At 41.0% G+C, this 57,671-nt stretch carries 51 protein-coding genes and 1 other RNA gene (1 of these 52 running past the window's edge); 27 read left to right on the forward strand and 25 right to left on the reverse strand.

The window, feature by feature from the left end; translation table 11 throughout:
• On the reverse strand, window positions 1-184 hold a 184-nt coding region (locus CXF72_RS19930; RefSeq protein ID WP_232785015.1), incomplete at its 3' end, for a hypothetical protein.
• Between the two features lie 651 nt (window positions 185-835).
• Between CXF72_RS19930 and CXF72_RS17615 the strand changes: the two genes are divergently transcribed.
• Window positions 836-1,273 (forward strand): universal stress protein, encoded by a 438-nt coding sequence (locus CXF72_RS17615; RefSeq protein WP_101041095.1) that lies wholly within the window; start codon window positions 836-838, stop codon window positions 1,271-1,273.
• A 207-nt stretch (window positions 1,274-1,480) separates the two neighbouring features.
• On the opposite strand, the gene CXF72_RS17620 is transcribed toward CXF72_RS17615, so the two are convergent.
• From CXF72_RS17620 to CXF72_RS17635, 4 genes are all read right to left on the reverse strand, one after another.
• A complete protein-coding gene (locus CXF72_RS17620) occupies window positions 1,481-4,324 on the reverse strand; it encodes a TRAP transporter permease (protein ID WP_101041096.1) in 2,844 nt (947 codons plus the stop codon).
• Between the two features lie 200 nt (window positions 4,325-4,524).
• Window positions 4,525-5,493, reverse strand: a complete 969-nt coding sequence (locus CXF72_RS17625) for a TAXI family TRAP transporter solute-binding subunit (protein ID WP_101041097.1) — start codon at window positions 5,491-5,493, stop codon at window positions 4,525-4,527.
• Window positions 5,483-6,340 (reverse strand): 3-keto-5-aminohexanoate cleavage protein, encoded by an 858-nt coding sequence (locus CXF72_RS17630; protein ID WP_198552655.1) that lies wholly within the window; start codon window positions 6,338-6,340, stop codon window positions 5,483-5,485. Before CXF72_RS17630 ends, CXF72_RS17625 begins: the two co-directional genes overlap by 11 nt.
• Window positions 6,337-7,689 (reverse strand): aspartate aminotransferase family protein, encoded by a 1,353-nt coding sequence (locus CXF72_RS17635; protein ID WP_101041098.1) that lies wholly within the window; start codon window positions 7,687-7,689, stop codon window positions 6,337-6,339. The genes CXF72_RS17630 and CXF72_RS17635 overlap by 4 nt, the downstream gene beginning before the upstream one ends.
• A gap of 764 nt (window positions 7,690-8,453) precedes the next feature.
• Here CXF72_RS17635 and CXF72_RS20090 point away from each other — a divergent pair.
• The 8 genes from CXF72_RS20090 (at window position 8,454) to msrQ (ending at window position 17,059) form a co-directional block, all read left to right on the forward strand.
• Complete coding sequence (locus CXF72_RS20090) at window positions 8,454-8,588, forward strand: hypothetical protein (protein ID WP_269801207.1); 135 nt, start codon at window positions 8,454-8,456, stop codon at window positions 8,586-8,588.
• A gap of 174 nt (window positions 8,589-8,762) precedes the next feature.
• Window positions 8,763-9,686: an ABC transporter ATP-binding protein gene (locus CXF72_RS17640; protein WP_101041099.1), complete on the forward strand. Its 924-nt coding sequence runs from the start codon at window positions 8,763-8,765 to the stop codon at window positions 9,684-9,686.
• The gene (locus CXF72_RS17645) at window positions 9,679-10,449 is read left to right on the forward strand and encodes an ABC transporter permease (protein WP_198552661.1); all 771 of its coding nucleotides are present in this window, start codon (window positions 9,679-9,681) and stop codon (window positions 10,447-10,449) included. The genes CXF72_RS17640 and CXF72_RS17645 overlap by 8 nt, the downstream gene beginning before the upstream one ends.
• Window positions 10,446-11,162: a tRNA (guanine(46)-N(7))-methyltransferase TrmB gene (trmB, locus tag CXF72_RS17650; RefSeq protein WP_232785016.1), complete on the forward strand. Its 717-nt coding sequence runs from the start codon at window positions 10,446-10,448 to the stop codon at window positions 11,160-11,162. The genes CXF72_RS17645 and trmB overlap by 4 nt, the downstream gene beginning before the upstream one ends.
• 438 nt (window positions 11,163-11,600) lie before the next feature.
• Window positions 11,601-14,171, forward strand: a complete 2,571-nt coding sequence (locus CXF72_RS17655) for a hypothetical protein (RefSeq protein WP_101041101.1) — start codon at window positions 11,601-11,603, stop codon at window positions 14,169-14,171.
• A 35-nt stretch (window positions 14,172-14,206) separates the two neighbouring features.
• The gene (locus CXF72_RS17660) at window positions 14,207-15,277 is read left to right on the forward strand and encodes a hypothetical protein (protein ID WP_157823289.1); all 1,071 of its coding nucleotides are present in this window, start codon (window positions 14,207-14,209) and stop codon (window positions 15,275-15,277) included.
• Window positions 15,278-15,400: 123 nt separating this feature from the next.
• Window positions 15,401-16,426 carry a protein-methionine-sulfoxide reductase catalytic subunit MsrP gene (gene msrP, locus CXF72_RS17665; RefSeq protein ID WP_101041103.1) on the forward strand — a complete coding sequence of 342 codons (1,026 nt, stop codon included), beginning with the start codon at window positions 15,401-15,403 and terminating at the stop codon, window positions 16,424-16,426.
• Between the two features lie 12 nt (window positions 16,427-16,438).
• Window positions 16,439-17,059 (forward strand): protein-methionine-sulfoxide reductase heme-binding subunit MsrQ, encoded by a 621-nt coding sequence (msrQ, locus tag CXF72_RS17670; RefSeq protein ID WP_101041104.1) that lies wholly within the window; start codon window positions 16,439-16,441, stop codon window positions 17,057-17,059.
• A 122-nt stretch (window positions 17,060-17,181) separates the two neighbouring features.
• Here msrQ and panD read toward each other — a convergent pair whose 3' ends face one another.
• The 7 genes from panD to dksA form a co-directional block, all read right to left on the reverse strand.
• Entirely contained in the window at window positions 17,182-17,562 is a 381-nt protein-coding gene (panD, locus tag CXF72_RS17675; RefSeq protein ID WP_101041105.1) for an aspartate 1-decarboxylase, read from the reverse strand.
• A 194-nt stretch (window positions 17,563-17,756) separates the two neighbouring features.
• Window positions 17,757-18,626, reverse strand: coding sequence for a pantoate--beta-alanine ligase (gene panC, locus CXF72_RS17680; protein ID WP_101041106.1), 870 nt, complete (start codon window positions 18,624-18,626; stop codon window positions 17,757-17,759).
• Window positions 18,627-18,646: 20 nt separating this feature from the next.
• Window positions 18,647-19,441, reverse strand: coding sequence for a 3-methyl-2-oxobutanoate hydroxymethyltransferase (gene panB / locus CXF72_RS17685; RefSeq protein ID WP_101041107.1), 795 nt, complete (start codon window positions 19,439-19,441; stop codon window positions 18,647-18,649).
• A gap of 315 nt (window positions 19,442-19,756) precedes the next feature.
• A complete protein-coding gene (folK, locus tag CXF72_RS17690) occupies window positions 19,757-20,239 on the reverse strand; it encodes a 2-amino-4-hydroxy-6-hydroxymethyldihydropteridine diphosphokinase (RefSeq protein WP_101041108.1) in 483 nt (160 codons plus the stop codon).
• A complete protein-coding gene (gene pcnB / locus CXF72_RS17695; RefSeq protein ID WP_101041109.1) occupies window positions 20,232-21,611 on the reverse strand; it encodes a polynucleotide adenylyltransferase PcnB in 1,380 nt (459 codons plus the stop codon). The genes folK and pcnB overlap by 8 nt, the downstream gene beginning before the upstream one ends.
• A gap of 102 nt (window positions 21,612-21,713) precedes the next feature.
• On the reverse strand, window positions 21,714-22,625 hold the full coding sequence (gluQRS, locus tag CXF72_RS17700) for a tRNA glutamyl-Q(34) synthetase GluQRS (protein ID WP_269801208.1): 912 nt from the start codon (window positions 22,623-22,625) through the stop codon (window positions 21,714-21,716).
• Between the two features lie 44 nt (window positions 22,626-22,669).
• Entirely contained in the window at window positions 22,670-23,116 is a 447-nt protein-coding gene (gene dksA, locus CXF72_RS17705) for an RNA polymerase-binding protein DksA (protein ID WP_101041110.1), read from the reverse strand.
• 546 nt (window positions 23,117-23,662) lie between these two features.
• Between dksA and hrpB the strand changes: the two genes are divergently transcribed.
• Both hrpB and CXF72_RS17715 read left to right on the forward strand, forming a co-directional pair.
• Window positions 23,663-26,170, forward strand: coding sequence for an ATP-dependent helicase HrpB (gene hrpB, locus CXF72_RS17710; RefSeq protein ID WP_101041111.1), 2,508 nt, complete (start codon window positions 23,663-23,665; stop codon window positions 26,168-26,170).
• 205 nt (window positions 26,171-26,375) lie between these two features.
• On the forward strand, window positions 26,376-27,146 hold the full coding sequence (locus CXF72_RS17715) for a DUF4126 domain-containing protein (RefSeq protein WP_101041112.1): 771 nt from the start codon (window positions 26,376-26,378) through the stop codon (window positions 27,144-27,146).
• Between the two features lie 174 nt (window positions 27,147-27,320).
• On the opposite strand, the gene CXF72_RS17720 is transcribed toward CXF72_RS17715, so the two are convergent.
• Window positions 27,321-28,472 (reverse strand): DUF7305 domain-containing protein, encoded by a 1,152-nt coding sequence (locus CXF72_RS17720; protein WP_101041113.1) that lies wholly within the window; start codon window positions 28,470-28,472, stop codon window positions 27,321-27,323.
• Between the two features lie 1,097 nt (window positions 28,473-29,569).
• On the opposite strand from CXF72_RS17720, the gene CXF72_RS17730 reads away from it, so the two are divergent.
• From CXF72_RS17730 to rlmF, 9 genes are all read left to right on the forward strand, one after another.
• Window positions 29,570-29,995, forward strand: coding sequence for a GFA family protein (locus CXF72_RS17730; RefSeq protein ID WP_101041114.1), 426 nt, complete (start codon window positions 29,570-29,572; stop codon window positions 29,993-29,995).
• Window positions 29,996-30,204: 209 nt separating this feature from the next.
• Entirely contained in the window at window positions 30,205-31,167 is a 963-nt protein-coding gene (gene pfkA / locus CXF72_RS17735; RefSeq protein ID WP_101041115.1) for a 6-phosphofructokinase, read from the forward strand.
• A 163-nt stretch (window positions 31,168-31,330) separates the two neighbouring features.
• On the forward strand, window positions 31,331-31,726 hold the full coding sequence (locus tag CXF72_RS17740) for a DUF3465 domain-containing protein (protein WP_101041116.1): 396 nt from the start codon (window positions 31,331-31,333) through the stop codon (window positions 31,724-31,726).
• A 498-nt stretch (window positions 31,727-32,224) separates the two neighbouring features.
• Complete coding sequence (locus CXF72_RS17745) at window positions 32,225-32,938, forward strand: hypothetical protein (protein ID WP_101041117.1); 714 nt, start codon at window positions 32,225-32,227, stop codon at window positions 32,936-32,938.
• 130 nt (window positions 32,939-33,068) lie between these two features.
• Window positions 33,069-33,398 (forward strand): N(4)-acetylcytidine aminohydrolase, encoded by a 330-nt coding sequence (gene yqfB / locus CXF72_RS17750; protein ID WP_101041118.1) that lies wholly within the window; start codon window positions 33,069-33,071, stop codon window positions 33,396-33,398.
• Between the two features lie 180 nt (window positions 33,399-33,578).
• Entirely contained in the window at window positions 33,579-35,765 is a 2,187-nt protein-coding gene (gene mrcB / locus CXF72_RS17755) for a penicillin-binding protein 1B (RefSeq protein ID WP_101041119.1), read from the forward strand.
• Window positions 35,766-35,895: 130 nt separating this feature from the next.
• Window positions 35,896-36,297: a SufE family protein gene (locus CXF72_RS17760; RefSeq protein WP_101041120.1), complete on the forward strand. Its 402-nt coding sequence runs from the start codon at window positions 35,896-35,898 to the stop codon at window positions 36,295-36,297.
• A 4-nt stretch (window positions 36,298-36,301) separates the two neighbouring features.
• Window positions 36,302-37,030 carry a DUF3108 domain-containing protein gene (locus CXF72_RS17765; RefSeq protein WP_101041121.1) on the forward strand — a complete coding sequence of 243 codons (729 nt, stop codon included), beginning with the start codon at window positions 36,302-36,304 and terminating at the stop codon, window positions 37,028-37,030.
• A 92-nt stretch (window positions 37,031-37,122) separates the two neighbouring features.
• On the forward strand, window positions 37,123-38,055 hold the full coding sequence (rlmF, locus tag CXF72_RS17770) for a 23S rRNA (adenine(1618)-N(6))-methyltransferase RlmF (RefSeq protein WP_101041122.1): 933 nt from the start codon (window positions 37,123-37,125) through the stop codon (window positions 38,053-38,055).
• Between the two features lie 157 nt (window positions 38,056-38,212).
• Here the strand turns inward: rlmF and serA are convergent, their stop codons facing one another.
• The 6 genes from serA to CXF72_RS17800 form a co-directional block, all read right to left on the reverse strand.
• Window positions 38,213-39,442 (reverse strand): phosphoglycerate dehydrogenase, encoded by a 1,230-nt coding sequence (gene serA / locus CXF72_RS17775; protein WP_101041123.1) that lies wholly within the window; start codon window positions 39,440-39,442, stop codon window positions 38,213-38,215.
• 422 nt (window positions 39,443-39,864) lie between these two features.
• Window positions 39,865-40,521, reverse strand: coding sequence for a ribose-5-phosphate isomerase RpiA (gene rpiA / locus CXF72_RS17780; RefSeq protein WP_101041124.1), 657 nt, complete (start codon window positions 40,519-40,521; stop codon window positions 39,865-39,867).
• Between the two features lie 489 nt (window positions 40,522-41,010).
• Window positions 41,011-41,601: a 5-formyltetrahydrofolate cyclo-ligase gene (locus tag CXF72_RS17785; protein WP_101041125.1), complete on the reverse strand. Its 591-nt coding sequence runs from the start codon at window positions 41,599-41,601 to the stop codon at window positions 41,011-41,013.
• A gap of 122 nt (window positions 41,602-41,723) precedes the next feature.
• Entirely contained in the window at window positions 41,724-42,119 is a 396-nt protein-coding gene (locus CXF72_RS17790; protein ID WP_101041126.1) for a DUF2391 family protein, read from the reverse strand.
• Window positions 42,120-42,972: 853 nt separating this feature from the next.
• Window positions 42,973-43,156: non-coding RNA, 6S RNA (ssrS, locus tag CXF72_RS17795), on the reverse strand.
• A gap of 124 nt (window positions 43,157-43,280) precedes the next feature.
• Window positions 43,281-43,586, reverse strand: a complete 306-nt coding sequence (locus tag CXF72_RS17800) for a cell division protein ZapA (RefSeq protein WP_101041127.1) — start codon at window positions 43,584-43,586, stop codon at window positions 43,281-43,283.
• Window positions 43,587-43,770: 184 nt separating this feature from the next.
• On the opposite strand from CXF72_RS17800, the gene CXF72_RS17805 reads away from it, so the two are divergent.
• The 5 genes from CXF72_RS17805 to fabV all read left to right on the forward strand — a co-directional run bounded on the left by CXF72_RS17805 (window position 43,771) and on the right by fabV (window position 49,683).
• Window positions 43,771-44,340, forward strand: a complete 570-nt coding sequence (locus CXF72_RS17805; protein WP_101041128.1) for a UPF0149 family protein — start codon at window positions 43,771-43,773, stop codon at window positions 44,338-44,340.
• Between the two features lie 12 nt (window positions 44,341-44,352).
• Entirely contained in the window at window positions 44,353-45,672 is a 1,320-nt protein-coding gene (pepP, locus tag CXF72_RS17810; protein ID WP_101041129.1) for a Xaa-Pro aminopeptidase, read from the forward strand.
• Window positions 45,665-46,885 (forward strand): 2-octaprenyl-6-methoxyphenyl hydroxylase, encoded by a 1,221-nt coding sequence (gene ubiH / locus CXF72_RS17815; protein ID WP_101041130.1) that lies wholly within the window; start codon window positions 45,665-45,667, stop codon window positions 46,883-46,885. The genes pepP and ubiH overlap by 8 nt, the downstream gene beginning before the upstream one ends.
• A complete protein-coding gene (locus CXF72_RS17820; RefSeq protein WP_101041131.1) occupies window positions 46,882-48,084 on the forward strand; it encodes an FAD-dependent monooxygenase in 1,203 nt (400 codons plus the stop codon). The genes ubiH and CXF72_RS17820 overlap by 4 nt, the downstream gene beginning before the upstream one ends.
• A gap of 396 nt (window positions 48,085-48,480) precedes the next feature.
• Window positions 48,481-49,683, forward strand: coding sequence for an enoyl-ACP reductase FabV (gene fabV / locus CXF72_RS17825; RefSeq protein WP_101041132.1), 1,203 nt, complete (start codon window positions 48,481-48,483; stop codon window positions 49,681-49,683).
• A gap of 179 nt (window positions 49,684-49,862) precedes the next feature.
• Here fabV and CXF72_RS17830 read toward each other — a convergent pair whose 3' ends face one another.
• On the reverse strand, window positions 49,863-50,747 hold the full coding sequence (locus tag CXF72_RS17830; protein WP_101041133.1) for an IS982 family transposase: 885 nt from the start codon (window positions 50,745-50,747) through the stop codon (window positions 49,863-49,865).
• Window positions 50,748-51,373: 626 nt separating this feature from the next.
• Between CXF72_RS17830 and CXF72_RS17835 the strand changes: the two genes are divergently transcribed.
• Window positions 51,374-52,477, forward strand: a complete 1,104-nt coding sequence (locus CXF72_RS17835; RefSeq protein ID WP_101041134.1) for a restriction endonuclease — start codon at window positions 51,374-51,376, stop codon at window positions 52,475-52,477.
• Between the two features lie 764 nt (window positions 52,478-53,241).
• Here the strand turns inward: CXF72_RS17835 and CXF72_RS17840 are convergent.
• Both CXF72_RS17840 and proX (CXF72_RS17845) read right to left on the reverse strand, forming a co-directional pair.
• On the reverse strand, window positions 53,242-53,598 hold the full coding sequence (locus CXF72_RS17840; RefSeq protein ID WP_269801209.1) for a MarR family winged helix-turn-helix transcriptional regulator: 357 nt from the start codon (window positions 53,596-53,598) through the stop codon (window positions 53,242-53,244).
• Window positions 53,599-53,749: 151 nt separating this feature from the next.
• Window positions 53,750-54,757, reverse strand: a complete 1,008-nt coding sequence (gene proX, locus CXF72_RS17845) for a glycine betaine/L-proline ABC transporter substrate-binding protein ProX (RefSeq protein ID WP_101041136.1) — start codon at window positions 54,755-54,757, stop codon at window positions 53,750-53,752.
• 58 nt (window positions 54,758-54,815) lie between these two features.
• On the opposite strand from proX (CXF72_RS17845), the gene CXF72_RS20095 reads away from it, so the two are divergent.
• Entirely contained in the window at window positions 54,816-54,941 is a 126-nt protein-coding gene (locus CXF72_RS20095; protein ID WP_269801210.1) for a hypothetical protein, read from the forward strand.
• A 527-nt stretch (window positions 54,942-55,468) separates the two neighbouring features.
• Here the strand turns inward: CXF72_RS20095 and CXF72_RS17850 are convergent.
• From CXF72_RS17850 to proX (CXF72_RS17860), 3 genes are all read right to left on the reverse strand, one after another.
• Complete coding sequence (locus tag CXF72_RS17850) at window positions 55,469-55,897, reverse strand: MarR family winged helix-turn-helix transcriptional regulator (RefSeq protein WP_101041137.1); 429 nt, start codon at window positions 55,895-55,897, stop codon at window positions 55,469-55,471.
• A gap of 99 nt (window positions 55,898-55,996) precedes the next feature.
• Window positions 55,997-57,058 carry a glycine betaine/L-proline ABC transporter substrate-binding protein ProX gene (gene proX / locus CXF72_RS17855; protein ID WP_332870236.1) on the reverse strand — a complete coding sequence of 354 codons (1,062 nt, stop codon included), beginning with the start codon at window positions 57,056-57,058 and terminating at the stop codon, window positions 55,997-55,999.
• 346 nt (window positions 57,059-57,404) lie between these two features.
• A protein-coding gene (gene proX / locus CXF72_RS17860; protein ID WP_198552657.1) for a glycine betaine/L-proline ABC transporter substrate-binding protein ProX crosses the window boundary here: on the reverse strand, window positions 57,405-57,671 show its end. The gene runs 741 nt beyond the window's last position; the window shows 267 of its 1,008 coding nt (coding positions 742-1,008); its start codon lies off the right edge, out of view; it ends in the stop codon at window positions 57,405-57,407.

Below are 57,671 nucleotides of genomic sequence, written 5' to 3' on the forward strand. Positions count from 1 at the left end.
TGGCGATGACCAACTCGAACATGGGGAAGGTAGAGAGTATGTCGAAGACATTTCCTTTCATGTGATAGTCGGGGCGAATTTTGCGGAAGCAAAGTGTCATGAGCGGGCTAAGCTCTGCGTGCCCTGGATAATCAGGCGACAGCCTGGGTTCACGAGCGGACGAGCTTTGCGAGTCCTGTTCCATCGCCAGTTTCTTGCACAAGCTAGGCTATTAAATCCAGAAAAATCCCTGTTGACTAATGTCAGCAGGGATTTTTTCGTTTAAGTGCTTGGTGATGATACCAAACGCATTAATAAAGTGATCCGATTTAAAATTATCCCGGCGTTTTTGTGAGCTTAAATTTATCCTTTGAACAAATTGATAATAAATTTAATGTCGGTCATATTTGAACGTCAACTAGCACCAACCATGAAAACAAACGCATAGTTCGTAGGGTGCATTCTATGCACACCGGGAGGTGATCGGTGCGCCGAGGGCACCCTACGAGCTATACCATCACTGGTATTCCACACCAGCTAGGCAATTAAATCCAGAGCAATCCCTATGGCTAATGTCAGCAGGGATTTTTTCGTTTAAGCGTTTAATGCGATGACGACTCTCATATGATGAAAGGTTAATGGTATGCCACTGGCATACATATCATGCGATAGCTGGGACCGAATTTTGCGTTTAAGGGTTATGAAGATATAGTTGAGCAGGTTAGAGAAGTTGGAATAATTTTAGACATCAAGCGAATAGCTTCTTTGTTCTGGTGAATAAATAATTTTCTTTCTATATTATTTAACTCTTTCTATACTCATTATTATCTTTCTCCCTACTATAAGAGCAAAAAAAATGTATAAAAATATCCTTGTACCCATAGATTTAAATAATAAAGGCTTTTCAGATAAGGCTGTTGAACTTGCAGTTTGGCACGCAAAAAATGCCAATGCTGAACTGCATCTGCTTAATGTGCTGCCAGGCTTTCATATGCCGATGGTTGCAGCATATTTTCCTAAAGATGCGGCACATCAAATGCATGTCGATGCGAAAAAACAACTGAATCAATTTGCAGAGACTCATATTACCGATAATGTGAATTACAAAACTTACGTTGCTGAAGGAAAGCCTTATACAACTATTTTGGAATATGCGCAGAAACTAAGCGCAGATCTTATTATTATACCAAGCCATAAACACTCTGTGGTGGATAAAGTCATACTAGGCTCTGTTGCAAGTAAGGTGGTAGAAAACTCACCGGTTAATGTACTGGTGGTGAAACCGCAAAGATAAGTTAGATCTGGATAAGGAATATCGAACGCATAGCTTTATTTAAAAGAGCATAGCGTTCTTTATATTTTCAATTTTTAGATGATTTTATTAAAAACGTTTATTTAAATGGGGATAGTTGCATAAAGAAAAATAGGATTAAATTTAAACACCCTGACAGCTTTCAGGCAATCAAGGTGAGTTAATTACATCCTATCGATTTGTATCTGCTTACGCACTAACTGTCCCAGAAGGCCCAGAACTATCGATTTTTACGTCGCCACGACGTCGACGCTGGCGCATAATGATAAAGCCAAGCAGTAATAATGCAGGTATATAGAACCACTCTTTGGCTGGACGTTCGACGGGCATACCAACACTGGCAATAATCTGATCGAAATTAAAACCCGCTTTTTTAGCGGCACTGTCATAACCGATGTTATCCACCATGATCGAGCCGTCATCTTGAGCAATGACTTCTAACCCATAATCCATCAGACGCTCTTCACCTGTTTCTCCTTCACCAACAGGTAGCAGCATCGTGAGTGTAACGTGCTTTCCGACATCATTTTGACCGTTGACCAGAATAAGAAGTTCTGTCCCAGGACTCGCTTTCCCGACTGTTTGCACCAGTTCAGAGCCAGTATATTTATCATAGGGCGGAACCACATAATCCATCCAAAAACCCGGGCGAAACAGGGTAAATGCAATCAGAATCATAAGAAAAGACTCCCATAATTTAGATCTTGTTACAAAGTAACCCTGGGTCGCTGCGGTGAATATCAGCAGCGCAGCCGTGGCGACTATAAAGATTAAAATACCCTCTATAAAGGTGACGTCGATCAACAATAAATCTGTGTTGAAGATAAACAGGAAGGGTAATAAAGCGGTGCGCAATGAATAGAAGAAGGCAATAAAGCCGGTTTTTATCGGGTCCCCCCCTGATACGGCGGCGGCGGCAAAGGATGCAAGTCCCACGGGCGGGGTTACATCGGCCATAATACCAAAGTAAAACACAAACATATGCACTGCTATTAAGGGCACAATCAGTCCGTTTTGCTGGGCTAAGCTTACAATGACCGGCGCAAGCAGGGATGATACTACAATATAGTTCGCCGTTGTCGGCAGACCCATACCCAAAATCAGACTGAGGACACCTGTCCAAAGTAGCATCAGTATTATATTTCCCATTGATAAAAATTCCACCAGAGCGGCCAATTTCAAGCCAATACCTGTTTGTGAAACGGCGCCCACTATAATACCGGCAGCAGCTGTAGCGATAGCAATACCAATCATATTTCTGGCGCCGATAATCAAGCCTTCTATCAGTCCGTCAAAGCCGCGTTTAAATGCGTTTGAGCTATCTTCACTGCGGAAAAACTTAAACAGATAACCTTGGGTTAAGAGGATGAAGATCATCAGTGCGGTCGCATAAAATGCAGAAAGGCCCGGTGATTTTCGCTCGATCATTAAACACCAGATTAAAACTACAACGGGAAGTAGGAAATGCAGGCCCGATTTAACAGTGGGACCGGTTTCCGGTATGATCTGAACGGGTGAGTTCGGATCGTCCATCACCAGATCAGGATAAGCTGAACTAATCTTAACTAACGCGACATAAACGACAAGAATCAAAGCGGCTATCACCCCAAACATCATGTCTGCACCCACATACGATTTTAACGTGCCGATCAGAAAGAATAATCCAAAGGATCCGATAATAGTATTACCCAACACACTGGCGCCGGCAGAGAGTGTTTTCGATAATTTATCTTCAGTAACCTTAGATTTAAGCGTTTTTAAGACAATATATTGAATACCAAATACAGCCAATACCACACCCAGTCTAGCGGTGGGACCGGCAAGCATATGATAGAGCTCTGATAAATAGTAGGCACCTCCCGCAAGGGCTATCATGGGCAATAATGTCATTGCCCATGAGAGCAAAATGTTTTTAGTTGATTTAACATGACCTTCGCGTGGCAAACCTTGCATGCCGGATTTCAATGCTTCCAGGTGCACGATATAAACCAGAGCAATATAGGAGATAACTGCCGGCAGAAACGCATTTTTGACTACCTCCAAATAAGGAATATCAACATATTCCACCATCAGGAAAGCGGCAGCCCCCATAACAGGCGGCATAATTTGACCATTGACCGATGAGGCGACTTCAATCGCGCCCGCTTTTTCTGCTGAAAAACCAACCCGTTTCATCATCGGGATAGTAAATGTGCCCGTTGTTACAACATTGGCAATAGAAGAGCCGGAGATTAATCCGGTCATACCAGAGGCTACAACAGCGGCTTTTGCCGGTCCCCCCCGAAAATGGCCCATCAGCGAAAAGGCTATTTTAATGAAATAGTTACCGGCACCGGCTCGATCGAGTAGTGCACCGAATAACACAAACAAGAAGACCAGATCCGTCGATACGCCAAGGGCAATACCGAAGACACCTTCAGAAAATAACCATTGGTGATTCATTACACCACCGAAAGAGGATCCTTTCCAGGCAATAATCTCTGGCGCAAGGGGGCCTAAAAATGTGTAACTAAGAAAAACGATGGCCACCACCATTAATGGTGGTCCCAATGCACGTCTTGTTACTTCTAAAAGGATCAGTATGCCGGTAATCGAAACACCGATATCAAAGAGATTTGGCGCACCAGGACGATCGCTTAGGCGTATGCCAAAGATGGCCTCAACCAGCGCCGAGTCTGCAATCAACGGATAAAGTGCACAAAGGGAGCCAATAAGAGCCAGAATCCAATCGGCCATCGGAATGCGCTCCCGAGGAGAGCTTTTTAAAGCGGGATAAGAAAGGAATGCCAAGAAGATAGCAAAGCCTAAATGAATTGAGCGTGCTTCGCCGCTTGCAAAAACCCCTCCTCCAATCATATAAGGTAAAGGAGACGCAATCCATAATTGAAAAAGTGACCAGGCAAGCGCCGTGCCGGCCATTAGTTTTATTATTGCTTTATTATCTGGATTTCGACCGCCCGTATCATTGGAGGAAACAAAATCTTGAAGCTCCTCATCACTGAGTTGTGTGTTGTTATTTTTATCTATAGTCATTCCCAACTTTCCTCTTTATATGCGCGTCAGCAACCTCTAGTGGGTGTTATAAATTGCGCTTAGTTGATAATTTTTAGATTATCTATACCCAAACCACCTCTCGCTGCAATACTGCATCGAGAGGTGGTTTGGGTATGTAGCTAATCCAGAATCGCCGGGCAGAAGTGTCTAGCACTCCTGCCTCGGCGGTTAATGGCTGATTACATCCAGCCTTTTTCTTTGTAATAACGAACTGCACCATCATGCAATGGAGCTGATAGATTATTTACGATCATCTCACTTTCCTTCAGATTAGCAAAAGCAGGGTGCATTTTTTTGAACCGATCGAAGTTTTCAAATACGGCTTTAACTATTTGATAAACAGTTTCTTCATCAGTCTTCGTTGAGCTAACAAAAGTAGCAGCTACACCAAATGTTGCTGTATCTGTATCCGTACCTTTATACATGCCGGCCGGAATGCTGGTCATTGCATAATAAGGGTTGTCGTCAGCTAATGCGTGAACAACCGCATTGTCAGCAGGCACTAAGACAGCATCACAAGTTGTTGTTGCTTCCTTAATAGAACCATTTGGATTGCCCGCCGTGAAGATAATGGCATCTACCTTACCATCACATAAAGCAGCTGCTTGCTCTGATGATTTAAGCTCAGATGCAACGGCAAAATCATCCATTGTCCAGCCCATTTTTTTCATTACCACTTCCATGGTGCCGCGCTGTCCTGAGCCCGGGTTACCGACATTCACTTTTTTACCTTTTAGATCTGCAAATTTGTTGATGTTCGCATCGCGACGGGCAAGCACAGTAAAAGGTTCCGCATGGATTGAAAATACAGCGCGCAGTTCTTCAAAGGCACCATCGGGGAACTGATCAGGCGCAGTACCATTATAAGCGTGATATTGCCAGTCTGACTGGGCAACACCCATATCCAGATTGCCAGAGCGCAGGCCATTAATATTAGTCACTGATCCACCGGTTGTATGCGTGCAGTTGATCTCATGTTCGTCAGTCCCTTTATTTACCAGACGGCAAATCGAACCACCAACCTGATAATAAACACCCGTTTGCCCGCCTGTACCAATGACCACGTGTTTGGTTTCAGCCATTACTGATGATGTTGCCATCAGGGCTGCGCCCGCAATTGCTGTCATTGCCATTTTTTTAATAAACATGATTGAACTCCTTTTTTGAATGTACTTTAAGTATTTTTCTTGCTTCTTTTGCTGATGCTATGCTTCGTCCAAGCTTCTTCACACGTGCCGCAAAGCTGCTTATCAAAGCTGCATTGTCAGGTGCGACACTGGCATCTGCCATCAGTATATTATTTTCAAATCCTATACGAGCATGCCCACCACGTGTTGCTGCCAGCGCCATACAATCGGCTTCATTTGCTCCAAAGGCGCATACCGCCCAGTCACATGTAAAACCACTAAGCGCCTCCAGCATCGGCAGTAACTCTTCAGGATCCGAGGTTAAATCACGGCTATAGCGCCCGAGCACCAATAAAATGCTTGGCCGCTTAGCGGGAATAATTCCCCGTGAGTGCAAATCAATAAAGCGCTCGATATCTTCTACAGAATATAAGATATATTGAGCGGAAATTTGATTATCCATCACCCACCTAAAAAATGCGGATGCTTTTTCTTCCTCTTCCTGCCCCTTCGGGCAAAGTTCCCCTATGGCCATGGACACAGCTTCCGGTTTTAAATCACGCACCATAGCCATCTGTTCTTCGGCACTATATTGCCCGACCGCTTCTGTGGTCGCCTGAATAATAAGCCCGTCACCAACACGGTCACGAATAGCGCTAATAACGGGACGATAATATTCTGGATCTATTGTATGTTTGCCATTTTCATCACGCACATGCAGATGGATCATTGCGGCGCCTGCCTGCATACAATTTTCGGCCTCAAGCGCTAATTCATTGGCGCTAAGCGGCAGCCCGATATGATCCGCTTTCGTTTTTCTTGCACCGTTCGGTGCGACGCAAATGATCATTGGGTTATTCAACTTCACACGACAATCCCTTTCTCTGCTAATGCCAAATCTATTGCCCGTCCGAGTTTATCGACTATTTCCGCAATATGATCTTCATTAATAATAAAAGGTGGCGCCAGCAATACATGATTCCCGAGCTTGCCATCTATAGTGCCACCGGCGGGATAGCAGATAAGGCCTTCGGCCATTGCCGCTTTTTTGATCGCGCTGTGAATCTGTAACGCCGGATCTAATGGCCTCTTTGTGGCGCGGTCAGCGACTAGCTCAATGCCCCAAAATAGGCCTCGTCCGCGAATATCGCCGATATTAGGATAATTGACAAAGCGCGCTAAAAGGGCACTTTCCAGTTTTTTGCCCATCAGATTCACATTGTCGATAAGGTTATTGTCCTGTATCTCTTTCTGTACAGCTAACGCGGCAGCACAGGCTGTCGAATGCGCCAGATAAGTATGGCCATGTTGGAAAAATCCGCTTCCCGTGGTTATTGTCTGGTAAATTTTGTCACTTAACAGCATCGCCCCTATTGCCTGATAACCTGCGCCTAGCCCCTTGGCAATGCAGAGAATATCTGGCGAAATACCTTCCTGTTCGCAGGCAAACAAGCTGCCGGTGCGTCCCATACCGCACATTACTTCATCCAGTATCAGTAAAATGCCATGCTCATCGCAAATTTTGCGAATGCGTTTAAAATAACCGGGTACAGCGGTCAAGGCACCTGCCGTTGCACCGACAACGGGCTCTGCGACAAAAGCGATAACATTTTCTGCGCCGAGCGTCTCAATACGCTCTTCCAGTTCATTCGCCACACGCAGACCATAGGCTTGTTCAGTTTCATCTGCCTTTTGATCACGGTAGGCATAGCAGGGGCTTACGTGCTCTGTATCCATTAAAATCGGATTGAACTGCTGCTTGCGCAACATATTACCGCCAACGGCAAGCGCCCCTAGAGTGTTACCATGATAACTTTGACGTCTGGCAATAAAATATTTGCGCGAATCTTCTCCCCGCTCCATAAAATATTGGCGGGCGAGTTTTAGAGCGGATTCGACCGCTTCTGAACCACCTGAAACCAGATAAGCATATTCAAGCCCGTCGGGAGCGTGTTCTATTAAAAAGTCGGCTAATTCTTCAGCAGGTTGCGAAGTGAAAAAAGAAGTATGCGCAAAAGCAATTTTATCTACTTGATCTTTAATGGCCTGACGTACTTTTGCATTTGAGTGACCCAGACAGGATACCGCAGCCCCGCCCGATGCATCGATATAACGTTTGCCATCTTCAGCAATAATATAAGGGCCATCACCGCGAGCGGCAACCGGCAGTGTCTCGTTAGGTTGGCGGTGCAAGATTCGACTGGATTTTTTAGGCATTATGTTGACCCCTGATGATAAATTCACTTGCTTGATTTAACTTAAACGTCTTTATTATTACCGCTAACATTTACAACCTTTTATTTATTAAAATGGCGTATTGCGTACAAGCCTTATTTAAAAATGCAATTATTGCAGGTAATTAAAAAAAATAAAACGCAATCTCACTAACCCTTTTATTCATTAAAATGGGGGGTTGCGCACAAAACTGATTTAAAAATGTAATTATTGCAAATAATGGGGAAAAAATAAAAAGCAAGGTGGTCAAAATACTACAAAGAACACAAAATGAATAGCTTTAATTTAACATGTATTTAACATTTTATTGCCGCTAATCTACATTTTTATTATGTTTAAAATCATTATGTTACCGACAGATTTTCACCTGGCATTAACTTGATCTTAACTTGGTTTTAGTGACCATATTTTTGCCTTAAAGGGGGCGGGAGGGATTTTTTGGGATGCAAAAGATTTTAAAGCCTCTGATTTAACAGTAAAAACCAGCTAAAGAGCCAGTCAAAGTTAATAAAGAGCGATCTGCTAATATTTGATATCCATTTAAGATCGCCTGGCAAATTTAAGATTAGATACTTAATAATTAACTCATTATTTGGACAATTTTGTAAATAAACAGCGACTTATTTTGAGTTTATTAAAGAGATCTAAACTATCCTCTTTATGTAAAGAGATATAATCCAGACCGCTTGATAGCGCTATCGGTAAAGGTTTATAATCGGCTGCAGGATAGGTGCCGGTTATTGTGTATGACATTATTTAATGTTATTGCAAACAAGGTTGAAGGTACCTTTTTTAACTTTATCCTGCTTGCTATTTCCCTTTCTCTTTATATGGGACAGATTCTGAGCCGCTCGAGTATTGGTGGTTTCTTTTCTTTTTAAAATGCCGAAATAGGATCGCTCGTTCGCAATAAAAAATCCATGCCTTCATCTGGTTATAAACTTTTACTGCTGAGCGGTTTTTTGTACGTTTAGATAAGTATATTTAATGTTATAATATCTGCCTTCCTTATGTCGCCACCGTTAATTTTAATCAGTAATTAAGGCCGTTATTACATGCATGCAATCGACTTAGAAAATATTAGAAAAGTTTATAAAGGGGGCGTTGAAGCACTAAAAGGCATCTCTTTGCGGGTTGAAGAAGGGGATTTTTATGCTCTGCTCGGTCCTAACGGGGCAGGTAAATCAACGACTATTGGTATTATTTCATCACTGGTTAACAAAACCGGAGGCAAGGTAAAGGTCTTCGGTTATGATTTAGATACACAATTAGAATCAGTTAAAGCTCAAATAGGCTTAGTGCCGCAGGAATTTAACTTTAATCAATTTGAACCCCCTATTCAGATACTGGTAAATCAAGCGGGTTATTACGGCATTAAACGCAAAGATGCTTTGATTCGTGCTGAAAAATACCTGAGACAATTAGATCTATGGGGAAAGCGTAATGCCCCGTCCCGTGAATTATCCGGCGGCATGAAACGCCGCTTGATGATCGCCCGCGCATTAATACACAATCCCAGGTTATTGATTTTAGACGAACCGACTGCCGGTGTGGACATTGAGGTCCGCCGCTCTATGTGGGATTTTTTGAAAAAAATAAATGCACAAGGGGTGACCATCGTTTTAACCACGCATTATCTTGAAGAAGCTGAAATGCTGTGTCGTCATATTGGTATCATTGACAAGGGCACTCTGGTCGAAAATACCAGCATGAAAGAGTTGCTGGCACGCTTAGACAGTGAAGTTTTTATTCTTGATGTTGATTCTATTGAAAATGTACCAAGGAGTGAGCATTTTATTATTACTAAAATTGATGACATTACATTGGAAATTGAAGTGAAAAAAGGGCAGTCATTAAATAATGTTTTTGCAGAGTTAAGCACTCAGGGCGTTCGAGTTAATAGTTTACGTAATAAATCCAATAGATTAGAAGAGTTGTTTGTGGGACTTGTAGAAAAAGGCAATTTAAATGATGAATAGCAGTTACCTCACCGCGTTAAAAAGTATTTGGACAAAAGAAGTTAACCGTTTTTTACGGATTTGGGTGCAAACACTTATCCCGCCCGCGATAACCATGACCCTCTATTTTGTTATTTTTGGTAACTTAATAGGTAAACGTATTGGTGAAATGAGCGGTTTCAGTTATATGTCATTTATTGTTCCCGGGATCATTATGATGGCAGTGATTACCAACTCCTATTCAAACGTAGCATCTTCCTTTTTCAGTGCCAAGTTCCAGCGTAATGTCGAAGAGCTATTGGTCGCGCCTGTCCCTAATTATATTATTATTTGGGGCTACGTGGGCGGTGGAGTGATTCGCGGTTTACTGGTCGGCTTTATAGTGACTTGTGTTTCCCTGTTTTTTGTTGAATTACATATTTTTAACATATTCGCCTTATTATTAAGTGTCTTATGTACTTCTATCCTGTTTTCATTGGCGGGTTTGCTAAATGCAATATTTGCCCGTACTTTTGATGATATCAGCATTATTCCTACCTTTGTGTTAACGCCGTTAACTTATCTGGGCGGGGTCTTTTATTCGATCGATCTGCTCCCTGATTTTTGGCAAGCCGTATCGCACTTTAACCCCGTATTTTATATGATCAATGCCTTCCGTTATGGTTTTCTGGGTATTGCTGATGTGTCATTAATTTGGTCCTTTGCAATGATAGGCAGCTTTATTGTTTTGCTTTATGGCCTGATCACTCTGTTACTGAAAAAAGGTGTAGGTATCCGCTCATGAATGAATCAGGTAATTCAAGAGTGATAAGCTCTAACCAATCCGGCTTACATGAACAATTAGATGAGGTGGTCTTGAAACATCTCAGCCATAAGTTTCGTAAACCTTATCAAAAGCATACTCTGGATGCTTTTACGGCCTGCGAGAAGTGGGTCGAACAGCAGGGTAAACCCATTATTTTTGATTCCTGTTGTGGTGTTGGCGAAAGTACTTACCATCTTGCCGAAAGACACCCCGAGGCTATCGTACTGGGCATGGATAAATCGGCTGATCGCCTGTCTAAACACCCGCAGTCTAGTGCTGACAATTATCGCCTGCTACAGGTTAACCTGAATGATTTTTGGCGCTTGGCGGTCGAGGCTAACTGGCAGTTAAGTCATCACTACCTGCTTTATCCTAACCCCTGGCCAAAAGCGAAACATCTGCAGCGTCGTTGGCATGGTAGTGCAGTTTTTCCGTCTATTATACAGCTGGGAGGGGATCTTGAGGTGCGCAGTAACTGGTTTACTTATATCCATGAGTTCTCCCGTGCGCTGCAACTTGCCGGACAAACCTGTCAGCTTGAAGAGTTTCAAAATAATACGCCTATTACTCCTTTTGAGCGTAAATACTGGAGCAGCGGTCAAAAGTCATTACGCTTATTAAGCGAGCTTGGCGCTGCAAGTGTCGCAACAGCGATGGGGTACGAGCGGGTGAGCCCTGCGAACCCTTATTAATAGATAATTCATAAGCTCTGTAGATCCTTTCTTTTAACTGGCTTTGTTGCTATGTCCTCAGGCGCGCGGGTGCGAACTCGCTTGCTCTGAGGGGATTTTTCTTATCTGGATTTAAAAAACAAGCCGAGCTTATCTACCCATAAAACTGAACTTCTCATCGCATCTGACTTGGCCGCATAATAACTGATGTAATTTTTGTCTAAAAGTGATGATAACCCTGTGTGATTTTAGAAAACTTGAGGTTAAATAATTTACAATTAACTTTAATGTGATATGGATTTTGTTTTGTTTTGATGTGTAGGTTGTTGTTTTTGTGGTTTTTTGTTAATATTTTCCTTGTTTCCACATGATTTTTTGTGGTTATTGTGTTGTTTTTGCGTATTTGGCTGAGTATCAGCTTAGTCGAAAGGATATTTACTAATTCAAGGAAGATATAAAATGAAGAGAACATTGATTGCACTTGCTGTGGCGGCATCATTAGCCGCCCTTACTGGATGTGGTGGTTCAAGCGATACAACGACAGATACACAAAGCGTGTCACTTTCAGGTACGGCTGCCAAAGGAATAATTCAGAACGGAGTTGTTACCGCCACAGAGTTATCTTCTACGGGTGCTGAACTTGGTGTGGTTGGCACTGCGACAACCGATGCCAAAGGTCACTATCAACTGACGCTTAATGATACCTATCAAGGTGGCGTCGTTCAATTAACCTTAACTGCTGGTTTAGATACAAAGATGATATGTGATGCGACAGAGGGTTGTGGCACTGACGCATTATTTGGATCTACTGTTTCCCTTGGCGCTGGATTTTCACTTAATGCAATTGTCCAGCCAGACGCTAATAGTCAAACGGTAAGTGCACAAATAACCCCGTTAACACATATGGCCAATGCGCGTGTATTTAATAAGGGTGGCGAGATTAATGCTGCGTCAGTCGACGCTGCAATCAGTGAAGTCAGCCAAATTGTCGGTGTTAATATCATGGAAAGCGAAACAGTTGATATTACTTCGAGTGAGTCGCTCGCTAATGCATCCGATGAATCGAAAAAATTAGCGTTATTTAATGCGGGATTAGCGAATCTGTTAGTGGCTGGTAATGATAGTGTTTCAGGTAATATTGAAAGAAATCTTGCCAACTTAGCATCCTCATTTGAAGATGGGCAATTTGATGCAAATGATGCTGTCAAAATGACAGAGATAACCACTGCCGTAGCAATCGCGCTGACCTATGCGAAAACTAATAATGAGATTAATGCCAGCTTAACCAAGGCATTAGCAGATACCCAAACAGCTGTTGATCTTATTACCAGTAATACTGTTAATGATATTTTTAATCCAGAGCCTTCCGATAGTGCTGGCGAAAGTGATAGAGACAAAGGTAAAGCGTTACTGACCAATGCGCGTACTTTTATTGAAACTATTGCTGCAGATTTTAAAGATCCCCTTGATGCCCTAGCGATAGATACAAAAACAGTAGGGGAAGCTTTAGATGCTGATAGTGCAATTATGGCAGAGTTATTGGGTGTCGCGATAGATCAAACGCTGACCGATCTTGATAGAAAAATTGTAGATTTTACTTTAGTGGATAATAATTATACAACTGATATTACTGACTCAAAAAATGAGAAAATTGGCTCTATCACCACAAGCCTCCGCTTTTATGATTCAGGCATGGCAATTACTTTAAATGGTCAGTTGGTAGGTGATCTGATGAGTGTTGATATTACCAACCTGACATTAGCCACTAATTTAACTAAAGATGCGCTGACCATCTCTCCGGATAAAAGTTTATTAAATGCTATCACCGCACAAACAGCAGATGTAATGCTGACGGGTTTTATTGGTAATTCAGTTACCTCGCTTACTTTAAATGGGGTTGAACTGAGTTTATCCGCGACAGATGAGGTCACTATTGATACCACGGCAGGAGCTGATAACAGTGGTCTGGAAACTGAAATTTCAGGCGCTTCCTTTAGTGGCGGCTTGTTAATTCAGTCAGCGGACGCGAGTTTTGCGGGAGATGCACAAATTGAGTTGGTTGGTTTTGCTAACTCTGCATCCGAGGTCCCCCTTAACCTGAAAACAATGGTGGTTAATGGTGAATTTACCAGCTTTGCAAGGGGTAGCTTCGCTGCGGGTGCTAAGCTAACCATTGATAATGCAACGACCTTTGATACCTTTGGCTATTTTGATTATGAATCAACAGCTTATGAGTGGGTTGAGTTTGATTATAATTTAACTGCTAGTGATTTAGCTATTGTTGAAGCTGCTGTAGCAGATGTTCAGGATGGTGCTGAATTTACTAACATTTATTACAATAGTTGGAATGGAGCATATGAAGCTAGTTATACTTACCTAGCAACAGATGTCGATGATTTTGGTTATACATCGAGTTACTCTGACTATGGTAACGTTAGCATAGATAATTTGGCTAATTTAGAAGCGGCTGTTATTACTGTTGTGGAAAATAAAGTTAATGATACGGTAGAGTCAAGTGAAATTGATTATTTGAATTACAGCCTTTTTCAATGGGAATACAATCAAAAAATGGACAATTGGGAGCGCATTGAAAGCAGCAATGTCAATGCTGATGTTAAACTAACTTTCCCTGATTTTGAATCGGCGGATAATTTTGTTAAGGGAACTATTTCGGTTACAGCAAAAGTTAATGTGCCTGAATTACCGGAAGCAACGGCCATTGCCTCTGTTAGTCGTACAGCGTTAGCAGGTGGTAATGCTAGTGTTGTGGTCAGTTACGACGGGCAAAGTTTTACCTTAACCGCGAACTCTGAAGATATCGATGCGACTGAGCCAAAAGCGACATTGACCTTAAGCAACCCTGACGGTGTGAAGTTGATTATTAACTTGATAGAAAAAATTGATGGTGAGCAGTATATTGTTGATGGTGAACTCTTTGTTAACGGCACCAGAATTGGAACCGTTTCAGAAACTGACAGCGGGATCCCGCTAATCCGTTATACAGACGGTAGATTTGCAAGCTTATACTAAAAATGAAACTTAATCGGGTACTAAATGAGCGGCTTTTGCCGCTCATTTTTTTTAATTCTCTCTTTTTATCTGCTTTTTCTTACGCGGATGATTATCCTGTGCAGCCTTATTTTATTGCAGATTCTTTTTCCTATAGTGAAACTGTTTCCATAGAATCAACTCTGCATGGCTGGGAAGGTGATAATTTTGAATCTGGAGAACAACAATGGACATGGAACTGGTTTGAGCTGGGAGTGCAATATCAGCATTGGGCAGTAGGTATTGTGCAGCGCTACGATTATGCTTTACAGTTTTCTCCGGAGACCGCTGATTTTTTCTGGTTAGTGGCGAATAAAAAAGATCTTCCTGTCGGTAAACAATACGATCTTAATCTTCAAGTAAATGCGTTGCACAGCTCAGGTGTGCGTGTTAGTTACGCTAATAGCTTAACTAACACTTTTAACTATCGTGTAGGCCTGACTTACCTACAGGCCAACTACATGATAAACGGTCAAATAAAGGGTAATGCAACAGCGGTTGGTAATTCTGATTATGATTATCAGGCTGCTCTTGATTATGCTTACACGACAGATGATATTTTTGACCGGGTTGTTGATGAGCCGACGGGCAAAGGCTTTGCGTTAGACTTGGAGTTTAGTTACCAGATCACCCCGTCTACACATTGGCAGTTTCAAGTTCGCGATCTGTTCGCCAAATTATATTGGAAAAATTCCCCCTATACAGAGGGGAATTCAACTTCCGAGAGAAAAGAGTATGATGAAAATGGTTATGTTTCAATTAACCCTATTTTGACCGGCTATGAAGGTACTAGGGATGTTTATGTACAAAAATTACAGCCAAGATGGTATAGCAAGGTAAGCCATCAATTAACCTCTCATTATACTGCAGTATTACAATATCGTTATCAATATGATCGTGCTTTGTTTTCCTTAGGCGGGAATTACAAGCTAGGTAATAATAATCGTTTAGGGGTCAATTACTGGCCAATCAATCAAGCTGCGGAGATCAATTGGAATTACCATAAAATTCAGTTGGCCGTTGTTACTGATGCCTTGCGATCATCAGCAGTAAAAACTTTCGGTCTTTCTTTTTCTTATGGTCTATAAGCTCATTATCAAGTGATTACTTCAGTCACTTTTCTGGCAATAAGTTGTATTTAAAAAATTTTTGAAATTAATTCCTATCTTGCGTGGTCTTACTCTTACGATTAACTTGGTTCGGGGTAGATTATGCTTATAAAAACAAGAAAAAAATCAGATATTAAAGAATCTCAATTAACCGATGAAAATGTTTATAAAAACCGGCGGGTTGTACTTAAAGCATTAGGTTTATCTGCGCTGAGTATTCCCCTGGCAAGCTCTGCGCAGGCAGGGCTGCTTGATCTTTTTTCGAATAAAGAAAAAACCGATAACTCGGCTACTACCTTTAAACGTAGTGAGTTAATTCACACAAAAAACAGTCAGTTCCAATCTTTAACCCCGGTTACGCCGGAAGATAAAATTTTGCAGTACAATAATTTTTATGAATTTGGTACCGGCAAAGGGGATCCCTTCTCCTTTTCGCAACAGTTTAAAGTTGATCCCTGGCAGCTTGTTATTGATGGATTAGTTGATAAACCTATTACCCTTAATTATGAAGACTTATTAACCCGTTTTGCTATTGAAGAGCGTTTATATCGTATGCGCTGTGTCGAAGCCTGGTCGATGAATATCCCCTGGTTAGGTTTCAGTCTGGCAACTCTTTTGAAGATGGCTTCTCCAAAAAGTAACGCTAAATATGTGCGTTTTGAAACGCTCGAGGATCCCAAGCAGATGCGCGGACAAAGCTCCGGTTATATTGGAGGAGGCCTTGATTATCCCTATGTGGAAGGCTTGCGCCTTGATGAAGCGATGAATCCTCTGGTGCTCTTATCCGTCGGTTTGTATGGTAAAACGCTGGCGCCTCAAAACGGTGCCCCGATTCGTTTGGTTGTTCCCTGGAAGTATGGTTTTAAAAGTATTAAATCCATTGTCAAAATCACTTTAACCGATAAAGCACCGGTTAATACCTGGCAAAAAATTGCCGCCAGTGAGTATGGTTTTTTTGCTAATGTTAACCCGCAGGTTGATCACCCGCGATGGAGCCAGGCAAGTGAGCGTTTTATCGGGGCAGGCAATCTATTTGCAGCATCCCGCAAGCCGACCCTGCCTTTTAATGGTTATCAGGAAGAAGTTGCTTCTCTGTATAAAGGGTTAGATTTAACCCGTTATTTTTAACAAGGAGCAGATGTGAAAATCTCGAAAACACATATCTTATCCGCTAAAGCGCTGATTCATCTGGCTGCTTTATTGACCTTTTTATATTTATGGCTGTTGGTGGAGCAAAATGCATTAGGGGCAGATCCGGTCAAAGAAATGACCCATTTTCTGGGTAAAACCGCGCTTAATTATCTGCTAATAACACTCTGTATTTCGCCCTTAGCGCGGCGTTTTAAACAACCCTTATTAATTCAATTACGGCGTGTATTAGGGTTATATTGTTTTTTTTGGGCGTGTTTACATCTTTTGGTTTTTATTTGGTTAGATCTTAACTGGCAGGTGATGTTATTTGCCGAAGAGGTGGTCAAACGTCCTTATATGACCCTGGGTGCATTGACCTGGGTGATTTTATTGGCGTTAAGTATCACCTCAATTAATGTTATCCGCAGGAGGATGAAGCGCGCATGGTTAACTCTGCACCGGGCTGTATATTGGGCTGTCCTGTTGGCAACTATCCATTATTACTGGTCGGTCAAATCTGGTTTGATTGAGCCTGTCATTTATTTTGTGATCTGTTTTACCCTGCTTGCGCAGCGTAAAGATTATTTTAAATCTTTTTTAAGGCGTTGCACTAAGAAAAAATTAGTTTAAGAAGGGTGATTTTTCAGTGAAGATAATACAGTTAAGATGAAAGATTAATAACCTATTGGCTGACCATAAAAAAACCGGAAATAAGTGACTTATTCCCGGTTTTTTACAGGCTATAGAAGCACTTAAGCAACTTGTACTGGTACGTCTTTACTCGTACGTACAATGTTATTTTGCACATCTAAATACACTAAGCTTGGTTTATGATTTACAATTTCCGCGGCATTTAAACTCGCGTAGGTACAGATTATTACGCGATCGCCTACCGCTGCCAGACGGGCCGCAGCGCCATTAACAGAGATGATTTTTGAACCACGTTCGCCGGTAATAGCGTAGGTTGAAAAACGCGCGCCATTTTCGATATTATAAATTTCAATCTGCTCGTATTCTAGAATACCAGCCTGCTCAAGGAGGTCTTGATCAATAGCGCATGAACCTTCATAATTTAATTCGGCGTGCGTCACTCTCGCTTGGTGGAGTTTGCCTGTAAGCATTGTTTTTTTCATACGAAAAACCTTTTTCTAGTAATGAACCGCTGTTTTTTTCAACAGGGCGACTATAAAGTAAAATCCTTAATGGTGCAAATTAAACCCTGCTCCAATCGGCAGAGTTATATTGCGCGTTGATGAAAGTCAATTTTATAACATCAAGGAAAGATGGCGTATTGATTAAAAAGGAACGCAACACCAAGAAATTAAAGTTAAATGTTTATTTTCGAAGGATTTAATGTGACGACTTTATTGTCAATTAAACGTGTTTCTCCTAAAAAAGCCGCCATTAAAATAACCGCTTCCTTACTATCACAACTCACCGCCTGTAACGTTTGAGCATCGACAATATGAATAGCATCGGTATTAAAACCGGCGTTATTAAGATCGTTTGACGCATCATCTATTAATATTGAAAGTTCAGTTTTCTGCGCTTGCAGATCAATAGCTATCCGGTTCATCACTTTTGCTAAAAAAGGGGCTTTTTGTTTTTCTAAGCCACTCAGTTTACTGTTGCGAGAGCTCATGGCCAGACCATTTTTTTCACGCTTTGTGGCAACCGGGATTATCTCAATGGGCAGGGCTAAATCACTCACCATCTGTTTGACAATGGCTAACTGCTGAAAATCTTTTTCACCAAAACAGGCATAATCAGGCTGAACAAGGTTAAATAATTTATTAACTATGGTGCTCATACCCCGGAAATGCCCGGGACGAAGTTCGCCTTCTAAACAATTCGATAAAAGGGGTACCTCAACATAGGTTTGAGTATTCAAACCATTTGGATAAATGCTGCTCGCTTCGGGCGTAAAAACAATATTTACACCAGCCACCGCCAGTTTTTCACAATCTTGCGCTACTGTTTTTGGATAATTGAGTAAATCCTGTGCATTATTAAACTGCATCGGGTTAACAAAAATACTCACAATAACCACGGCGGCTTTTTTCTGGCCTGCTTGCACTAGGGTTAAATGCCCCTCATGTAAATTTCCCATGGTCGGCACAAAAGCAATTTCAGACCCTTGCTGTTTGAGTTGTTTTATTTTTTCACGTAGTTGCTGTGGATCATCAATAATAAGCATGTTTTTATTCGCCAATATACTTAGTAAAAACTGTGTTCAGCAGACGGGAACTGTCTGCTTTCAACTTGATCTATATAAAGCGTTACCGCTTGACGGATATCGCCTGTTTCAAGCAGGAAGTTTTTGGAAAATTTTGGACAAAAACCAGCCGAGACACCAAAGGCATCATGCATCACTAATATTTGCCCATCTGTTTCACAGCCTGCTCCAATCCCGATCACTGGAATTTGTAAGGCTGCTGTAATACGATCTGCTAAACTGACCGGAACACATTCTAAAACTAACAGTTGTATACCTGCTTCCTGCAGTAATAATGCGTCGTTGAGCAGCTCGTTTGCCTGTTCTTCCTCGCGCCCTTGTACTTTGTAACCACCAAAAATATTGACCGATTGTGGTGTTAAACCAAGGTGACCACAGACTGGAATACCACGTTCCACTAATCCTTTTACGGAATCAGTGAGCCATTCCCCGCCTTCCATTTTTACCATATTAGCGCCTGCTCGCATTAATATTGCGGCATTTTCGTAGCTCATTTCCGGGGTTGAATAACTCATAAAGGGTAAATCAGCGATAATGAATGCACTTTTCGCGGTACTTACAACCGCAGCTGTATGGTATCTGATATCGTCAACTGTCACTGGCAGCGTAGAATCATGTCCTTGTAATACCATTCCGAGGGAGTCACCTACTAATAATACTTGGATACCGGCCTGGTCAAAAATAGCCGCAAAACTCGCATCATATGCGGTCATGCAGGTGATTTTTTGATTGTCTTGTTTCATTTTAGTCAGACGAGAAACGCTGATTTTAGCCATGATTACTCCAAAATTAAAATTACATTTATACCTGTCACATTCATTAATTCAGCAGTAGAAAAAATAAATGACGGCAACTTGTTATATTTATTGCGGCAAAATTTCATTATGATTTTGCATCGCTTTCGTAAATCGTCAACGAGCCAGACAGCCAATTAATCATTTTAACGCATTTTAAGTGTCTTGATTAACTTCTGCTCTTCCCGAGAATCTAGCCTGTGCACCTTTAAGTTGCTGATCTATAATATCTATAATATCTGTAATATCTATAATCTTTATAATTTTTTTATTATTTTACTGAGGTGATCTTTTTATTCAACCGCTAATCCGGATCAAGCCGTTTTTATGACAATCCGCGGTGAGTTGTGATAATGCTTTGCCATCGGGCAAGCGTAATTCTTTGTCGATTTCTAATAAGGGATAGAGCACAAATTCACGCTCTGTCATTCCATAATGTGGAATGGTTAAGCGTGCATTATTGATAACTTCATTACCATATAAGATAATATCAAGATCTAAGGTGCGCGGCCCCCAACGGTTTTCTTTACGCACTCTGCCCTGCGATAGCTCTATTTTTTGTAATTCATCCAACAACTCAATGGCCGTTAGTTGCGTATCAATTTTAACCACGGCATTAATATAGTCAGGTTGGTCCTGTGGCCCCATCGGTGCACTGTGATACAAGGACGAGCAGTCACAAAAAACGCTATCAGTTAAGTGGCGAAGTCTTTCAATGGCTAATTTCGCCTGTTTAACGGGATCCGTTTGATTACTGCCCACACCAATATAACTAATCAACGCTAGTAGTCTCTGTCTTTTTATGTTTTTTATTCGGATATCTGCGTTTTTTATAGGGTTTCTTATCCGCAGGTTTAACCTCTGTGGCTTTGCTCGCATTACCGGAATAACTGTGATCAGGTAATTTATTATGAGTTTGATATTCCTGCCACCATGCAGTTAATTCGGCAAGTTCTGAGCTTTGTTCTACTTTTGCGCGCAGCGATAAAAAATCAAAAGCAGCCCGGAATTTAATGTGCTGATAAACACGTTGTGCGCGTTTTCCGCCAAATCGAGGTAAACGTAACTGCAAGACCCAAATATCACGAACAGCTGCGGTAAAACGTTTCGGGATAGCAATTGTTTTGACTTGTATGCTAAGGACTTCATTCATTGCTAATAAAAAGGCATCGTAATAATCTATACCGCCTTCAAAAGCCATCTCCTGTGCACGTTGTTCAAGCGGATACCAGAGAATAATTGCGTAAATATAAGCCGGGGTAAGGTGCTTGCCTTGCGCAATTCGTCGATCCGTATCGGTCAGTGCCTGTTCAATTAGCTGGGTCGCTTTATCATCTTCACCATCTTTAAATAGGATGGGAAATAATACCTGTAATAATTTGTATTCTTTTAATAAACGATAAGTTGCTAAGCCCTGGCCTGAAAGAAGTAATTTAATAACTTCATCAAAATGGCGCGCGGCGGGTATATCTTGTAAGAGGGGCGCTAAACGGCGAATAGGCTCGGCACACTCTTCGCTGATGGTAAGATCTAATTTTGCTGAAAAGCGAATAGCCCGCATCATCCGCACCGGATCTTCCCGGTAACGTACTTCCGGGTCTCCAATCAAGGTTAGCCTGCGCTCCTGTAAATCCTTCATGCCATTACAAAAATCATAAATAGCAAAATCAGCAATATCGTAATAAAGGGCATTAACGGTAAAATCACGACGCTCAGCATCTTCTTCTAGCGAGCCGTAAACATTATCGCGCAGTAACATGCCTGCTTCTGATTGTTTTACTTTTTGTGCATCCTGACCATTATCATCATCGTGATGACCACGAAAAGTAGCAACTTCAATCACTTCCCGACCAAATAAAATATGTGCGAGACGAAAGCGACGGCCAATTAAACGGCAGTTACGGAATAAAGCTTTAACCTCTTCGGGTGTCGCATTAGTCGTAATGTCAAAATCTTTAGGTTTTAGGCCAAGCAACAAATCACGCACGCCGCCGCCCACCAATAATGCCCTGAATCCCGCATTGTGAAGACGATAAAGTACCTTTAACGCGTTTTCATCTATGTCCTTACGGGAGAGATTGTGTGACTCTCGCGGGATTTTAAAGGAATCCGTTGCTGGGGTTTGTTTTTGTTCACTTTTTCGTGTAAACACTTTTTTAACGAATTTACTGAATCGTTTAATAACGCTATCCTCAATGATTGGTTTTCTGCAAAATATGTTTCTATTTTATGTGCGCAGGAGGTGAAAGACAAATTAATTTTTTATTTGAATTTCAGCAAGCTGCGGCAGTTTGTCCGGCGACCAGTTTTGTATTGCCCATATCAGTATTGCAGAGCAACTTTTTAGCGCAATTTCCTGCGGCACAGTGTGCCCTAGAAAGTTGAGTGCTGCTAATAATGTTGGGGTTGGATTGTCTTTACTGATTGCTAACGCATGGTTTTGTTTGGAAAGCTTGTTGCCGGGTGCTGTCACCGCGACGGGCAAGTGCAGATAAGCGGGTGTTTTTTTATTCAACAGCTGATATAAGGTAAGTTGTTTACCCGTAGTAGTGAGCAGATCGGCACCGCGTACTATCTCTGTAATACCCTGATTGATATCATCAATGACGGTGGCCAGATTATAAGCATATAACCCCTCTTTACGCCTGACAATAAAATCTTCACTGGCTTGTTTTTTATCTAATACCACCTTTCCCTGCAATTGATCCTCAAAATGCGTCACCGGATGGATCATATTGTGTAAATTAATACGCAGTGCATTATTTATTTCCGGGAGATGTTTATACCGGCAGGTGCCCTGATAAAGTCCACCACTTTGGCGAATCATCTTACGGCTGCAGGCGCATGCATAACAGAGTTGTTGCTCTGTCAGTTGACTGAGGGCATTTTCATAGGATTGACTGTTATGGCTTTGGTAAATGACGTCACCATCCCAGTTTAGTCCGTAAGCCTGCAGGGTCAGGAGAATATCCTGCGCGGCACCTTTTACTTCACGGGGAGGATCAATATCATCAATACGAACTTGCCAGGAGCCGTGCTGAGATCTTGCCTGCAGATAACTGCCCAACGCTGCAACTAAAGAGCCAAAGTGCATGGAACCTGAAGGAGAGGGGGCAAAGCGCCCGCGATATAAGACGGGTTTAGGCAAGACGTAACTTATAAACAAAAACGGCTAGCCTATAGCTAACCGTTTGTTTAACAAAAAGAGGATTAACCAACTATCTGTCTCTCTTTGATTTCAGCTAATGTTTTACAGTCAATGCATAATTCTGCCGTGGGGCGGGCTTCTAAACGGCGGATGCCGATTTCTACGCCACAAGAATCACAAAAACCAAAATCATCTTCATCTATTTTCTTTAAGGTTTTTTCAATCTTTTTAATTAATTTACGTTCACGGTCGCGAGCGCGAAGTTCTAAACTGAACTCCTCTTCCTGCGTAGCACGGTCAATCGGGTCGGGAAAATTTGACGCTTCATCTTTCATATGATCAACTGTACGGTCAACTTCTTGACGTAATTGAGTGCGCCATGCATTAAGGATTTTGGTAAAATGATCACGTTGAGCTTTACCCATGTACTCTTCATCACGCTTTACTTTATAGGGTTCCACTCCGGCAATGGCTAAAATGCCCAATGTTTTTTTTATTTGAGTTGGCATAGAAATTTCCTTAATTGATGCATGATTGATTGTGCTAATTGCTGGCATCAATGCAGTGGCAAAATGATAATAAAATAAGAGAGAAAATCACGTTAAAATGCTTCCGTATATTTTCGGCGGCTATCTATAGCAAGTAAATTATAATCAGTCAATTAACCTTTGTCGATTTAAGCTGGTTTTATTTTAATTATTTCTTAATTGTATTACAGCTCCCACAAACATTGATTTTTTATTCATGTTTTTGGGTGCGCTAATAGTCCTATCCACCCGCTGAATCACTCACTTAAAAAGTGTAGTTCAAGTTTGTTAACTTTCCCTTAAGGCGTTTTGCCAACCGCTCTCAGGCCGGAAAATATTTTTAAGGTAAGGTTCTTTCAACTGAGTAATAGGTGCTGCTGGAAAATTTACGGTTAACTTTAGTGGTAATGCTGTGCAGGCAAGTTCCGATCGGTCAATAATGCCCCGCCATATTTTCAGTTATATCAGATTTTCAGTTATAATGCGCAGTATAAACAACATTCAACTCACATTCAGGTTATTTTACACGTGCTTCCAATTGATGATTTTATTCCACAAATACAAGAAACCCTTAGCCAACATTCGGCACTCGTGCTGCAGGCCGAGCCGGGGGCGGGTAAATCAACCGCCGTTCCCTTAAGCCTGCTTGGCGCGCCTTTTTTAAAGGGTAAAAAGATTATTTTACTGGAGCCACGAAGAGTGGCGGTTAAATCGATCGCTTTTTATCTGGCAAAACTGTTAGGTGAAAAAGTGGGGCAACGTATTGGTTACCAGATTCGCAATGAACGCAAAATATCAGCGGATACTGTGCTGGAAATTGTGACCGAAGGGGTCTTAACCCGCCGTTTGCAAAATGATCCTGAATTGAGTGATGTCGGACTGATTATTTTCGATGAGTTTCATGAGCGCTCTATTCATGCTGATTTAGCCTTAATGCTGGCCTTGGAAGTTCAACAAGCCTATCGGGATGATTTGACCTTATTGGTGATGTCAGCGACGATCGACACAACTCTGCTCTCTGATTATCTTAACCATGCGCCGGTAATAAAATGCCCGGGACGAACCTACCCCGTTGAGGTTGAATATAGCAGTAACACTCAAAGGTATCTCGATCAGCAGGTGATGAGAGCGCTGAATACGGTATTCAATGAGACAACTAGGGGGGATATTCTAATATTTTTACCCGGGCAAGGCGAGATAAAAAGAGCCATCCAATTGGCCAAACAGCAACTTGGCTCAAGCCTCGATTTATTACCCTTATATGGTGGTCTGTCACTGTCCCAGCAGGAGTTGGTACTGAGCAAAAGCTCAGGCAGTCAACGCCGAGTTATTTTTTCCACCAATATTGCGGAAACCAGCTTAACCATTGAAGGTATCAGTACTGTGATCGATTCCGGTTTGGAAAAGGTGCTAAGTTTTGATGTCAAAAGCGGTTTATCACGATTACAAACAACTTATAGTTCCAAAGCCTCAGCCACCCAGAGAGCCGGACGGGCTGGTCGTTTGCAGCGCGGGCGGGCTATTCGCCTGTACAGTGAAGCAAAACACCAGAGACTCAATGATTTTCAGGCCGAGGAGATTACTAATACCGATTTGAGCAGCTTAGTATTGGATTTGGCTGCTTGGGGAATAACCACCTTTGCGGAGGTTAACTGGTTAACGCCGCCACCTGAGCATCACTTTGATGTCGCCTGCTCCCTTAACCGCGTTTTAGGCTTACTGGATGCGCAGAACAAGATAACCAAACAAGGAACCCGCGCATTAAAAATGGGCCTTGAGCCAAGACTTGCGAGTATGCTGCTTTCCTGTCAGTCGACTCTGGAAAAGAGAATTGCCTGTATTCTGGCGGCACTGCTTTCTGAGCGCGATATTTTATTCAATGCCGAGAGCTCGGACATTGTTGAGCGCGCTATGCTGTTCAGTGATTATCTGGTGAATAGAAAATCATTAAAAACCAACCGCAATCTTAATATCGGTGTTGTCGATCAAGTGGTCACCCTGGCTAAATCTTTTGCAAAATCGCTGGGTTTGTCAACTCTGGGCGACCCGGTCAGTTTATTCGACTTGAGCCATTATGCGGGCGCTTTATTACTGACGGCCTATCCGGATCGTTTAGCCAAAATCCGCAGTACAGAAAGCAACCGCTATTTACTGTCCAACGGGCGGGGCGTCACGCTTAGAGAGATGGACTCTGTTCAAGGTGAGCCCTGGCTTGTGGTCTGTGATTGTGACGGCAAAAACAAAGACGGGCATATCTACAGCTGCGCGGCTGTTTCCATCCTGCAGATTAAAACGGTACTCGCTGAGCAGTTGATTGAGAATAACCATTACGCATTAGATGCTAAAAAAGAGAAAGTGATTGGCCGGAAAAAGCTCACTTATCGTGCTTTAGTGCTTGAAGAGCAGCTCTTAAGCGAAATTCCTGATAATGAATTTGCTCAGTGTGTTGCTGATCTTCTTAAGCAGGAGGGCCTGACCTTTCTCAACTGGACAAACCGCTGCGCCTCATGGCTTGCGAGAGTCAAATGGTTGAGCACCGTGATGGCTGATTTCCCGCAAATAAGCGAAACCACTTTAATTGAGCAGTTAGATAATTGGTTACTGCCCTATATCGGCAAGGTAAAAACCATCAAGCAACTCAGACAACTCAATATTACTGATTTACTGATGGCGACCTTAACCTGGGAGGAAAGCCAGACGTTAGCGTCCCAGGCGGCTGAGTTTTATGAAGCGCCAAGCGGCAAATCAATCACCATTCGTTATGATCAGCAGCAGGGGCCGACCGTGGCGATTATTCTGCAGGAGATGTTCGGCCAGTTAGATTCACCCATGCTGGCGAACAACACCGTCCCGATCCGTTTTGAACTGCTTTCACCGGCGCGAAAACCCATTCAAACGACCAGTGATTTAGCCAATTTTTGGTGCACTTCCTATTTTGATGTCGCCAAAGATATGCGCGGCAGATACCCTAAACATCGCTGGCCGGAAGCGCCGCTATTGGAATTGCCCGGACGTTCAATTAAAAAAAGAAAATAGTTTGTGAAATTTCAGCCGAATAATCACCGGCGGCGCTTTGTCAATCGCCCCTAAAGGGACACAAAATAGAGCGCTGCGAGGAGAATAAAAAATTCTGCTTATCTTTTATCGCAATAGGATCATACTAGGGTCTGTTCAGCAATATGATCAGCGCTAATCGCCAGCATTAATTTTTTCTCTCTAATAGCATAAAAGGACGTCTCAAATGGAAAGCTACCAAGCTTTATTGGCCACTTTAGCCCTGACCATGGGCGCATCATGGGCGAGCGGAGTCAATTTATATGCGGCGCTGCTGGTGCTGGGGTTGGGTGGGATCAGCGGCAATATTGATTTGCCCCAAGGACTTGAGGTGCTTGAAAACCCACTGGTGATAGGTGCCGCAGGGTTAATGTATGTTGTCGAATTTTTTATCGATAAAACGCCGGGGCTTGACAGTAGTTGGGATGCTATTTCTACTTTTATTCGCTTGCCTGCCGGTGCTATGCTTGCCGCCGGCGCCGTGGGCGATGTCACGCCAGCGCTGGAAATTGCCGCCGCTATTATGGGCGGAGGGTTAGCGGCCACTAGTCATGTCACCAAGGCGGGCACAAGGCTGCTGATTAATACCTCACCTGAGCCAGTGACTAATTGGACGGCATCAATCAGTGAGGACTTGTTGGTCCTCGGCGGGCTTTGGACCGCGCTTAATCACCCGCTTATTTTTCTTGTTTTGATGGTGATCTTTATCATTCTGGCTATTTTTATTTTGCCCAAGTTATGGCGTTTGATTAAACGGCTGTTTCGGAAAATTGGTCAATTTCTGGGCTTAGTTGATAGAGATTTAGTTGAGAGAGGTAATGACAGTGATCCACAAGCTGATTTAAATTCAAACCCGCAGTATCAGCGCCTGCAGGCTTTACGCGATGAGGGTGTCTTAAGTGAAGATGAGTTTAATATCGCCAGGCAGAGGTTGGATCGCAATAACGAGTCGCAATAAGACCAAGCCGTGCGGCCGTTAGATAAGCATTCTGTGCTCGAAAAATAAATAATGCTGATCTATTCGGGGTACGCCTATCAATGGGACTAAACACAATGTTTGGATGGCGACGATAGGCTTTTTTAACCTTTGAGCGTACATGTTTTGTGTGCGCATTTATCAATAAAGCGTAAATTAAGGGTAATAATAATAAACGGCGGAATATGAAACTAAAGGCGGTGCACCTGAATCACCAATTCCGGCAAGACCTTCATCGTAATGTAAACCTCCAGTGCCAGAAATCGCAACATTTTTCCCGCGTAGTGCGCCCATAATACCTGCATTGCCGTTATAAGCCACGTCCCCAAAAGGGGCATAAAGATTCATATAAATTTCACCATTACCGGCAAGTGTTACCGCGTCAACAGTGTTATTGGAGGAATATACAGTTAACGGGATTTCAGCAGAGTCGGCATATCCGTTTTCAAAAATATTACTGCCGGTATCAATACTCATTGTCCCCTCAATATATATCGTTAATGAGCTGCTATCATTCGCCAGAGAAAATGTTGTGTTTTTAGCGGTCATATTACCTGTTATATAAAATGTTACATCACCCGAGATTAATACATCATCATTTTGTATGTTAAAATCGTCATAAAAATAAACATTTCCATCGATAAAATCATTACTAATATCAAAGTTTGTGCGCACAGTTCCACCTTCACTTACAATGCCCGTCATTACAGCCGCAATATTATACGGATCGCATTCACCAAAATATTCAGAGATCTCACCTTGAATAGAATCACGGTCGGAATAGAGTACATTGTCAATGCCTCCTATCGCACTAACATTGCCATTAGCTGCGACTGTCGCTGCAGAATAAGGGCCGCCAGAATAACTGTCAATGAGAGCAGCCCCTCCTATAGTCACACTCTCACAAGCAATAATCGCATCATCAAAAAGACCAATCAATTTACTGTTTATTGCTGTTTTTAAATAAGCCATCGCATCATAAAAGATACCTTTACTCACAAAATAAAAGGTACTGTCCGTTTCATCCCCACTCCAGACTATGTCTTGCAGGGTATAGCCGCTCTGATTAGTCGCAGAAAGGCGGTTAAGTTCCGTCGTTATCGCCGAACTTGAAGTACCCATTTTTATTGCTTCAAAGGCATCAAAAATACCTTTTTCTGCCGCGAGTCGCGCATTGACCTCTTTCTGCTGATTACCGGCGATCCGCTCCTGCAGACGATTCTCATCGAGTTGCGAAAATGCAAAAATAATGGCAATAGTTGTGATTATAAGCACGGATAGCAGTACAAAGCCTTTTTTCGGTCGCATCTTTTTTCCTATTAGTGTGCAAATCTTTATTCTTATTCAGCCAAATCTAATAATATTTTTTGCCGTAGCCTGAAAGTAGCCGGTCTTTGAGTGTTGTCGATATTGGTTGAAATTTAAACTATAATATCCTGTTCTCGATGGCGGGTAAATAATAAAAACTGAAACGCAATTTCGCAACGCGAGGAAATTATGCTTTTTAACAGCAATTAAAATAAATAACTCTATATTGTGCATAACTGCAGAGCCTGCCGCTTATAAGGCTGAACCGCCTCAACATTTTTTATCTTGCCTGTTCAATCATTTTTTAGCGCATATTCCTGTATTAAGCTTAAGTAAACTTAATTAAATTAAAGGGCATTCAAAGCTTAGCCCGTTGGAAAAAAAGTGCCAAACTGAGTTCAGCTTATAAAACTTCACGGGCAGACTTTCTTTCGGGCAGGCTCCGGATGACCTTTTTCTTTGGCTGTTCAAAGAGTATGACTCTCCCGACCTGCGAAACGGCATTTCAGTTTTTGAACATCGGTTCGCCGATAAGGGCTAAATACCAGAAAAGAAGATATTCTGAAGCGCAAACCTGCTAATCAACCGCGAATTTTTTAGTGCATAATAGAGAGAAGTTAAGAAATAGCCTGCATTAAGTTAAGTGTGAAGCTTTAGGGTCTGTTGACCTTTCGTGTGCATTTTTGCAGCAATTTGTGGGTGCTTTATACAAGGCAGAGCCTGCGCTGTGTAGTTATTCTACATAAGCAGGCGATAACACAGTCGAAAGTGCCCACAAATGCTGCCCTTCGGGTTCATCTAAAAGCGTCCTGCGCTGCGTTATGCCTCGTTTACATAGAATAACTATGTGAACGAGGCATGCCTTGCTCAGAACACTTTTAGATTGAACAAAATTTGTACTCCAAAGGTCAACAGACCCTAGCCTAAATAAACTGATTTATCACTCAATTTAACCAATCTGTTATTAAAAACCGAATTAACCGATTGAATGTCAATAAAATGTCAATTAATGTGGTCAGTGTTTTAAACCGGCAGGCTGAAAATGATAAATTTTGCAGCCTGGTTATATTTGTACCATCGTTTGGGAGTAATACTGAATGCCAGCGTTAATTAAAAATGAAGCAAGTTGTTTATGCGGCAGTGTAAAAATAGACGTTGCCAATGTAAATCCTAAATTCACTGTGTGCCATTGTGAGACCTGTAGAAATTGGGGTGGAGGCCCTTTTTTTGCAGTTCAGTGCGGCACTGATGTGAATATTAAAGGCGCTGAAAATGTCAAAGAGTATAATTCATCATTCTGGGCTTCGAGGGGTTTTTGTTCTCTTTGTGGTACTCATTTATTCTACAGGTTGAATCAAACTGGTGGTTATAATATTCCTGTCGGCTTATTTTCAAAGGGTAATGATTTTGTCATGACAATGCAGTATTTTAGTGATCGGCGGCCTGACTATTATTGTTTTTCCAAGCAAACAGAGGAAATGACCACTGCTGAAATTAAAGCTTATTTTGTATCAAAAGTTTAAGCAAGTGTAACAAAAGTTGTTTAACTGTCTGAGGTATGAGTGTTTAAAATAAATCGGTTATATTTGCTAACCTTTGAGTGTCCAGCTTCTTGCTGCTTCTTTCGTTCTATTCTCAGTTTTCAAAAGAACTACAGAGGTTGTTTTTATCAGCAGTGGCGGTCACTCTAACCAAAATTGAAAGACTATTGATTCGTATATTGGAGACTGTCATGATTAAAAAAATAGGTGTTTTAACAAGTGGAGGTGATGCCCCCGGTATGAATGCGGCAATCCGTGCAGTAGTGCGTGAAGGCTTACATCTTGGTTTAGAAGTCTATGGTATCTTCGATGGTTATGAAGGGTTACATCAAGGTAAGATTAAGCCGCTCGATCGTAATTCTGTTTCTGATGTCATTAACCGCGGTGGTACTTTCTTAGGCTCGGCACGTTTCCCGGAATTTAAGCAACAAAAAACCCGTGAAGAAGCCATTGATAATCTTAAAAAACAGGGTATCGATGCCTTAGTTGTTATCGGCGGTGACGGTTCATACATGGGGGCTAAAAAACTCACCGAAATGGGTTACCCATGCATCGGTATTCCAGGTACTATCGATAATGATATTCCAGGTACGACCTCGACCATCGGTTTTGATACCGCACTGAACATCGTTGTTGAAGCAATTGACCGTTTACGAGATACTTCTGCATCACACAAACGTATCTCGATTGTTGAAATCATGGGGCGTTACTGTGGGGATTTAACCTTAGGTGCTGCGGTCGCTGGTGGTGCTGAATTCGTTGTGATACCAGAAAAGGGCTATAACGAAGCTGAGTTGCTAGGGCAAATCAAAGCCGGTATTGCAAAAGGTAAAACCCATATGATTATCGCCATCTGTGAGCACATAACAAAGGTTGATAAACTTGCTGAACATATCCAAGCTGAAACCGGTCACGATACACGTGCCACCATTTTAGGCCATATCCAACGTGGCGGGACACCGACAGCCCGGGATCGTATTTTAGCCAGTCGTATGGGATCTTTTGCTGTGAAGCTGTTATTAAGCGATCAAGGCGGTCGTTGCATCGGCGTAGTAAATTCACAAATGGTTCACTATGATATTATCGATTGTATTAACAATATGAAACGCCCTTTCAATCAAGAATTATTTGATCTGTCGGACTCTTTATTCTGAGTCAACATGCCATACTGCAGTGATCAATGGCCTGCTTATTATATTTCCAAGCAAACAGATAACATGTGACCTTAAGGCTTATTTTGGATCGGCAGTTTAAGAAAATATAACCAGCCAACTATTATGTGGGGTGCCGGTTGTTAAAATATTAAGGATTATAAAAATGAAACGAATGTTGGCGAGCATCATAGTGTTATTGAGCATTCTCTCATTACCCGTTTGGGGGGGGGATGCTGACTTAAAGCAGGTCTATGAGGCTCGGCAAAGTGATATTCAGGTTCAAGGCAAAGGTGAAGTCATTAAAATCCTTGCTGATGATACCGATGGCGCTAAGCATCAGCGGTTTATTCTTCGCTTAGTTAACCACCAAACTATTTTGCTCTCCCATAATATCGACTTGGCCCCAAGAATCTCAAACTTGAAAGCCGGGGATTGGGTTGAATTCTATGGTGAGTATGAGTGGAACAGTAAAGGCGGGGTGGTACATTGGACGCACCAAGATCCCCGACATTCACATGCTCACGGTTGGCTGAAACACCGAAATAAAAAGTACAACTAATACCAAATTCATTAAACTTTTCTGCCCGGCCACGGAAAAATAGCTTTAGGAAGTGTCAAGACACTTGCTTGAAAGAGCAGAATCAAGAATAGTTTATTTCTGGCAACCTCAGTCCAACAGCAGAAAAAGTATTCTCACTCAAGCTGATAGCCATAATGAAAAGTGGTTTAAAAAGTGCTTTGCCGTGTCTTCGCCAGCATACAAAATGCAAGTATCTCAGCGGCGTTATATCTTGTGATGGCGAGGTGGAAATCTTCAGGTTTTGGATAAATGAAATATAATAATAGGGCCAACAATGTTAGCTTAATCGTTATTCACTTAAATATGACGAAGTGAGAATGAATAATGTCGCAGATAAAATCACGTTTTTTGAATTGCTTACCTTATTGATAGGATAGGGCAAAAAGACCTGCTCCCTATCGTGCACAATGACTTATATAATCAATTAATTGGAATATTACAAAAAAAAAGCCTTATCTTTAATAATAGGAGATTGTAATGAACAAAGAATTTAATGTAGAGATTTTATCTTTTCTGAAAATTTCTGAAATTGAAAATTCTTGGGTAGCTGATGACTATAAAGCACTGTTATCTATGATTGATATGGGTGAAGATGAACTTGGCGGAATGAGTGAATCAGAGTTAAAAGAGATGTGTTTGATGTCACTTAATGATTTAGAGGCACATGAATCCGCTAAATTACTTTTAACACATATTTTTAAGAATGAAATTACCGCAGGCAAGATAGATCAAATAAGTCATCAAATGCTGGAAAAGAATCTTTGGGAAGTACATGCCGATCCTGCGTATCACATGAGCCTTTTTAATGCCTATGAACTGTTAAGAAAAGCCTACAATGGCACGTTCACCGAGCCGACAGGCGTTAAATTTACGATAAAAATAAGCGCCGATGAAAAGCAATCCTTTGATATTTTTGACGGATCACTGCATGCGGTGATCGTCAGATTGCTTGCCAATGGATTGCAGGAATCTGCTATTCTCAATCGTCTTTTTGAAGAGAAAATCAATGGAGAGAACTTCCCTGAGGCAAAAAGTATACTTTGGATACTGAAAGAACTCTCCACAACAGACAATGAGCGCCAGTATGAAATTACAAGTTCATATCTTTGGTTTGGTGAGTTGGAAGATGTGACCCGTTTTGATGCAGACGCTCATCCTGATCGGAAGGAAGAAGATCAGGAAAAAAAGTAGGATAAAACCCCAGCAATAATCGGCAAAATAGCCGGATAACTTAGTGCAGTAGATGCGCAGAGCTTGTTCAACAAGAGGAACAACCCTGCGTTTGTTGATCTGCTTAAATATTATAAAATGAGAATGAATAATGACCGATGTAGCGAATAAAATTACATTTTTTGAATTTCTTACACCATTGATTAGATCGGGTAAAAAGACAATAACGATTCGAGATAAGTCTGAAAACCACTATCTTGTCGGCTCTCAAGTCGAAGTTTTTACCTTGGAAACAGATCATAAGGTTTGTAATATAGAAATTGTGTCCGTGGAGCCAATAGGGTTTGATGAGATCAATGAATTTCATGCTCAGCAGGAATACCTGACATTACCGCGACTCAAAGCACTCATTAAAGAAATTTACCCGCATACAAATGAGTTGTTTGTTATCACCTATAAGTTAATGCCGGGTGGCAAATAGAAAATTGCTGCATGCGCGTTGCTTGGAGAAGGGCTTGGCGAACATAAGGGAGACAATGAGGCAGCGCCGCAAAGAGAGTTAATCTGCTTGCTAATCCGCCGCTACAGTCCATTATTAATCCGGTAAATAGTTTGATGCCGCAAAAGTGAATAGATAAAAAATAAAACAGTTGGGAAGTTGATGTCTAAAAATAGCAAAATACCTGAGGTTGTTGAAACAAGCAAACAACCAAAACCTAAGCCTAAGCCCAAACCTAAGCCCAAACCTAAAGTTAAAACTCAAAATAAAAAATCTTTGAAACAGGTATTTTTAAGTTTTTTATGGTCTTTTTTTTGGAAAGCCAGCACCGCTTTTGTCGCCCTGATGTTTATCGCCGGTATCTATTTTGATAAAAAGATTGAGCGTAAATTAGATGGGTCAACCTGGACCTTACCGGCACAGGTTTATGCCCGGCCTCTATTATTAACTGCCAGTAGCAAGCTGTCGCAACAAGCCTTAATCGCAGAGCTTAAATTATTAAACTATCGTCCGGTACGAAACGTGCAGGCAAGCGGGCAGTTTGCGGTCAGCAAACAGCAGGTACTGATTTATAAACGCGCTTTTAATTTTCCGGATCGTTATGAAAGTGAAAAGCTGATTGCGGTTAACTTTTCGGGCGATCGGATTCAGTCGATCAGCGGTAAAAATCAGCATAATATAAACTCCGTACGTCTGGATCCCTTACTATTAGAACGGCTTGTATCGGATGATATTGAAGATCGTGTTTTTATTGCGTTTGAGCAGATTCCCGATCTATTGGTTAATACTTTGTTATTGATGGAGGATCGTAATTTTTATCACCATCAGGGGATCTCGCCGCTCGCCATTCTCCGTGCATTTATAGTTAACTTTAAGGCAGGGAAAACTTTACAGGGTGGTAGTACGCTTACTCAGCAGTTGGCCAAAAATCTTTTTTTGAACGAAGATCGTAGTTTGTGGCGTAAATTTCAAGAAGCTTACATCGCGTTGCTAATCGATTATAAGTACAGTAAAGATAAAATTTTGGAAGCCTATTTAAACGAAGTGTATTTGGCTCAGAACGGTAGCTCGGGTATCTACGGGATTGAGCTTGCCAGTGATTATTATTTTGCCCGTCCTATTAATGAATTACGGATTGAACAAATTGCCCTGCTGGTGGCAATTATCAAAGGCCCTTCCTATTACAACCCTCACCGTAATCCGCAACGGGCATTAGCCCGTCGTGATCTGGTTTTGCGTACCATGCTTGAATATAATCTTATAGGTGTTCGTGATTATCAATATGCAGTACGGGGCGATCTTAATTTAAGTGCAATAGGTGCTTTAAATCATCGTGTAAATCCCGCCTTTGTCAGTTTGCTGCGTCGTGAGTTGCAGGCGAATGTTGCCAATAAAGTGCGTAAACGTGACGGTTTGTTTATTTTTACTTCGATCGATCCCTTTGTGCAAAAAAATGCCGAGCTGGCGGTTGCGCAGGGGATCAATGGTCTTGAAAAGAAAGGTCAATTGATGCTACAAGGAGCGATGGTAGTGAGCGATCGTAAGCATGCTGAGGTACTGGCTTTAGTATCAGGTAAAGAAGTGAAATTTAGTGGTTTTAACCGCGCTCTGGATGCCAAAAGGCCGATCGGATCGTTAGTTAAACCCGTTGTTTATTTAACTGCGTTGGACGGCGGATTTGATCTGGGCGATAGATTAAATGATAAAGAGATTGTCCTGAAAAATGGTTCCGGTGAGCACTGGAGTCCAAAAAATTACGACCGTAAATTCCGCGGTGATGTGAGCCTCGAGGATGCCTTAATTTACTCTTTGAATGTACCGACGGTGAATTTAGGGATGCAGGTGGGTCTTAACAATGTTATTAACAGCTTATATAAAATGGGGGTGACGGAAAAAATCAGAGCTTATCCCTCTTTGGTCTTAGGGAGCGTGACCCTTTCCCCTTTCCAGGTCGCGCAGCTGTATCAACCCATTACCATGTCCGGCGTTTATCAACCATTAACTATTATTCGCTCAATAGTTTCCAAAGAAGGGCGGTTGTTGTATCAACGTCCGGCTCGGCGTAAAAAAATATTCTCTGAACAGGCGGTCACAAAATTGACCGATACACTGCATAAAGTGACCACCGAAGGCACTGCCCGCAGTTTAACCTGGCGAAATCAGGGCCAATACTTTTCCGGAAAGACAGGTACCACCAACAATTTATATGATAGCTGGTTTGTTGGTTTCGATGCCGAGCAGGTGGTGACAACATGGGTAGGAAGGGATGATAATAAAAGTGCAAAATTAACCGGCAGTAGCGGAGCATTGATTTTATTTTCAGATTATATGAAGAATAAAAAAAGATAGTCATAGTAATTCTGATTATAATGCGTAATAACTGCTTGTTATAAAAAAGTGTGCAGTTTTATGTTTTTTGCTAAACTTTTAAACCAAGCAAAGGCTAACTTTGGTTATATTAAATTAAGGATAGGTAAAAATGGCATTGTCTTTACCGACAACGGAACAATTATTAAATGATTTTCAAGAAAATAAAAGTTGGGATAAACAGTATAAATTGATTATTCAATGGGGTAAAAAACTCCCGGAAATGGATTCACAGGATAAAATAGAAACTAATCGAGTACAGGGGTGTGAAAGTTTAGCCTGGTTAATTATTGAGAAAGAGGAAGATTTTTATACCTTTAAAATGGACAGTGAGACGCGTGTCGTCAAAGGGTTAATGATGATCTTGCTCATTATCTATCAGGGTAAAAACGCGGAGCAGATCCGCCATTTTGATATTCATCACTATTTTGAAAAACTGGGTTTACTTAAGCATTTAAGCCCGTCTCGCAGTAATGGATTGTTTACCATAGTACAACAAATCCAGGAGATATAGTCCTTTGAAAATAAATAAATTTTTATCTTTTTTGTCTTTTTTTTTGCTGTTGACAACCAGTCCATTAGGGCTTGCGGAAGAAGCTGATTTGGCAGCTACCAATGAACAGACTTATGTTTACAAGGTTTATTACAAAAAAATATCAATAGGAAAAATGATCAGAGAACTGCAATTGAAAGACGACCAAATTAAGGTTAATACTATTACGGATCTGTCATTTTTACTGATGAAATTCGGTGGTAATCAAATTTCGAATATTTACTGGGATGAAAAATCCCAGCGTTATATCACTAAACGTTTTGTACGTAATAGTGTCGGCTTCAGTACGGTCAATATGTCCGCTAAATTTTATAATAACGGTCATAATACAACCATAGTTAATAAAGGCAAAAGTACCCATTACAGCAATCCGGAAGAGTATCTTGTGGATTTTAATACCATTATCCTGCAAATTCGCAAAGGATTAAAAGCAGGACAAACTGACTTTGAGTTTTTTATGCAAACCTCGGACTCGATCGGGCACTACTTTTTTAAAGTCACCGGGAAAGAGATAATTAATAGTAAATTTGGAAAATTTGAGAGCTACCGTGTTGAGCAAGTGAAAAAAAATGATCGTACTCTGATCGCCTGGTTTGCTGTCGCGCTTGATCATCAGATGATAAAATTTACCTACAAAAGAAATATCTTAGATATTCGCGGTGAGTTGAGTGAGTATCCGAATATGAGTTTATGAGCATCATTGTTTAAGCAAATACTTTAGAACACGGCTATTATGGCTGAAATTAAGTCTATGCGTTTTTAGCGCCCATTTTTTGGATAAATTGAATGACCAAGGATATACAAGTTAAAAAATTATTACACTCAAGAAATTTACACCGGGGCAGTTACGATTTAAGACAACTTTGTGAACAGTCTCCATCATTAAGTGCCTTTCTAAGGACGAATCCTAAAGGTGAACAAACACTTGATTTTAGTGAGCCTCAGGCGGTATTACTGCTCAATCAAGCTTTGCTGAAACAGTTTTATCATGTTGATTTCTGGCAAATACCGCAGGGATATTTATGTCCGCCAATTCCGGGGCGTGTTGATTATATTCATTATCTTGCGGATTTATTAGCCGATACTTTTAAGGGGAAAATCCCCGAAGGTAAGCAGGTTAAGGTCTTAGATATAGGCACAGGGGCAAATTGCATTTATCCTATTTTAGGCAGCCAAAGTTACGGATGGTCTTTTGTGGGAACGGATATTGATCCGTTATCGGTAAAAATGGCGGAGCTGATTATAAAATCCAATGCCGCGCTTAAACCTTTTATTAAAGTACAGCTGCAAAAGAATAAACAGGCTATTTTTGCGGGGGTGATTAAAGCGAAAGACAAATTTACCTTAACCATGTGTAATCCGCCTTTTCATGCCTCTATGGAAAAAGCACTTGCCGGCAGTACACGGAAAATAAAGAATCTCAGTAAAGATCAAAATAACCCATCGCGAGTGCTTAATTTTGCAGGGCAGGAAGTGGAGCTTTGTTGTGCTGGAGGGGAAATCGCATTTTTAAAACAGATGATTCAGGAAAGTAAAGATTATGCCCGGCAGGTTTGTTGGTTCAGCAGTTTAGTTTCAAAATCTGAAAATGTAGGGCCGCTACAAAAACAACTTGAAAAAGCGGGTGCTGAGCATGTGAAGGTCATTAAAATGGCGCAAGGCCAGAAAGTGAGCCGTTTTATTGCCTGGAGTTTTTTAGCCCAACCACAAGATTTTTAGCAGTAATAGCCATTTTATTACGACCAAAAAAAACCTGAATATCACATTCAGGTTTTTTGATGGTCGAGAGAGGCTATACCAAAAGAATTAATTAAGTGATCAATGATTTTAACCAGCAAGGGTGATCACCTTTTTAGTTCTTTTGGTATTAGTGGGTTTATTTTAATAAACGCGCTTTAATTGTACCTTCGATCTCATTTAATTTGGTTAATGCAAGCTGCGCATCATCACTGTTTACATCAATGACCACATAACCAATATTTGCATTCGTTTGCAGGTATTGCGCCGCAATATTGATGCCGTATTCTTCAAAGGTTAAGTTTATTTTGGTTAGAATGCCCGGCATGTTTTTATGAATATGCAGTAAACGGCTGGCATCAATATGCACTGGTAAAGACACTTCAGGGAAGTTCTTAGAGGATAATGTTGAACCATTATCGGAGTATTTCACTAGCTTGCCTGCAACTTCATAGCCAATATTTTCTTGGGCTTCCTGAGTGCTGCCACCAACGTGGGGTGTTAACAGTACGTTATCAAACTTCCGCAGTGGAGAAATAAACTCTTCTTTATTTGATCCCGGCTCAGTTGGGAACACATCAATAGCGGCACCAGAAAGTTTTTTACTCTCAAGGGCTGCGCATAACGCGGGGATATCAACAACGGTGCCACGTGCTGCGTTCATAAAGATCGCACCCTCTTTCATTTGTGCAAATTCTTTAGCGCCCATCATATTTTTAGTCGAGTCAAGTTCAGGTACATGCAGACTAATGATATCAGACTGTGCAAGCAGCTCTTCCATCGTCGCTATTTGTACCGCATTGCCTAAGCTTAATTTGTTTTCGACGTCGTAATATGAAACTTTAAAACCTAAGTTTTCAGCAAGAATACCAAACTGAGTTCCGATGTGGCCGTAACCGATAATACCTAAATTTTTACCACGCGCTTCATAGGACTTAGTAGCTGATTTATCCCACTCGCCACGATGCGCTTTTGCATTACGCTCTGGAATACCGCGCAATAATAATAATGCCTGACCTAATACTAATTCTGCAACACTGCGGGTATTGGAAAAAGGCGCATTAAATACCGCGACTCCCTTTGCTTGAGCCGCATTCAAATCAACCTGATTGGTACCGATACAAAAACAACCGATGCCAACCAGTTTATCTGCGGCAGCTAATACGCTTGCATTGAGGTTGGTACGGGAACGGATACCAATAAAATGTGCATCTTTAATTTTTTCAATTAATTCTTCTTCGCTTAACGCTGTTTTGATGTTTTGGATGTTGTTGTAACCAGCCTGGGTGAAAGTATCAACCGCACTTTGATGTAACCCTTCAAGTAGCAGAATTTTTATTTTATCTTTATCAAGCGAAAGCTTAGTCATTATATTTCCTTGTGGTCTGTCAATAGGTAAATGGACAAACAAATTTTAAGAGTTCCAATATGCCAACTAAGTATTCAATAAGCAGACTTAGTTGATAAAATGGGAAGTGTAATTTTGGATAACTTAAAATAGCAAAAACTACAGCTGTTGTGAACTTTTTGTGATGAAATTCACAAATAAAAATTTGGACTTAGTTATTACGTTTTATGCGAGTGTGCTGCAAAGTTTGCCGTGCTCACTAATACCCGTTACCAATCAAAATGCATCTATCAGGCGTTAGCTGAACACCAAGACAAGGCACAACATGCAGATAATGGCATTCCCTTATCAAATGTTGTAACGCTGTATTAGTTTTCGAGCTAACTCCCCGTAGGGCAAGCTGATTTTTGCATTTTGAATGATACGGGTATAAAAAAACCTTATTATTTTAGCGTTTTAACACCTTCTGGCGTACCTACTAAAACAACATCGGCCGCACGGTTTGCAAATAGTCCATTGGTTACTACGCCAACAATCGCGTTGATTTGCGCCTCTAATTTAAGTGGTTCAGCAATTTTTAAGTTATGAACATCTAAGATCACATTGCCGTTGTCTGTTACCACACCCTCACGGTAAACAGGATCTCCCCCTAATTTAACCAATTCACGTGCAACATAACTGCGCGCCATCGGAATCACTTCAATAGGTAATGGAAAGTCACCCAGGATATCAACATTTTTAGTGTTATCCACAATACAGATAAACTTGTCAGCAACCGCTGAAATTATCTTTTCACGCGTTAAGGCTGCACCGCCACCTTTGATCATGTGGTTAAAGGGATTTATTTCATCCGCACCATCGACATAAATGCTTAATTCAGAAACCTCATTAAGATCAAAAACATCGATACCATAGGATTGTAACCTTGCAGTCGATTCATCGGAGCTTGAAACCGCTCCTTTGATAAGATGCTTTATGGTTGCCAGTGCATCAATAAAATGAGTCACTGTTGAGCCAGTGCCCACGCCAACAATTGAATCTGTCTGTACATATTCCAAGGCTGCATAGGCGGCTGCTTTTTTCATTTCATCTTGTGTCATAGTCCGGGCTTCCTGTTTTTATCATTCGCTGTAAAAGTTGCGGAGATTATACTCAATCCTGTTTAGTTATCCATGTGATAATGATTAAACCGGGCGATTTAATACCTAAATTATTTGAAGATGCAAGAATCAGCAAGACGATAAATGATGAAATTCTAGGCAGAAGGCTGATGATCTCGTTATTCTAAATCGACGCTTTCTAACAACGAAGATCGTCGTTTATCGCCTTGCCCTTCGGGAGATTCGCCCGAAAAATAGCACTGCGTTGTCACACTTTTGAAGGGAATAACCCTTTAAGATGTAAATGGTTGCATTTACATCTAGCGCTAGAGGATTAACGCAGTTAATCGCTCGAAAGGTCATGTTACGCCTTGTTCTAGCATTCAGCGAAACTCTGAATCTGCATCTTCAAGTAGTTTGGGTATATAGATAAACTACTTGCAGCTGCTTATTCAAAAAGGAGGGCACGTTGTTCATTAATTTTTGGAATTACCAACGAAAGTGCATTGAAGGGGTTATTATTTCGGGTAAAGGCACATCCCATTCTTCAACGGGTAGTTGTTCTATTTGCTGGCAATCATGGGCTAAACCGATTGGGTAGGGGCCGGTTTTATCTTTAAACCAAGGAGCCAGCATCCTGTCGTAATAACCGCCTCCCATGCCGATCCGATTTCCCTGCGTATCAAATGCCACAAGAGGAGTGAAAATTAGATCTAAATCATTCATTGGACAGGTATTCAATTGATTTAATTTTGGCTCGAATATGCCGTGTTGATTAAGTACCATTTCAGTTTTTGTGGTGTACTCCAGAAACAACAAGTGGCCTTTGTGAAAGGGGTGTATAACGGGCAGGTATATTGTTTTGTTGTTTTTCCAGCACCACTCAACAAACCTGAGCGTGTCTATTTCGCCATCATAAGCGAGAGTGACTGAGATTTTTCCCGCTTGTTGAACCCGCGAATGTTTAATTAAACGGGAGAACAACCTGTCGGCATCTCGTTTTTGCTGTAAGCCGGAAAGATCGCGTCTTGTCGTGCGGATTTGATGCCGTATTTCTGTTCGGGAAAGTTTTTTGTTCATAGGTCAATGCTAATCCGTGGCGGTAGAGTGGGAAACGATACTACTCATAATACATTTTTGACAGTTATTAGTTCGGTCGTTTTTATTCCTGTGATAAAGCGTGTTTTTAAGCGCGTTGCTGTTCACTCTTTGTCAAAGCTATCGACTACAATGGCACCCATGGACGCAGGCATAGTAATAATTATTATGCGTTTTAAAGCGGTTATTGGATCCTCTAACAACGGCAATTTATTTAAACACAATAACACTAAACTGACCACGAAAGCGGCCATCACATAAGCGATGAAGATACGAAATATAAAGACGATTAAACGCGACTTTATATTCTTTTGAAATACACTTTCATAGGTAAAAAAAGAAAGAAACAGTACCGATAAAGTAAATAACATGAATAAGTTAGGAAAAGGTAGTGTTTCACCCAATCGCCACGCTTCCTCCGAGAAAGAAATGGGCACTGCCAGGGCAAAAGCGCCGACAAACACTTGACTAACATCTTCCATATTGAAACTGAATTTCATTTTATATCCTTTCAACGGTCGGCAATTCAGGTCGCAGAATAATAGCTGAATATCTAACTGAGATCCCCGCCTGCTGGTCTTGTATGCACCTGAGTGTCAATAAGAGAGCTTACGGGGAGGCTGTTATTGCTGATCTAGTTTAGTCAGTACATCTTTTTTTGATGGCGATGCGTGATTGCTAAATCTGTTTTTAAGCTTACTTTATAATTTGCTGTTATGTCTAACCTGTTTTTTTTTCTTATGTCTATTTTGTGACATCATAATAGTCTATTCAGTTCTAATGGAACTGAACAGGTTAATTTTCGAATAAGACTCTCCACTATCGAGGTGCAGATGAATACAAAAATTAGCGCAGTGAATTTAAAATAGAAGCACTATTGAGTGAGCAGGGGGATAGCGTTTAGGATATAGAATAAAAGGGGAGTGACTTAAGAATAACGTTATTGACTGTTGCTCTGAACCCGAAGGTCAAGGTATAGATGTTTCTAAGTTTTTGTAGAATGAAAAAAGTAAGGCAAGGAGTTCGTTATTGATGGTTGCTCTGAACCCGAAGGTCAAGGTATAGATGTTTCTAAGTTTTTGTAGAATGAAAAAAGTAAGGCAAGGAGTTTGTTATTGAGGGTTGATCTGAACCCGAAGGTCAAGGTATAGATGTTTCTAAGTTTTTGTAGAATGAAAAAAGTAAGGCAAGGAGTTCGTTATTGAGGGTTGCTCTGAACCCGAAGGTCAAGGTATGGATGTTTCTAAGTTTTTGTAGAATGAAAAAAGTAAGGCAAGTAGTTCGTTATTGATGGTTGCTCTGAACCCGAAGGTCAAGGTCTAAATATTTCTTTTTTTCTTAATAAAGAAAAAAAGTAACCCAAGGATATCGTTATTGACTGTTGACCTGAACCCGAAGGTCAAGGTAGGTGTCTTAGTGTTTGCCGTAGGCTTCTCGATACGAGCCGAGCTTGCACAATAGCATTCAAGCCAAGTCACCGGGATTATAATTATCGGCTCAGAGACGTAGTCAAGAAGAGCGGATATCCGAGGGTTGAAATAACTCTACGCGAGTTTTTTGTATTTGGAAAGGATTTTCCGATAGAATTTCGACATTGTTTCAAAGTTGATTTACATTTTTTTAATAGATAATTTAAATGTTTAAAAATTAACGTGGTTGTGTCAATGTCGGTTTTTATTGCTTGTTTTTGCTAAGCGCAAGTCAATTGAATCATTAATCTTTTGAATGCGTTGATCCAGTTTTTCTACATGTTCTTTATGTTGTTTTTTTTCCATGGAGAGTTCATGACAGAAATTCAATGCCGCCAATACTATGACTTGTTCATTACGTAAAGTTCGTGGGCTACTTTTTATATCTCTAATTCTTTCGTTAAATTGATCTACGCTGTTCTGAAGGGTTAACTCTTCCCCTTCCGGGCATGATATTTTGTATTGTTGCCCTAAAATAGATATATCAATATGTGCCATAATCAACCTGTGAAATGTAAATTTAAAATAAGCTTAGCTCTATCATGTTAGCAAGCTTGAAAAGAATGTATAACTTACGAACTATAGCTAGCATGCTATGAAGTTTCAAGTGGTTACTAGCGACAAAAACGACAGGATGTTAGTATTAAGCTTTCATATTTTATTTAATTGATGAGTAAAACGAATGAGTAATGAACCATTACCAAGTTTTAACAAAATAACGCAAACCTTGGAAGCTGCAGAACTGTTTACCAATGCATCTGAAACTCATGGTGTTTTGTCCGGTCTTATTTGCGGTGGTGTTAAGCTGGATGGCAAAAGTTGGCGACCTCATTTTAATGATGTTGTCAACGAAGGCGTGGGTTTGCCTCGTTCCGCGCAAAAGCTGGTAGAGTCTATTTATGGGCAGGTTGTTAATCAGTTTACCGATGATGGTTTGGGCTTTAACTTGTTATTGCCCGATGATGACGTACCACTTGATGAACGCGCCGAAGCAATGTCACAATGGTCTCAAGGTTTTTTAGTTGGATTTGGTATGGTGCAGCAAGCATTAAATCAGGCACCTGCTGACGTTCAAGAATTGATTCGTGATATTCGTGATATCTCCCAGGTCAGTTTGGATTTTGAACAGGAAGATGAAGAGTCAGAAATCGCATTTGCTGAGATTGTTGAGTATCTTCGTGTTGGCGCAATGCTCTGCTTTAATACTTTTTCACGTAACGTCAACACCCCCATTTCAAAAACCCTTCACTAGGATTAAAAATTAATGGTAATGACTGAATTTCAACAACGTAGAGCCTCTTTTTTTACAAAGATGCAAAATAATAGTGTGGCAATTTTTCCTGCAGCGGAAGAAAAGATACGCAGTAAAGACACTGAATATCCTTTCCGGCAAAATAGTGATTTTTATTATTTAACAGGTTTTAATGAGCCGGATGCTTATTTGCTTATTATCAATAAAAATGGCGAACAACAAACGGTTTTATTTAATCGCAAAAAAGATAAAAACGCGGAAATTTGGCATGGTCTACGCATGGGGCAAAGCGCCGCCGTGAGTAAACTTGGTTTTGATCTGGCCTATGATGTTCTGGAATTTGAAGAGCGGCTGCAGGAGTTCATCGGTCATTTTTCTGTGCTTTATTATCCTGTTTTTAATGCCCCCGAATTGGAAGGGCGCTTAAGCTCTGTGATTAATTTAATGCGGGCAGATCGCAGCAAGGGACAGGCTGCGCCTACGCAGTTTATTGATAACCTTGCCATTTTGCATGAAATGCGTTTAATTAAATCTGAAAATGAAATGGCATTAATGTCCGATGCGGCTGAAATTTCAGCTGCGGGGCACATTCGAGCGATGCAGGTTTGTCATCCCGGCATGTGGGAATACCAATTAGAAGCCGAAATTCGCTATGATTTTGCTCGGCAGGGAGCGCCAAATGTTGCTTATAATAGTATCGTTGCCGGTGGTCATAATGCCTGTATTTTACATTACACGGACAATAATCAACAGTTACATGATGGTGATCTGGTCTTAATTGATGCCGGTGCTGAATATAAAGGCTATGCGGGTGATATCACTCGAACCTTTCCTGTTAATGGTGTTTTTTCTGAACATCAGGCAAAGCTATACCAACTGGTTTTAGATATTCAAGTGAGTGCGATTAACCAGGTAAAACCCGGCGTTGCTCTGGCTGATATTAACAAAAGTGCCGTTAAGAAACTGATTGATGGTCTGCTTGAATTTGGCATTTTAGAAGGAGACAGCGAGCAGCTGATAAAGGATCAGGTTCACAAAGAGTTTTATATGCATGGTCTTGGTCATTATTTAGGGTTAGATGTGCATGACGTGGGCTTATACGGTACAGCGGAAAGTCCCCGTTTACTCGAAGCTGGTATGGTGATTACTATTGAGCCCGGTTTATATATAAGTGAAAACGCTAACGTCGATGACGTTTGGAAAGGTATTGGTATCCGCATCGAGGATGATGTATTAGTGACTCAAAGCGGTGCTGAAGTGTTAAGCGCCGATGTCCCTAAGAGTATTAATGAAATTGAAGCATTAATGGCTAATGTAACCGTCTATGGATAAAAATAGTGATTATGACCTTGTTATTGTCGGGGCAGGTATTGTTGGCAGTCTGCTTGCTTATTCCTTATTAAAGCGTAGTCCAACGCTGAGAGTCGCCCTTGTAGATGAAAACCCGCAACCAATATCAGGCAGCAAAACCTTTACCCCAGGGTTCGATGCGCGCAGTATTGCACTAAGTGCAGGCACTCGAGATATACTCGACGAATTGGGTTTTTGGGCGAATATTAAAGCGCATGCCCAGCCGATTGAAGAGATACATATCTCGGATCGCGGTTGTTTCGGGAAATTAGATTTACGCAGTGAAAATGAGCCTCAAGCATTTGGTTATGTGCTCGAACTGCATAAAATTGGTAACGCGCTTAACAAACAATTAGATAAATTAAGACAATTAACGCGTTTTTATGATTCGCGTATTAGCAAAATTGAAAAACAGCCGGATCAGACCCTTTGCCATCTTTTTGATAACACTGTCTTGACAGCAAAATTGTGTGTCGCAGCCGATGGTGCTAACAGTTCGACCCGTCATTTACTGTCTATTCCCGCGCAATCTTTCGATTATGAATGTACAGCGATCATTGCTAATGTACGCTGTTCTAAAGCGCATTCTAATAAGGCGTTTGAGCGTTTTACCGAATTTGGCCCTATTGCTTTATTACCCTTAACGGATAATCGTTACTCATTAGTCTGGTCGGTGGCAAGTGATGATGCAGCGCGTTTATGCGCATTAAATGACGAACATTTTCTCCGCGAACTGCAAAATGCGTTTGGCTATCGGGCAGGGGTATTTAGTGCGGCTGGAAAGCGGGATAGCTACCCGCTGAAATTGCTGAAAACGGCACAACCTTTTACCCACCGAGGTGTTTGTATCGGTAATGCGGCACATTGTTTACACCCCGTGATGGGGCAGGGATTTAATTTAGGGATGCGTGATTTGTTTGTATTATCTGTCATTATCAGTGATCTGCAGGACCCTCAAAAAATAGGCGGTTTTGATATGCTGAATCGTTATTGGTTAGCGCGAGAGAGCGACCATAACAATACAATCAGTCTCACGGATTCAGTGGTGCGTGTTTTTAATAATACCCATTGGCCGATTATACTGGGACGAAATGTCGCCTTACAGGCGATGCGTTATTTACCCGATTTATCAGCTCCTATTATAAAACAGGCGAAAGGGCAGTTTCCATTACTCAGTAGAGATACAAACGAATGATGCAATCATATGACTTAACCATAGTAGGCGGCGGAATAGTAGGGCTGACGTTGGCGGCGTCCCTGGCAGACAGTGCATTATCAATTGCACTGATTGAAACCAACGATAAGCCAATATTAGCGGAAAAGCCGGTTAATAGAGTGAGTGCTATCAGTTTCGCCAGTAAAAAGATTTTTGAAAATTTAAGCGTCTGGCAGCAACTCGATAGTGGCAGAATAACGGCATACGACAGCATGCTGGTCTGGGATAAGGACAGTTTTGGTAAAATTGAATTTTCTGCTCAGCAAGTAGGGTATTCGGAGCTCGGTTATATTATTGAGAATGATCATCTTCGTCTGGCCTTACTCGATACGGTACAAAAGCAAAAGAATGTCGATTTTTACAGTCCGGATAGCTTAAATGATATTGTTTTTGGTGAAGGTGAAGCCTGGTTAACCCTGCACAGTGGGAAAACCCTGACTTCGAAGTTGGTTGTCGGGGCTGACGGCGCCAATTCATGGTTACGGGAAAAATCAACTATTCCTTTAACCTTTTGGGATTACCAGCATCATGCGCTGGTCGCAACGGTCAAAACAGAGCTGCCCCATGAGCACTGTGCCCGGCAAATTTTCACCCCCGACGGGCCGCTCGCTTTTTTACCTCTTTTTGAACAGAATTTATGCTCGATTGTCTGGTCAGTCTCGCCTGAAAAAGCTCAGCAGTTAAAAAGTTTATCCGCTGTTGAGTTTAATAAACAATTATCGCGTAATTTTGATAACCGTTTAGGGCTGTGTGAATTGCAAAGTGAGCGCTTCAGCTTTCCTCTGCGCATGCGTTATGCGCGAGACTTTGCCAAACACCGAATCGCTTTAATTGGCGACGCTGCACATACTATCCATCCTTTAGCGGGGCAGGGAGTTAACCTTGGTTTGTTAGATGCGGTCAGTTTAGGACAAACCATTGAACAAAATATTGCGGCAGAAAAGGATATTGGTTTATATAAAAACCTCCGTTATTTTGAGCGTTGGCGAAAAACTGAAGCAGCACAAATGATTGCGTCGATGGAATTGTTAAAGCAATTATTTGAGGGGGACAATCCCCTGCAGAAAGCCCTTCGCGATGTTGCGCTGGTTTTTACCGACCAAGTCAGTCCACTGAAAAAATCATTTATTAAGCAAGCAATGGGCTTAAGCGGAGAGTTACCCCTATTGGCAAAATAAAGTAATTTGGATACATATACCCATGTTACTTCAAGATGCTTTGTCAGGCGCAAGCTCTTCGAACAGAGCAAGGCGCAACATGAGGTAATGGTTATTCCCTTTGCGATTGGTGCAACGCAGCGCTGGTTTTCGAGCTCGTGCCCCGTAGGGCAAGGCAAATTGTACCAATCTGCTTTGTTATAAAATCTCTATGTAGAATAACTAACCTTCAATTTTATGCCTCGCATCTCGGCACAATTTGCCTTGCTGACTTTGCATTTTGAAGTATCATGGGTATAAATGTAAGGCTTTGAATTTGTATTTTCAAGTGTTTACCGGCAGTCATTTTGTGCAACTAAAAAAACAGTGTATATTACGCAAAACTCATATTAAATCTAACTTAGAAGAGCTCAAATTATGATCATTAAACCCAAGATTCGTGGCTTTATTTGTACAACAACTCACCCCGTGGGCTGCGAAAAGAATATACAGGCACAAATCGAATACACTAAACAACAAGGGAAAATTGTAAATGGCCCTAAACGTGTATTAGTGATTGGTTCTTCAGCAGGTTACGGTATGTCTTCGCGTGTTGCTGCAGCATACGGCAGTGATGCGTCAACCATTGGTGTTTTTTTTGAAAAACCGGCAACCGAGAAAAAACCCGGATCTGCAGGTTGGTACAACAGCGCTGCATTTGAAAAACAGGCAAAAGCTGATGGTATATATGCTAAAAGTATTAACGGAGATGCCTTCTCTCATGAAGTAAAAGCAAAAGTAGTTGAATTAATCAAACAGGACTTAGGTCAGATAGATGCGATTATCTATTCGGTTGCAGCGCCGGTTCGTAAATTACCGGATACTGGCGAAGTGATTCGATCAAGCTTAAAACCAATTGGTGAAACTTATGTTTCAACCGCGATTGATACCAACAAAGATGTGATTATCAATGCAACGGTTGAACCGGCAACGGAAGAAGAAGTTGCTGATACCGTGACTGTGATGGGCGGACAGGATTGGGAGTTATGGTTAAGTGCGCTGGGAGACGCCGGTGTATTAGCGGAAGGAGTTAAAACCGTTGCTTACTCATACATTGGTACTGAGCTGACTTGGCCAATTTACTGGGATGGCGCATTGGGTAAAGCTAAAATAGATTTAGACCGTGCATCGACTGCTATTCAGGCGCAGCTTGCCCCTCTTAACGGTGAAGCTTATGTTTCGGTACAAAAAAGTGTTGTAACGCAAGCAAGCTCAGCAATTCCTGTTATGCCGCTGTATATTTCTATGGTATTTAAAATCATGAAAGAGAAAGGCCTTCACGAAGGTTGTATGGAGCAGATTTATCGTTTGTTCAGTACCCAACTTTACAAACAAGACGGTAGTACACCGGAAACGGATCCAGCTCGTCGTATACGTCTTGATGATTGGGAACTGCGTGATGATGTTCAACAGGCTTGTAAAGAATTATGGCCTAAAATCACCACGGAAAATTTGTTCGAGTTAACCGATTATAAAGAATATAAAGAAGAGTTTGTGCAACTTTTCGGTTTTGCTATAGATGGCGTAGATTATGCTGCCGACGTTGATACTATTGTTGAGTTTGACTGCCTTTCAGCTTAAAGCGCGCGCCATATTCGATTAAAAACAGCCCCTATTGTGGGTAAATCTAGTAATAGTTCCTTAACCTATTGATTATAAAGTTGTGTGTTACAAATTTTGCAATGTTTTTGTGACGCACAAACCATCCTAAATTTTTTTAACCTAAATAACCTGAGATCGGGTTAAGCCATTATGATATTTTAACCAATTAGTAGTACCTTTTTTTCGTTGGGGGTTAAATTGATTGATGGTTTATTTTTTTGCAGGGAATAGGCAATTAAACCACCCAGCATATTTGCAACAAGGCCAGTAATACTGCGATGTCGATTGTGCTCTACATATGAAATGTTTTTTACTTGATCATTAATTGTTTCGATAAGATAACGCTTGCTGAGCATCGCTTTATCGCACTTGCTTATCGCTACCTTTTTCATTTTTTTCCGAACATTTGTTATTAGTTCAACACCTTTATCTTGTAATTTATCCGCTAACGCTTTGCCTAAGTAGCCTTTATCACCATATAGTTTGCCTGATAAAGCGCTAACCATGTCAGAAACTGGGTTACGATCCTCTACATTACCTTCTGTTCTTTTTACACTCAATATATCGCCAAGGTGATTCACTATGAGGTGCAGTTTGAAGCCAAAGAACGACCCCATTGTCCCTTTCCCATGCTTGGCCGTTCCGTTAAAAACCTTGTTACGTTTTGCTCTAATAATATGGGATACCGCAATTTTTGTGGAGTCAATAAAAGCAATCCCCGTTGGCTTGCGGAATAAGGTCGTTAGATAGGTATTTAAAGGAATCATGACGGATGGCATAACCTCTATGAACCTTGTATAGCTTAGTAGTGAAGGGAAATACGGTTTTAAATATTTTGCTACATATCCTAAGTAATAATTCTTAAAATCTCTGTAATGAGATTGATGAAAGCTAATGATAATTGTCATTATTTCGGCATTACTCATGCGCTTGACTCGTCGTCTTTTTATCTCACCATTGGTTATTAAACGCGCTTCCCACTCAGGGATAAAAACTTTACAAAAGTCATCTACATCACAAAATGTATCCGTTAAATTAATCATGCCTGTCCCTTTTTATATCTGATTTTTTTAGTTAAAAGATCAGATCGTGGAACAGGCATTAAGTTCAATTTACTTTAATTCTTATCCCGAATTCAGGTTTATTAGTAATATGATGGTAAATATATGCTGCCTTGCTTCAAGTAAGCGGAGATAAGCTCTCTAAATCAGGACCTTGCTTGCCCTAAAGAAGCATATGACATGTCTAAAGCACTACTAGTTTGCTGAATGGTCATCCCAGAAAGAAAAAAAGTTATCATGGCAATAGTATTGAGGGCTACCAGTAGTGAATGGGCTTACACGTGCACAGCTGCTTTTTCGGGGGGGGGGATATAGGCTGAGCTTCATTTTTTATACTCCAACATAATGCAGTATATTAGTATATAAATTTTTAGAATTGTCTTTTAGTATAGTTGGTACTAATATTGTGTTAATTTTTTATTTTGTTGTATATCAATGAATTAAGGTTTCAGTTTGTTTAACTATTCTTAGATTCTTACATAATGAATAGGCACAATGTGGCGAACATAAGTGTATATTTTTACGTGTAGTAAAAGTGGTTTATTCAAGACTCAATATATTTTTTATGGTAGTATTTTTATTTTAATTTGATTTTTTTGAGGGATGGTATGAGACATGGATATGGGATTGGTGCATTGGTGGTGATGTGGTTTGTTGCTTTTCTTTTGGTAAGTGTGATTATTATAATAGTGTCGATAGAAGGACTGGCAATTAGTCTTACCCAAGAGAATAAAAACTGGATTATGTTGTTCTCTGCTGTTGTTTCGTTGTTTATTATCAAGAAAAAAAATGCAATTAAAATTAATAACTATCTGAAATCAATCAAGGATGTGGCGGAAGAAGTGGAAGGGTCTATACGTAATTTATATATGAGCGTAAATGATACTATGGACGGTTTTAGTGAGTTTGGTAAGCATTACTCTATTGAGAGGGATGGATGCTATGTACGTGAACTCGGTAGTGGTAATGAGGAATTTGAAGTCTATCAATCTCTATCTTGGGCGGTTCAATGTATTCTTTTAAGTGATTTTAAAAGGCAACATTTAGTACAACTAAAAAGAGATTATAAGAGATTAATATCAACTGATGAATATGGAATTTCAAGTACAAATAATTGGGATAAAAAAATAAACCAGATTATCAAATCAATTTTATTAAATAAATACCATATTGAGTTACAGAATATATTTGATAATTTGAGTTGTATTAAAGGCTTGCATGTTAACTACGATGATGAAGATATTGCGATAAAAGGCATGGAAGAGCTACTTTTCGATGACTTGGAAGAGGAAACCTATAAGGAAAGCATTGACTTAGATTATGAGATAGAAATTACGCCTGAAATGACAGGTTTGGAGTATGAGCATACAATCTCTAACTTTGTAAATGTAAACAGTGAACATTGGACTTCACATGTAACGCAGGGAAGTGGTGATCAAGGGCTTGATGTAATGATTCAAAGTACAGTTTTTGATTTTCAGATAGCGGTTCAATGCAAATTATACAACTCCCCTGTGGGTAATAAAGCGGTTCAAGAAGTTAATGCCGCTCATTTGTTTTACAATACTGACCTAGCATGTGTTGTAACTAATAATTCTTTTACTAAATCCGCACACGCACTAGCCTTAGCAACCAATATAATGCTTTTACACCATGATTCTTTGTTTGAATGGTTAGAAGAAATAAGCAATGAATTGCATTTAAGGGCATAAATAATATTATAAATTTTTTTAGAAGATAGTTCGTGGACGGGGATTGTTACCCCCATTCAGCTAATAATTTATTCTGTTATATAAATACTCGTAGTTTTCTGTTTTTAGAGAAGGAAACTTGAAATCTTCTATATAGGGGTGATCTTCGTCTAAATCGCTACCCGTAAAAAATGCGTATTATGTAGATGAGTAAGCAGAAGCCTTTGTTAATTCCGCTGATAGCCATTCATTGAATTTAAGATTTTGGGTCTATTATTATCCTCACCACAACTGCCGTCACCATAACCACTATTGTCATAACTGAATTGGTTATACCTGATATCGTCTGTTTGCTGATAATACGAATAGAATAATAAATCCGCTGTTTTACTTCGCGGTTCTGTAATCACCTTACCTAATCTAGCTACACAGTTTATTTTTTCAGTAGTAAGTTGTCTATGAATATGTCTAAATCTATCTTTTTCACTTCTACACCTTCCATGTATTTGACTACCTTACCTACTCTCAATCTTGCTTTAGAGGGGAGTCAGTTTTCAACGACTTTCTGTATGTATTATCACCCAATCGGATATTAAAGTGATATACCTCTCCTCTTTTCACAGTATGTTTTATCATATTAACCTCTAATTGTGTGACACAAAATGGTGATCCATATAACTAATTGATCTGTATATAAAGTAACCCCGCTATTGTGGCTGTTTTTGTTTGTTTAACAGATGCGCTGATTACAAAAGGTGTCAACTAAGTATGTAAATGTTAGGGCTCTATTCCGGGCTATTCATCATGCTTGATAAACGTTGTAATGAAGACAATATCAGGTTTTGCTCCCAAAGCTCCAGCGCCTGAAATTTTTCCAGAAAACCCGGTTGCAATATACCGGGCGCTTCCGCTAACATCTGCTCACCGGATTCAGTAAGCAGGGCATGTACTTTACGCTTATCCTGTTGATTGCGTATACGCACCACCCGCCCACGCGCCTCCAGCCGATCAAGAATAATGGTGGCGGTTGCCTGACTCATATTGGTCTTTTCCGATAATTGACGAATAGTGACATTATCATCACGTTGAATAGTACGCATCAACATTAATTGCGGGCTGGTCAGGCCAAAATCTTTACTCATTTTTTTGGAGTGCAGATCGATAGCACGAGTAATTTGCCTTATAGCTCCCAAAACTTTATCACTTGTTTCGATAGGAAACTCCTTTCCTTTAAATACGAAGGCTAGCGCAGTAGCCTCCGTATGATTATTTATCATTTGTAGCAGATGTGTACTACATTGCCGCTTTCTTGGCGGTTTCAATCCAAGCATCAAACTGTTTCTGATGGGCTTTAATCCAACCATCCGCATGAGCTTCAATATCTTTCGGCTTATTCGCGCCTTTTGCCATCATCACATTTTCAGCACTGACATCATTGATATCAAGTTTCATAAGTTCAAACAGTTTAGCGGCTGCCGGGTTTGCTTCAGCAAACTTTTTGTTGGCGACAATGCGCATTGAGTTCATTTGGAAACCGTAATTTTTTCCATTAGGCAGTGTAGTATCAACATTCTTTCGCTCGCCGGGAAGTGCCGAGAACGGGACTTCTAACCACAGCACGTCGGTACCGGGAACCAATTCACCACTCACCCAGTAAGGAGTCCAAGTGTAGTAAAATATGGAGTTCCCATTATTATAACGGGCGATAGTATCTGAGATAATAGCTGCATAGTTACCCTGATTATGGGTCACCGTTTGACGCAAGCCAAAAGTATCAAGTTGGTGTTCAATGACCCCTTCACAACCCCATCCCGGATTACATCCGGTTAAGTCGGCTGTGCCATCGCCATTGACATCAAATAGTTTGGCAATTTCTGGATTTTTGAACTGTGCGATATTGCTAATGTTATATTTTTCGGCGGTTTTTTTATCAATCAGATAACCTTGTCCCGCACCGGTGATATATTCACCTTTGCGGTAAAATTTGTCGTCGCCACCTGCCGCTTTGTATTTAGAATTGTGCAATGGACTCCAGTTTACCGCTAAATAGGTGGCATCACCCGCTGCAATAGAGGTGTAAGCGACGTTATAGTCAACCTCTTTAGTGGCGTTGACAGTATAACCGAGCGCCTGCATCGCTTTGTTGACAATCAATGTCTGAAAGGTTTCTTCGGCAACAGTCGATTGCAGCGGCTGAACGTCAATACCTTCGCCTGGCAGTTTTTCCGCCCAGGCAGCGGATGAGAGGGTTGCTGAAACAGCGATTACCGTGGTGAGTATTGTCTTGTGTATATACTTCATTTTTGCTCTCCTAGTTTGCGGGTTTATTATGAGTGATTTTTTAACGGTAAATCACTCAATGAAACGGGAACAGTTTGATAGTAGCGCATTTTTTATCGTGTATGGTCTGCGTAATACGATCAAGCAAGATGGCAATAATAACAATCCCAAGACCACCAACGGTGAGCCCGGTTTTCTCAAATAGATTCCCTTTAATCGAGCCATTGCGCGATTAAAAGAAAGCTTCTTCTGCGAATACCTTGTACAGGTTTTACAGTGCTAACAGAGTTGACAGAAATAACGTCCTTTATCGCAGGTGATAAAGCTATTAGTACTCTAATTATCTTCATTTAAAAAATCAAGTAAAAGCAATTTAAAAATCAACTTAATGTCCGCCTTTTACTTTTTTTAGCTGTTCAAACTTTTTCTTTGATGCTGAATGCTTGGCGATAAAAAAGCTAAAGCAGACCACTGATATACAGGAAGCTAGGGTTTTCTATGAATATCGGAAAATATAATAGTATTAAAACGAGCGAAGACTAAGGCTTAACATAACAGTCTGTAAATCAATCACTGTGTTTTTTAGGGCGTTTTATTCTTTTAAGGCTTTCTGAAGGGGCGCTGTGAATCTATCCTATAGGCTGAATAGATAAGTGCGACAGTCAGGAAGCCGGAATTAATATTTAAGGCTCAAAAATTTAAAATAAAGTCTGTGTATTTTTATCTTAAGCGTTAGTCCGAAGCGTTCATCATGCTTGATAAACGTTGTAATGAAGACAAAATAAGGCTTTGTTCCCAAAGTTCTAAGGACTGAAATTTTTCTAGAAAGTCAGGCTGCAATATACCGGGCGCCTCCGCTAACATTTTCTGACCGGAGTCGGTGAGCCGAGCGTGTACTTTACGCTTATCCTGTTGATCGCGTATACGCACCACCCGTCCGCGATTTTCCAGCCGATCGAGAATAATAGTGGCTGTTGCCTGGCTCATACTGGTCTTTTCCGATAATTGACCAATAGTCACATTATCATCGCTTTGAATAGTACGCATTAACATTAACTGCGGGCTGGTCAGGCCAAAATCTTTACTCATTTTTTTGGAATACAGCTCGATCGCACGCATAATTTGTCGGAGAGCCACCAAAACTTTATCACTTGTTTCCATTGGACAATCCTCTTTTTGGAAAACAGAGGCTAGCCAGTAGCCTCTGTATGACTATTTCTTATATCTAGCAGGGGATTATTCTGCTAGATAACTTTCAAACTACATTGCCGCTTTCTTGGCAGCTTCAATCCAAGTGTCAAACTGTTTCTGATGGGCTTTAATCCAACCATCGGCATGGGCATTAATATCTTTTGGCGTATTTGCCCCTGTTGCCATCATTCCATTTTCAGCACTGATATCATTGACACTGAGTTTCATAAGCGAAAATAATTTAGCGGCTGCAGGGTTAGCATCAGCAAATTTCTTGTTGGCAACTATGCGCATGGTGTTCATTTGGAAACCGTAATCTTTTCCATTAGATTGCGTGGTATCAACATTCTTTCGCTCGCCGGGAAGTGATGAGAACGGGACTTCTAACCACACCACGTCTTTGCCGGGGACCAATACACCACTCACCCAGTAAGGGACCCAAGTGTAGTAAACAATGGAATCACCTTTATTATAACGGGTGATAGTATCTGCGATAATGGCTGCATAGTTACCCTGGTTATGAGTCACCGTTTCACGCAAGCCAAAAGTATCAAGTTGGTGTTCAATAACCGCTTCACAACCCCATCCCGGCGTACATCCGGTTAAGTCTGCCGTGCCATCGCCATTAACATCAAAGAGTTTGGCAATTTCCGGATCTTTAAGTTGTGCAATATTGGTAATGTTATATTTGTCGGCGGTTTTTTTATCAATCAGATAACCTTGTCCCGCATTAGTGACATATTCACCTTTGTGGTAAAATTTTTCGTCGCCACCTGCTGCTTCATATTTCGCTTTGTGTGATGGATTCCAGTTGTCCGCTAAATAGGTGGCATCGCCCGCTGCAATCGAGGTGTAAGCCACATTATAGGAAACCTCTTTAGTTCCTTTGACAGTATAACCAAGCGCCTGCATCGCCTTGTTGACAATTAAGGTCTGAAAGGTTTCTTCCGCAATGGTGGATTGAATCGGCTGAACAGTAATACCTTCACCTGGCAGTTTGTCAGCCCAGGCAGCGGATGACAGGGTGGCTGAAACAGCGATGACCGTGGTGAGTATTGTTCTGTGTATATGTTTGATTTTTGCTCTCCTAGTATACGGTTTTATTGTGGTTAAGTTTTTGTAACTGTAAATAAATGAAAGGGGATCCGTTGGACACTAAGGTTTTTTTAGCGCGATTATTTTTCGCGATGATCTGCGTAATACAATCAAGTATCTGTTCCCAGACTTGTTCAATCCCTAGAATAGTCAGACGGGCAATTGGCGAAAAGCGAAAATAATGACCACCACAACAGTTGATACATTACCAATTCCAAAGAGCGTTACAATTAAGATATGGAATAGCCAGCAAGACGTTGTCACTTTTTCCATAGGAAACGCTTCTTTCTAAAATACAGAGGCTAGCGCAGTAGCCTCTGTAAATGGCTATCTATAATCTTATTATCTGATTAGATAGTTTCTGTACTACCTGGTTTTTGAACTACATTGCTGCTTTCTTAGCGGCTTCAATCCAAGCATCAAACTGTGTCTGATGGGCTTTAATCCAACCATCGGCATGGGCATTAATATCTTTTGGCGTATTCGCCCCTTTTGCCATCATTCCATTTTCAGCGCTGACATCGTTGATATTAAGTTTCATAATTGCAAATAATTCAGCGGCTGCAGGGTTTGCATCAGTAAATTTCTTGTTGGCAACTATGCGCATTGCGTTCATTTGGAAGCCGTAATTTTTTCCATTAGACAGGGT

Origin of the sequence: Psychromonas sp. MB-3u-54 (genome assembly GCF_002836415.1) — a bacterium.
Classification (GTDB): Bacteria; Pseudomonadota; Gammaproteobacteria; order Enterobacterales; family Psychromonadaceae; genus Psychromonas.

Excerpts from the sequence above, each read along its gene's own strand:
- CXF72_RS17615 (WP_101041095.1), top strand. The coding sequence starts at position 836 with ATGTATAAAAATATCCTTGTACCCATAGATTTAAATAATAAAGGCTTT.
- CXF72_RS17620 (WP_101041096.1), bottom strand. The coding sequence starts at position 4,324 with ATGACTATAGATAAAAATAACAACACACAACTCAGTGATGAGGAGCTT.
- CXF72_RS17625 (WP_101041097.1), bottom strand. The coding sequence starts at position 5,493 with ATGTTTATTAAAAAAATGGCAATGACAGCAATTGCGGGCGCAGCCCTG.
- CXF72_RS17635 (WP_101041098.1), bottom strand. The coding sequence starts at position 7,689 with ATGCCTAAAAAATCCAGTCGAATCTTGCACCGCCAACCTAACGAGACA.
- CXF72_RS20090 (WP_269801207.1), top strand. The coding sequence starts at position 8,454 with ATGACATTATTTAATGTTATTGCAAACAAGGTTGAAGGTACCTTTTTT.
- CXF72_RS17640 (WP_101041099.1), top strand. The coding sequence starts at position 8,763 with ATGCATGCAATCGACTTAGAAAATATTAGAAAAGTTTATAAAGGGGGC.
- CXF72_RS17645 (WP_198552661.1), top strand. The coding sequence starts at position 9,679 with ATGAATAGCAGTTACCTCACCGCGTTAAAAAGTATTTGGACAAAAGAA.
- trmB (WP_232785016.1), top strand. The coding sequence starts at position 10,446 with ATGAATGAATCAGGTAATTCAAGAGTGATAAGCTCTAACCAATCCGGC.
- CXF72_RS17655 (WP_101041101.1), top strand. The coding sequence starts at position 11,601 with ATGAAGAGAACATTGATTGCACTTGCTGTGGCGGCATCATTAGCCGCC.
- msrP (WP_101041103.1), top strand. The coding sequence starts at position 15,401 with ATGCTTATAAAAACAAGAAAAAAATCAGATATTAAAGAATCTCAATTA.
- panD (WP_101041105.1), bottom strand. The coding sequence starts at position 17,562 with ATGAAAAAAACAATGCTTACAGGCAAACTCCACCAAGCGAGAGTGACG.
- panC (WP_101041106.1), bottom strand. The coding sequence starts at position 18,626 with ATGCTTATTATTGATGATCCACAGCAACTACGTGAAAAAATAAAACAA.
- panB (WP_101041107.1), bottom strand. The coding sequence starts at position 19,441 with ATGGCTAAAATCAGCGTTTCTCGTCTGACTAAAATGAAACAAGACAAT.
- dksA (WP_101041110.1), bottom strand. The coding sequence starts at position 23,116 with ATGCCAACTCAAATAAAAAAAACATTGGGCATTTTAGCCATTGCCGGA.
- CXF72_RS17715 (WP_101041112.1), top strand. The coding sequence starts at position 26,376 with ATGGAAAGCTACCAAGCTTTATTGGCCACTTTAGCCCTGACCATGGGC.
- CXF72_RS17720 (WP_101041113.1), bottom strand. The coding sequence starts at position 28,472 with ATGCGACCGAAAAAAGGCTTTGTACTGCTATCCGTGCTTATAATCACA.
- CXF72_RS17730 (WP_101041114.1), top strand. The coding sequence starts at position 29,570 with ATGCCAGCGTTAATTAAAAATGAAGCAAGTTGTTTATGCGGCAGTGTA.
- pfkA (WP_101041115.1), top strand. The coding sequence starts at position 30,205 with ATGATTAAAAAAATAGGTGTTTTAACAAGTGGAGGTGATGCCCCCGGT.
- CXF72_RS17740 (WP_101041116.1), top strand. The coding sequence starts at position 31,331 with ATGAAACGAATGTTGGCGAGCATCATAGTGTTATTGAGCATTCTCTCA.
- CXF72_RS17745 (WP_101041117.1), top strand. The coding sequence starts at position 32,225 with ATGAACAAAGAATTTAATGTAGAGATTTTATCTTTTCTGAAAATTTCT.
- yqfB (WP_101041118.1), top strand. The coding sequence starts at position 33,069 with ATGACCGATGTAGCGAATAAAATTACATTTTTTGAATTTCTTACACCA.
- mrcB (WP_101041119.1), top strand. The coding sequence starts at position 33,579 with ATGTCTAAAAATAGCAAAATACCTGAGGTTGTTGAAACAAGCAAACAA.
- CXF72_RS17760 (WP_101041120.1), top strand. The coding sequence starts at position 35,896 with ATGGCATTGTCTTTACCGACAACGGAACAATTATTAAATGATTTTCAA.
- rlmF (WP_101041122.1), top strand. The coding sequence starts at position 37,123 with ATGACCAAGGATATACAAGTTAAAAAATTATTACACTCAAGAAATTTA.
- serA (WP_101041123.1), bottom strand. The coding sequence starts at position 39,442 with ATGACTAAGCTTTCGCTTGATAAAGATAAAATAAAAATTCTGCTACTT.
- rpiA (WP_101041124.1), bottom strand. The coding sequence starts at position 40,521 with ATGACACAAGATGAAATGAAAAAAGCAGCCGCCTATGCAGCCTTGGAA.
- CXF72_RS17785 (WP_101041125.1), bottom strand. The coding sequence starts at position 41,601 with ATGAACAAAAAACTTTCCCGAACAGAAATACGGCATCAAATCCGCACG.
- CXF72_RS17790 (WP_101041126.1), bottom strand. The coding sequence starts at position 42,119 with ATGAAATTCAGTTTCAATATGGAAGATGTTAGTCAAGTGTTTGTCGGC.
- CXF72_RS17800 (WP_101041127.1), bottom strand. The coding sequence starts at position 43,586 with ATGGCACATATTGATATATCTATTTTAGGGCAACAATACAAAATATCA.
- CXF72_RS17805 (WP_101041128.1), top strand. The coding sequence starts at position 43,771 with ATGAGTAATGAACCATTACCAAGTTTTAACAAAATAACGCAAACCTTG.
- pepP (WP_101041129.1), top strand. The coding sequence starts at position 44,353 with ATGGTAATGACTGAATTTCAACAACGTAGAGCCTCTTTTTTTACAAAG.
- ubiH (WP_101041130.1), top strand. The coding sequence starts at position 45,665 with ATGGATAAAAATAGTGATTATGACCTTGTTATTGTCGGGGCAGGTATT.
- CXF72_RS17820 (WP_101041131.1), top strand. The coding sequence starts at position 46,882 with ATGATGCAATCATATGACTTAACCATAGTAGGCGGCGGAATAGTAGGG.
- fabV (WP_101041132.1), top strand. The coding sequence starts at position 48,481 with ATGATCATTAAACCCAAGATTCGTGGCTTTATTTGTACAACAACTCAC.
- CXF72_RS17830 (WP_101041133.1), bottom strand. The coding sequence starts at position 50,747 with ATGATTAATTTAACGGATACATTTTGTGATGTAGATGACTTTTGTAAA.
- CXF72_RS17835 (WP_101041134.1), top strand. The coding sequence starts at position 51,374 with ATGAGACATGGATATGGGATTGGTGCATTGGTGGTGATGTGGTTTGTT.
- CXF72_RS17840 (WP_269801209.1), bottom strand. The coding sequence starts at position 53,598 with ATGAGTAAAGATTTTGGCCTGACCAGCCCGCAATTAATGTTGATGCGT.
- proX (WP_101041136.1), bottom strand. The coding sequence starts at position 54,757 with ATGAAGTATATACACAAGACAATACTCACCACGGTAATCGCTGTTTCA.
- CXF72_RS20095 (WP_269801210.1), top strand. The coding sequence starts at position 54,816 with ATGAAACGGGAACAGTTTGATAGTAGCGCATTTTTTATCGTGTATGGT.
- CXF72_RS17850 (WP_101041137.1), bottom strand. The coding sequence starts at position 55,897 with ATGGAAACAAGTGATAAAGTTTTGGTGGCTCTCCGACAAATTATGCGT.